Source organism: Fertoeibacter niger (assembly GCF_009380135.2).
Lineage (GTDB): Bacteria > Pseudomonadota > Alphaproteobacteria > Rhodobacterales > Rhodobacteraceae > Fertoeibacter > Fertoeibacter niger.
This window is the reverse complement of the sequence record NZ_WHUT02000003.1, coordinates 56,345-111,214: the sequence shown is the minus strand read 5'-3', so window position 1 is coordinate 111,214 and position 54,870 is coordinate 56,345. Positions and strand designations below refer to the sequence as shown.

At 65.8% G+C, this 54,870-nt stretch carries 54 protein-coding genes, 1 tRNA gene and 1 riboswitch (2 of these 56 only partly in view); of the genes, 32 read left to right on the top strand and 23 right to left on the bottom strand.

Translation table 11 applies throughout. From position 1 onward, the window contains the following. Positions 1 to 192, bottom strand: the 5' portion of a protein-coding gene (locus tag GEU84_RS06150) for a P-loop NTPase family protein (protein ID WP_152824887.1). It extends 480 nt beyond the left edge of the window; only the first 192 of its 672 coding nucleotides appear in the window; its start codon is at positions 190 to 192; the stop codon falls past the left edge of the window. Next, positions 189 to 1,271, bottom strand: a complete 1,083-nt coding sequence (locus tag GEU84_RS06145) for an AI-2E family transporter (RefSeq protein ID WP_152824889.1) — start codon at positions 1,269 to 1,271, stop codon at positions 189 to 191. Before GEU84_RS06145 ends, GEU84_RS06150 begins: the two co-directional genes overlap by 4 nt. Before the next feature lie 204 nt (positions 1,272 to 1,475). Here GEU84_RS06145 and proS point away from each other — a divergent pair, with 204 nt between their 5' ends. Further along, positions 1,476 to 2,816, top strand: coding sequence for a proline--tRNA ligase (gene proS, locus GEU84_RS06140; protein WP_152824891.1), 1,341 nt, complete (start codon positions 1,476 to 1,478; stop codon positions 2,814 to 2,816). A 50-nt stretch (positions 2,817 to 2,866) separates the two neighbouring features. Here proS and GEU84_RS06135 read toward each other — a convergent pair whose 3' ends face one another. Further along, entirely contained in the window at positions 2,867 to 3,877 is a 1,011-nt protein-coding gene (locus tag GEU84_RS06135; RefSeq protein WP_174539355.1) for an NAD(P)-dependent alcohol dehydrogenase, read from the bottom strand. A 191-nt stretch (positions 3,878 to 4,068) separates the two neighbouring features. Between GEU84_RS06135 and GEU84_RS06130 the strand changes: the two genes are divergently transcribed. From GEU84_RS06130 to GEU84_RS06120, 3 genes are all read left to right on the top strand, one after another. Then, complete coding sequence (locus tag GEU84_RS06130) at positions 4,069 to 5,355, top strand: lipoprotein-releasing ABC transporter permease subunit (protein ID WP_152824895.1); 1,287 nt, start codon at positions 4,069 to 4,071, stop codon at positions 5,353 to 5,355. Continuing rightward, the gene (locus GEU84_RS06125) at positions 5,348 to 6,034 is read left to right on the top strand and encodes an ABC transporter ATP-binding protein (RefSeq protein WP_152824897.1); all 687 of its coding nucleotides are present in this window, start codon (positions 5,348 to 5,350) and stop codon (positions 6,032 to 6,034) included. The genes GEU84_RS06130 and GEU84_RS06125 overlap by 8 nt, the downstream gene beginning before the upstream one ends. A 75-nt stretch (positions 6,035 to 6,109) precedes the next feature. Then, positions 6,110 to 6,523, top strand: a complete 414-nt coding sequence (locus tag GEU84_RS06120; RefSeq protein WP_152824899.1) for a c-type cytochrome — start codon at positions 6,110 to 6,112, stop codon at positions 6,521 to 6,523. 2 nt (positions 6,524 to 6,525) lie between these two features. Here the strand turns inward: GEU84_RS06120 and GEU84_RS06115 are convergent, their stop codons facing one another. The 3 genes from GEU84_RS06115 to parE all read right to left on the bottom strand — a co-directional run bounded on the left by GEU84_RS06115 (position 6,526) and on the right by parE (position 9,822). Beyond that, on the bottom strand, positions 6,526 to 6,975 hold the full coding sequence (locus GEU84_RS06115; protein WP_241427600.1) for a DMT family transporter: 450 nt from the start codon (positions 6,973 to 6,975) through the stop codon (positions 6,526 to 6,528). 62 nt (positions 6,976 to 7,037) lie between these two features. Then, positions 7,038 to 7,766 carry a DUF1194 domain-containing protein gene (locus GEU84_RS06110; protein WP_152824901.1) on the bottom strand — a complete coding sequence of 243 codons (729 nt, stop codon included), beginning with the start codon at positions 7,764 to 7,766 and terminating at the stop codon, positions 7,038 to 7,040. A 100-nt stretch (positions 7,767 to 7,866) separates the two neighbouring features. Next, on the bottom strand, positions 7,867 to 9,822 hold the full coding sequence (gene parE, locus GEU84_RS06105) for a DNA topoisomerase IV subunit B (RefSeq protein ID WP_152824904.1): 1,956 nt from the start codon (positions 9,820 to 9,822) through the stop codon (positions 7,867 to 7,869). Positions 9,823 to 10,112: 290 nt separating this feature from the next. Here parE and GEU84_RS06100 point away from each other — a divergent pair, with 290 nt between their 5' ends. Further along, complete coding sequence (locus tag GEU84_RS06100) at positions 10,113 to 11,012, top strand: NAD-dependent epimerase/dehydratase family protein (protein ID WP_152824906.1); 900 nt, start codon at positions 10,113 to 10,115, stop codon at positions 11,010 to 11,012. A 3-nt stretch (positions 11,013 to 11,015) separates the two neighbouring features. Here the strand turns inward: GEU84_RS06100 and GEU84_RS06095 are convergent, their stop codons facing one another. Then, positions 11,016 to 11,675, bottom strand: coding sequence for a glutathione S-transferase family protein (locus tag GEU84_RS06095; protein WP_152824908.1), 660 nt, complete (start codon positions 11,673 to 11,675; stop codon positions 11,016 to 11,018). 144 nt (positions 11,676 to 11,819) lie between these two features. Between GEU84_RS06095 and GEU84_RS06090 the strand changes: the two genes are divergently transcribed. From GEU84_RS06090 to GEU84_RS06075, 4 genes are all read left to right on the top strand, one after another. Continuing rightward, positions 11,820 to 13,580: a bifunctional helix-turn-helix transcriptional regulator/alpha/beta hydrolase gene (locus GEU84_RS06090; protein ID WP_174539354.1), complete on the top strand. Its 1,761-nt coding sequence runs from the start codon at positions 11,820 to 11,822 to the stop codon at positions 13,578 to 13,580. A 261-nt stretch (positions 13,581 to 13,841) separates the two neighbouring features. Continuing rightward, positions 13,842 to 14,510 carry a DUF1007 family protein gene (locus tag GEU84_RS06085; RefSeq protein WP_241427599.1) on the top strand — a complete coding sequence of 223 codons (669 nt, stop codon included), beginning with the start codon at positions 13,842 to 13,844 and terminating at the stop codon, positions 14,508 to 14,510. Then, positions 14,492 to 15,487 carry a nickel/cobalt transporter gene (locus GEU84_RS06080; RefSeq protein ID WP_241427598.1) on the top strand — a complete coding sequence of 332 codons (996 nt, stop codon included), beginning with the start codon at positions 14,492 to 14,494 and terminating at the stop codon, positions 15,485 to 15,487. Before GEU84_RS06085 ends, GEU84_RS06080 begins: the two co-directional genes overlap by 19 nt. 84 nt (positions 15,488 to 15,571) lie before the next feature. Then, the gene (locus GEU84_RS06075; RefSeq protein WP_152824912.1) at positions 15,572 to 16,924 is read left to right on the top strand and encodes an MATE family efflux transporter; all 1,353 of its coding nucleotides are present in this window, start codon (positions 15,572 to 15,574) and stop codon (positions 16,922 to 16,924) included. Between the two features lie 10 nt (positions 16,925 to 16,934). Here the strand turns inward: GEU84_RS06075 and GEU84_RS06070 are convergent, their stop codons facing one another. The 4 genes from GEU84_RS06070 to GEU84_RS06055 form a co-directional block, all read right to left on the bottom strand. Continuing rightward, on the bottom strand, positions 16,935 to 17,672 hold the full coding sequence (locus tag GEU84_RS06070; RefSeq protein ID WP_152824914.1) for a class I SAM-dependent methyltransferase: 738 nt from the start codon (positions 17,670 to 17,672) through the stop codon (positions 16,935 to 16,937). A 124-nt stretch (positions 17,673 to 17,796) separates the two neighbouring features. Next, positions 17,797 to 18,210 carry a hypothetical protein gene (locus GEU84_RS06065; RefSeq protein WP_152824916.1) on the bottom strand — a complete coding sequence of 138 codons (414 nt, stop codon included), beginning with the start codon at positions 18,208 to 18,210 and terminating at the stop codon, positions 17,797 to 17,799. After that, positions 18,203 to 18,577, bottom strand: a complete 375-nt coding sequence (locus tag GEU84_RS06060) for a bleomycin resistance protein (RefSeq protein WP_152824918.1) — start codon at positions 18,575 to 18,577, stop codon at positions 18,203 to 18,205. The genes GEU84_RS06065 and GEU84_RS06060 overlap by 8 nt, the downstream gene beginning before the upstream one ends. A 6-nt stretch (positions 18,578 to 18,583) precedes the next feature. Then, positions 18,584 to 19,786, bottom strand: a complete 1,203-nt coding sequence (locus GEU84_RS06055; RefSeq protein WP_152824920.1) for a pyridoxal phosphate-dependent aminotransferase — start codon at positions 19,784 to 19,786, stop codon at positions 18,584 to 18,586. A 98-nt stretch (positions 19,787 to 19,884) separates the two neighbouring features. On the opposite strand from GEU84_RS06055, the gene GEU84_RS06050 reads away from it, so the two are divergent. The 3 genes from GEU84_RS06050 (at position 19,885) to GEU84_RS06040 (ending at position 21,145) form a co-directional block, all read left to right on the top strand. Further along, a complete protein-coding gene (locus GEU84_RS06050) occupies positions 19,885 to 20,277 on the top strand; it encodes a helix-turn-helix domain-containing protein (RefSeq protein ID WP_152824922.1) in 393 nt (130 codons plus the stop codon). Next, positions 20,274 to 20,549, top strand: a complete 276-nt coding sequence (locus tag GEU84_RS06045) for an FAD assembly factor SdhE (protein WP_152824924.1) — start codon at positions 20,274 to 20,276, stop codon at positions 20,547 to 20,549. Before GEU84_RS06050 ends, GEU84_RS06045 begins: the two co-directional genes overlap by 4 nt. Positions 20,550 to 20,647: 98 nt before the next feature. Continuing rightward, positions 20,648 to 21,145, top strand: coding sequence for a MarR family winged helix-turn-helix transcriptional regulator (locus GEU84_RS06040; protein WP_152824926.1), 498 nt, complete (start codon positions 20,648 to 20,650; stop codon positions 21,143 to 21,145). Positions 21,146 to 21,198: 53 nt separating this feature from the next. Here GEU84_RS06040 and GEU84_RS06035 read toward each other — a convergent pair whose 3' ends face one another. From GEU84_RS06035 to GEU84_RS06025, 3 genes are all read right to left on the bottom strand, one after another. Further along, on the bottom strand, positions 21,199 to 23,253 hold the full coding sequence (locus GEU84_RS06035) for a capsular polysaccharide biosynthesis protein (protein ID WP_241427597.1): 2,055 nt from the start codon (positions 23,251 to 23,253) through the stop codon (positions 21,199 to 21,201). Between the two features lie 6 nt (positions 23,254 to 23,259). Beyond that, on the bottom strand, positions 23,260 to 24,399 hold the full coding sequence (locus GEU84_RS06030; protein ID WP_174539353.1) for a polysaccharide biosynthesis/export family protein: 1,140 nt from the start codon (positions 24,397 to 24,399) through the stop codon (positions 23,260 to 23,262). Positions 24,400 to 24,488: 89 nt separating this feature from the next. Beyond that, positions 24,489 to 25,778: a capsule biosynthesis protein gene (locus GEU84_RS06025; RefSeq protein WP_152825153.1), complete on the bottom strand. Its 1,290-nt coding sequence runs from the start codon at positions 25,776 to 25,778 to the stop codon at positions 24,489 to 24,491. A gap of 187 nt (positions 25,779 to 25,965) precedes the next feature. Here GEU84_RS06025 and GEU84_RS06020 point away from each other — a divergent pair, with 187 nt between their 5' ends. From GEU84_RS06020 to nusB, 5 genes are all read left to right on the top strand, one after another. Further along, on the top strand, positions 25,966 to 26,565 hold the full coding sequence (locus tag GEU84_RS06020; protein ID WP_152824928.1) for a riboflavin synthase: 600 nt from the start codon (positions 25,966 to 25,968) through the stop codon (positions 26,563 to 26,565). Beyond that, positions 26,562 to 27,122 carry a hypothetical protein gene (locus GEU84_RS06015; RefSeq protein WP_152824930.1) on the top strand — a complete coding sequence of 187 codons (561 nt, stop codon included), beginning with the start codon at positions 26,562 to 26,564 and terminating at the stop codon, positions 27,120 to 27,122. Before GEU84_RS06020 ends, GEU84_RS06015 begins: the two co-directional genes overlap by 4 nt. A gap of 117 nt (positions 27,123 to 27,239) precedes the next feature. Beyond that, positions 27,240 to 28,343, top strand: coding sequence for a 3,4-dihydroxy-2-butanone-4-phosphate synthase (gene ribB, locus GEU84_RS06010; RefSeq protein WP_152824932.1), 1,104 nt, complete (start codon positions 27,240 to 27,242; stop codon positions 28,341 to 28,343). Between the two features lie 2 nt (positions 28,344 to 28,345). Then, positions 28,346 to 28,861 carry a 6,7-dimethyl-8-ribityllumazine synthase gene (locus GEU84_RS06005; protein WP_152824934.1) on the top strand — a complete coding sequence of 172 codons (516 nt, stop codon included), beginning with the start codon at positions 28,346 to 28,348 and terminating at the stop codon, positions 28,859 to 28,861. Beyond that, the gene (nusB, locus tag GEU84_RS06000; protein ID WP_152824936.1) at positions 28,858 to 29,334 is read left to right on the top strand and encodes a transcription antitermination factor NusB; all 477 of its coding nucleotides are present in this window, start codon (positions 28,858 to 28,860) and stop codon (positions 29,332 to 29,334) included. Before GEU84_RS06005 ends, nusB begins: the two co-directional genes overlap by 4 nt. Positions 29,335 to 29,381: 47 nt before the next feature. Here nusB and GEU84_RS05995 read toward each other — a convergent pair whose 3' ends face one another. Beyond that, positions 29,382 to 29,780, bottom strand: a complete 399-nt coding sequence (locus GEU84_RS05995; protein ID WP_152824939.1) for a VOC family protein — start codon at positions 29,778 to 29,780, stop codon at positions 29,382 to 29,384. Positions 29,781 to 30,166: 386 nt separating this feature from the next. On the opposite strand from GEU84_RS05995, the gene GEU84_RS05990 reads away from it, so the two are divergent. Continuing rightward, positions 30,167 to 31,003 (top strand): DUF481 domain-containing protein, encoded by an 837-nt coding sequence (locus tag GEU84_RS05990; protein WP_152824941.1) that lies wholly within the window; start codon positions 30,167 to 30,169, stop codon positions 31,001 to 31,003. 353 nt (positions 31,004 to 31,356) lie between these two features. Further along, the gene (locus GEU84_RS05985; protein ID WP_174539352.1) at positions 31,357 to 31,863 is read left to right on the top strand and encodes an MmcB family DNA repair protein; all 507 of its coding nucleotides are present in this window, start codon (positions 31,357 to 31,359) and stop codon (positions 31,861 to 31,863) included. A 90-nt stretch (positions 31,864 to 31,953) separates the two neighbouring features. On the opposite strand, the gene GEU84_RS05980 is transcribed toward GEU84_RS05985, so the two are convergent. Then, a complete protein-coding gene (locus tag GEU84_RS05980; RefSeq protein ID WP_152824943.1) occupies positions 31,954 to 32,178 on the bottom strand; it encodes a DUF6324 family protein in 225 nt (74 codons plus the stop codon). Positions 32,179 to 32,305: 127 nt separating this feature from the next. Here GEU84_RS05980 and GEU84_RS05975 point away from each other — a divergent pair, with 127 nt between their 5' ends. From GEU84_RS05975 to GEU84_RS05960, 4 genes are all read left to right on the top strand, one after another. Further along, positions 32,306 to 32,797: a GNAT family N-acetyltransferase gene (locus GEU84_RS05975; RefSeq protein ID WP_152824945.1), complete on the top strand. Its 492-nt coding sequence runs from the start codon at positions 32,306 to 32,308 to the stop codon at positions 32,795 to 32,797. Between the two features lie 76 nt (positions 32,798 to 32,873). Then, positions 32,874 to 32,950 (top strand) — tRNA-His (locus GEU84_RS05970). 135 nt (positions 32,951 to 33,085) lie between these two features. Further along, positions 33,086 to 33,460, top strand: a complete 375-nt coding sequence (locus tag GEU84_RS05965; RefSeq protein ID WP_152824947.1) for a rhodanese-like domain-containing protein — start codon at positions 33,086 to 33,088, stop codon at positions 33,458 to 33,460. 111 nt (positions 33,461 to 33,571) lie between these two features. Beyond that, entirely contained in the window at positions 33,572 to 35,899 is a 2,328-nt protein-coding gene (locus GEU84_RS05960; RefSeq protein WP_152824949.1) for a Tex family protein, read from the top strand. Between the two features lie 122 nt (positions 35,900 to 36,021). Here the strand turns inward: GEU84_RS05960 and ptsP are convergent, their stop codons facing one another. Then, positions 36,022 to 38,265 carry a phosphoenolpyruvate--protein phosphotransferase gene (gene ptsP / locus GEU84_RS05955; protein WP_152824951.1) on the bottom strand — a complete coding sequence of 748 codons (2,244 nt, stop codon included), beginning with the start codon at positions 38,263 to 38,265 and terminating at the stop codon, positions 36,022 to 36,024. Positions 38,266 to 38,583: 318 nt separating this feature from the next. On the opposite strand from ptsP, the gene GEU84_RS05950 reads away from it, so the two are divergent. After that, positions 38,584 to 39,813 (top strand): DUF1963 domain-containing protein, encoded by a 1,230-nt coding sequence (locus GEU84_RS05950; protein WP_174539351.1) that lies wholly within the window; start codon positions 38,584 to 38,586, stop codon positions 39,811 to 39,813. Between the two features lie 13 nt (positions 39,814 to 39,826). Here GEU84_RS05950 and GEU84_RS05945 read toward each other — a convergent pair whose 3' ends face one another. Further along, on the bottom strand, positions 39,827 to 41,083 hold the full coding sequence (locus GEU84_RS05945) for an aspartate kinase (protein WP_152824955.1): 1,257 nt from the start codon (positions 41,081 to 41,083) through the stop codon (positions 39,827 to 39,829). Positions 41,084 to 41,226: 143 nt separating this feature from the next. Next, entirely contained in the window at positions 41,227 to 42,489 is a 1,263-nt protein-coding gene (gene purD, locus GEU84_RS05940) for a phosphoribosylamine--glycine ligase (RefSeq protein ID WP_152824957.1), read from the bottom strand. 70 nt (positions 42,490 to 42,559) lie between these two features. On the opposite strand from purD, the gene xseA reads away from it, so the two are divergent. After that, the gene (xseA, locus tag GEU84_RS05935; protein WP_152824960.1) at positions 42,560 to 44,122 is read left to right on the top strand and encodes an exodeoxyribonuclease VII large subunit; all 1,563 of its coding nucleotides are present in this window, start codon (positions 42,560 to 42,562) and stop codon (positions 44,120 to 44,122) included. Positions 44,123 to 44,240: 118 nt separating this feature from the next. Here xseA and GEU84_RS05930 read toward each other — a convergent pair whose 3' ends face one another. Together GEU84_RS05930 and GEU84_RS05925 are read right to left on the bottom strand one after the other, a co-directional pair. Continuing rightward, positions 44,241 to 44,636, bottom strand: a complete 396-nt coding sequence (locus tag GEU84_RS05930) for a hypothetical protein (RefSeq protein ID WP_152824962.1) — start codon at positions 44,634 to 44,636, stop codon at positions 44,241 to 44,243. A gap of 63 nt (positions 44,637 to 44,699) precedes the next feature. After that, positions 44,700 to 45,740: an alkane 1-monooxygenase gene (locus GEU84_RS05925; protein ID WP_152824964.1), complete on the bottom strand. Its 1,041-nt coding sequence runs from the start codon at positions 45,738 to 45,740 to the stop codon at positions 44,700 to 44,702. A gap of 234 nt (positions 45,741 to 45,974) precedes the next feature. Between GEU84_RS05925 and ftsY the strand changes: the two genes are divergently transcribed. The 3 genes from ftsY to GEU84_RS05910 all read left to right on the top strand — a co-directional run bounded on the left by ftsY (position 45,975) and on the right by GEU84_RS05910 (position 48,644). Further along, entirely contained in the window at positions 45,975 to 46,964 is a 990-nt protein-coding gene (gene ftsY, locus GEU84_RS05920) for a signal recognition particle-docking protein FtsY (RefSeq protein WP_152824966.1), read from the top strand. A 160-nt stretch (positions 46,965 to 47,124) separates the two neighbouring features. Continuing rightward, on the top strand, positions 47,125 to 48,030 hold the full coding sequence (locus GEU84_RS05915; protein WP_152824968.1) for a DMT family transporter: 906 nt from the start codon (positions 47,125 to 47,127) through the stop codon (positions 48,028 to 48,030). A gap of 11 nt (positions 48,031 to 48,041) precedes the next feature. Beyond that, on the top strand, positions 48,042 to 48,644 hold the full coding sequence (locus GEU84_RS05910) for an inner membrane-spanning protein YciB (protein WP_152824970.1): 603 nt from the start codon (positions 48,042 to 48,044) through the stop codon (positions 48,642 to 48,644). Between the two features lie 99 nt (positions 48,645 to 48,743). On the opposite strand, the gene GEU84_RS05905 is transcribed toward GEU84_RS05910, so the two are convergent. Together GEU84_RS05905 and GEU84_RS05900 are read right to left on the bottom strand one after the other, a co-directional pair. Beyond that, complete coding sequence (locus tag GEU84_RS05905; RefSeq protein ID WP_152824972.1) at positions 48,744 to 49,442, bottom strand: glutathione S-transferase family protein; 699 nt, start codon at positions 49,440 to 49,442, stop codon at positions 48,744 to 48,746. A 24-nt stretch (positions 49,443 to 49,466) separates the two neighbouring features. Further along, on the bottom strand, positions 49,467 to 50,366 hold the full coding sequence (locus GEU84_RS05900; RefSeq protein ID WP_152824974.1) for an alpha/beta fold hydrolase: 900 nt from the start codon (positions 50,364 to 50,366) through the stop codon (positions 49,467 to 49,469). Positions 50,367 to 50,511: 145 nt separating this feature from the next. Next, positions 50,512 to 50,589: riboswitch (SAM riboswitch) on the top strand. Positions 50,590 to 50,639: 50 nt separating this feature from the next. Between GEU84_RS05900 and metZ the strand changes: the two genes are divergently transcribed. From metZ to GEU84_RS05880, 4 genes are all read left to right on the top strand, one after another. Next, on the top strand, positions 50,640 to 51,821 hold the full coding sequence (gene metZ / locus GEU84_RS05895) for an O-succinylhomoserine sulfhydrylase (protein WP_152824976.1): 1,182 nt from the start codon (positions 50,640 to 50,642) through the stop codon (positions 51,819 to 51,821). Continuing rightward, complete coding sequence (locus GEU84_RS05890) at positions 51,821 to 52,282, top strand: GNAT family N-acetyltransferase (RefSeq protein ID WP_152824978.1); 462 nt, start codon at positions 51,821 to 51,823, stop codon at positions 52,280 to 52,282. Before metZ ends, GEU84_RS05890 begins: the two co-directional genes overlap by 1 nt. A gap of 136 nt (positions 52,283 to 52,418) precedes the next feature. Continuing rightward, entirely contained in the window at positions 52,419 to 53,516 is a 1,098-nt protein-coding gene (gene folE2 / locus GEU84_RS05885) for a GTP cyclohydrolase FolE2 (protein WP_152824980.1), read from the top strand. A 49-nt stretch (positions 53,517 to 53,565) separates the two neighbouring features. Continuing rightward, on the top strand, positions 53,566 to 54,870 hold the 5' portion of the coding sequence (locus tag GEU84_RS05880) for a TrkH family potassium uptake protein (RefSeq protein ID WP_152824982.1). 144 nt of this gene lie beyond the right edge of the window; only the first 1,305 of its 1,449 coding nucleotides appear in the window; the start codon lies at positions 53,566 to 53,568; its stop codon lies beyond the right edge, outside the window.

The window sequence follows — 54,870 nt, the reverse complement described above, 5'->3', positions numbered from 1 at the left end:
CGCCGCCGCCCAGATATGCGCCAGATGCGTCTTGCCCGCGCCGCGTGGCCCCAGCAGCAGCAACTTGCCCTGCGGCCAGTCGCGCCAGCCGTCCACCGTGGCCAGCGCCAGCGCATTGGCGGGCGACACAAAGAAATCATCGCGGTGCAGGGCGGTGCGGCCCGGCAGGTCGAAGGCCAACTGTCCGCTCAACGCGGATCCTCGTCATCGGGGGGCGGGGCCTCCAGCCCCTGATACAGGCGGCTGGTCTTGTATTGCTCGAACGCAAAGCGCAGCAGAACACCCAGCGCCGCCGCCACCGGCACCGCCACCAGCAAGCCCACAAAGCCGAACAGCGCACCAAAGGCCGACAGCGCGAACAGCAGCCAGACCGGGTGCAGCCCCACCGAGTTGCCCACAAGGCGCGGGGTGATGATGTTGCCTTCCAGAAACTGCCCGATGGCAAAGATCGCGGCAATCAGCCCGATGGAAAACCAGTCGCCCCAGAACTGGAACAGCGCAAGCCCGATGGCCAGGGCCCCGCCCACCAGCGCGCCGATATAGGGGATGAACGTGATCGCCCCGGCAATCGCCCCCACGATCAGCCCGAATTGCAACCCCGCCAGCATCAGCGCGATGGAGTAAAACGTGCCCAGCACCAGACAGACCGAAATCTGCCCGCGCACGAAACCGGCCAGCACGCGGTCGATGTCGCGCGCCAGACGGCGCACGGTGGGCGCATGGTCGCGCGGTATCCAGCTGTCTACCTTGGCCACCATGTTGTCCCAGTCCAGCAGCAGATAGAACGACACCACAGGCACCACGACCATGAACACCACGGCATTGATCACGCCCAGCGCCGAGCCGATCACCGTGTTGGCCAGTTCGCCGCCACGTTCCTTGATCGTCTCGCCGATCGACAGCAGGGTCTGGCGGATGGTGCTGGTCTCGTCGCTGAGCTGCGGAAAACGTTCCGTCAGGAAGGTCTGCAACTGGCGGAAAATGTCGGGTGCCGCGTTCACCAGCGCGCTCAACTGGCTGATCAGCGTGGGAATGACCGCCAGCACCAGAAGCACTGCCATCAGCAACATGCCCACCGATATCGTCGCGGTGGCTGCAACCCGGTTCATCCCGGCGCGCTGCAACCGGTCGGCCAGCGGATCAAGGAAATAGGCAATCGCCCCGCCCACCAGAAACGGCAGGATCACATCGCCCAGCAGCCACAGCATCAGCAGGAACACGGCCGCCGAAAGGCCCCAGTATTTCGCTTGTTGTTGCACGGGCAATGCCATGTTCCGCCTCCGTTGCTGTGCAGAACACATGGCGCAGCCCTGTCTGGCTTGCAAGTGAAAGGCGGATGACAGCCGGTGCGCCGGGCATTTTGCGCACTGCTTTGGCCATTTCGCCGCCGCCGGGCGTATCGGGGCTGCGGTGGCGCTTGCCTGCCCTGCAAGGCTCGCCTACACCCGGTTGAAACACTCAAGCCCGAGGCCGCCATGCGTCTGTCCCGCTATTTCCTGCCTGTCCTGAAAGAAAACCCTGCCGAGGCGCAGATCGTCTCGCACCGCTACATGCTGCGCGCGGGGATGATCAAGCAGCAGGCGGCGGGCATCTATTCCTGGCTGCCGCTGGGCTATCGGGTGCTGAAACGCATCGAACAGATCGTGCACGAGGAACAGGCCCGCGCGGGCCACATCCCGCTGCTGATGCCCACGCTGCAACCCGCCGACCTGTGGCGCGAAAGCGGGCGCTATGACGATTACGGCCAGGAAATGCTGCGCATCACCGACCGGCAGAAGCGTGAAATGCTGTATGGCCCCACGAATGAGGAGATGATCACCGACATCTTCCGCAGCCATGTGTCGTCTTACAAAGACCTGCCGCTGACGCTTTACCACATTCAATGGAAGTTCCGCGACGAGATGCGCCCGCGCTTCGGCGTGATGCGGGGCCGCGAATTCCTGATGAAAGACGGCTACAACTTTGACGTGGACAAGGCTGCGGCGCTGCATGCCTACAACCGCCACATGGTCAGCTACCTGCGCACTTACGAGCGTATGGGCCTGACGGCGATCCCGATGCGGGCGGACTCTGGCCCCATCGGCGGCGATGACACGCATGAATTTCTGGTGCTGGCCGCCACGGGCGAATCCGAGGTGTTCTACGATTCTGCCGTGACCGAGTTGAAGCTGGGAAGCCGCGAGGTCGATTACGACGACCGCGAGGCTGTGGCCGCCGTCTGCGCCGAATTCACCACGCTTTACGCCCGCACCGATGAAACCCATGACGCGGCGCTGTTCGAAACCATCCCCGAGGAACGCCGCAAATCGGCGCGGGGCATCGAGGTGGGGCAGATCTTCTATTTCGGCACCAAATATTCCGAGGCGATGGGGGCCACGGTGGTTACGCCCGACGGCAGCCGCGTGCCGGTGGAAATGGGCTCGCATGGCATCGGCGTGTCGCGCCTGCTGGGCGCCATCATCGAGGCGAACCACGACGACAAGGGCATCATCTGGCCCGAAGGCGTCACGCCCTTTGCCGTGGGCATCGTGAACCTGAAACAGGGTGATACCGCCACCGACAGCGCCTGTGCAGCACTTTATCAGGCGCTGACCGCCAAGGGTCTGGAGCCGCTTTATGATGACCGCGACGAACGGGCGGGCGCGAAATTCGCCACGATGGATCTGATCGGCCTGCCCTGGCGCATCACCGTCGGGCCGCGCGGGCTGGGCAACGGGGTGGTGGAACTGACCTCGCGCCGCACCGGCGTCAGCGAGGAAATGTCGCTGGAAATGGCGGTGGACCGGGTGGTGCAGATCTACGCCGAGATTGCCTGAGGCTGTGGCAGGGCGGGCCAACCGGCCCGCCTTGCGACCGGCGGGCGGGTTCAGGCCGTGGCCATACCGTCAGCAACCGGCAGGGTAATCAGCACCGATCCGCGCTTGTGGCCGGTATCAACCAGCGCATGCGCGGCGGCGATCTGGTCAAACGGCAGCCGGTGGCCGATCACCGGGCGGAACGCCCCGCGCGCGGCCATGGCGGCCAAAGCCTCCATCGCTTCGGTGGTTTCGGGGGCAGGGCCCATGACCACGCGCTTGCCCGCCCGCAGCGCCGCCAGCATCTGCGGCAGGCTGGCCACCACCAGCGCCAGCCGCCCCTCTGGCGTCAGCAGGTGGCGGTGGCTGGCCCAAGCCATCAGGCCGGTAGTGTCCAGTATCGCATCATAGCGGTCGGGCAGGCGCGCAATATCCTGGCTCTGGTAGTCGATCACCCGTTCGGCCCCCAGCGCCAACACCAGTTCCGCATTGCCCGCCGAACAGACCCCTGTAACCCGCGCACCCATGTCGCGCCCGATCTGCACCGCCGCTGTGCCAACCGCGCCCGATGCCCCCACCACCAGCAGGCTTTCGCCGGGCTTCAGCGCCAGCTTGTCGCGCAGATACCCCAGCGCCGTGGTGCCGCCAAAGCACAGCGCCGCCGCATCATCCAGTGCCACGCCCGCAGGCACGGGCCGCACCCGGCCCGTCTGTGGCATCACCACCGATGCCGCATGCGCGCCCATCCGCCCGCCCGGAAAGGCGAACACCGCCTCGCCGGGGCGAAACCGCGTCACCTTGCGGCCCACCTCGGTGACGATACCGGAAAGCTCGGTTCCCAGCACGGGCTGGCGGGGCCGGGTGATGCCAAAGATAAGGCGCATCATCAGGCCAAAGCCGCGCGGTGCCCGCATGCCCCGGATCCGCACATCGGCCGAAGATACCGTGGTGTGATGCACGGCGATGCGCAGATCGTCATCGCCCAGCGGCGCGGCGGCAATCTGGCGCAGCACCACGACCTCGGGCGGGCCGTAAGCCGTGGCACAGGCGGCGGTGACGTGGCGCATCCGGGCAGAGGTCATCAGCATATCCCTTGGAAGACAGGGTCAGACCTATACCGCAGGCGGCCCCTGCGGAAAGGTCAGGTATTCCGCAGTTGCGCCCGGCAAGCCCCGCGCCGCGCGCCATCGGCGGGGCCACGCAGTTGTGCGGGCGATCTGCTTGACCTCTGCCCGGCCCAGACGCAGTGTGCGCGCAAAATGGCAGGAACCGCATGACCCCCCGCACCCCCCCCTTTGCCGCCTTTGAGTGGATGATTGCCTGGCGCTATCTGCGGGCCCGGCGGGCCGAGGGTGGCGTGTCGGTGATGACCTGGATCAGCCTGATCGGCATCACGCTGGCGGTGTTCGCCCTGATTGCCACGCTGGCGGTGCGCGCGGGCTTCCGGGCGGAATTTGTCGATACCATCCTGGGGGCCAATGCCCATGTGGCGGTCTATTCCGCCGGGCGGGTGACGGACACGGGCCAACTGGCCACGGGCTTTGTGGATTACGACCCGATTGCCGAACAGATCCGCGCCATTCCGGGCGTGGTGCGGGCGGCACCCGTGGTCAAGGGGCAGGTCATGGTCACGGCCAATGACGTGACCACCGGGGCCGAGGTGTATGGCATGCGCCGCGCCGATCTGGAAACCATTCCCCGCGTGGGGCTGGGGGCCGATGCCTATGGCAACATTGCCGATTTCGACCGGGGCATTGCCATCGGATCGGGCATCGCGCGCAAGCTGGGGCTGACGGTGGGCGACCGGATGCGGTTGATCTCGCCCAACGGGGTGAAAACCGCCTTTGGCAGCAGCCCACGGGTGAATGCCTATGAGGTGGTCTATGTCTTTACCGCCGGGCGCTATGACATCGACCAGACCCGCATCTACATGCCGCTGGCCGAGGCGCAGAGCTATTTCAACCGCGAAGGCGTGGCGGATGAGGTGGAGGTGATGGTCGCCGACCCCGAAGGCGTTGATGCCTATATGCCCGCCCTGCTGGCGGCGGGGGGCGAAACGGCCCTGCTGTGGACCTGGCGGGATTCGGCTGGGGCCTTTCTGCGCGCGCTGGATATCGAGGACAATGTGATGTTCATCATCCTGTCGATCCTGGTGCTGATCGCGGCGATGAACATCATTTCCGGCCTGATCATGCTGGTGAAAAACAAGGGCCGCGACATCGGCATCCTGCGCACCATGGGGCTGACCGAAGGGTCTATCCTGCGGGTGTTCTTCATCTGCGGGGCATCGACCGGGCTGGTGGGCACGGCCATGGGGGTGGTGCTGGGGTGCCTGTTCGCCCTCTACATCGACCCGATCTTTTCGCTGGTGAACTATGTGGCCGGAGGGGGCGTGTGGGATCCGTCGATCAGGGGGATTTATGCCTTGCCGGCCAAACTGTTGCCGGGGGATGTTCTGTCGGCTGTCAGCCTGTCACTGGGCCTGTCGTTCATCGTCACGCTGTTTCCCGCGCGCCGCGCCGCCCGGATGAACCCGGTAGAGGCGCTGCGCTATGAGTGACACGATGCTGCGGCTGGACGGGCTGACCAAGGCCTACAACACCGGCAAACCGGGCGAAGTGACCGTGCTGCGCGGGGCCAGCCTGTCGGTGGCCAAGGGCGAGGTTGTGGCGCTGGTGGCCCCCTCGGGCGCGGGCAAATCAACGCTGCTGCATATCGCGGGGCTTTTGGACACGCCCGATGCCGGGGTGGTCGAAATCGGCGGGCAGGCCATGGCGGGGCTGGGCGACAAGGCCCGCACCGGCGCTCGGCGGCGCGACATCGGATTCATCTACCAGTTCCACCACCTGCTGCCCGAGTTTTCGGCGCTGGAAAACATCGTGCTGCCGCAACTGGCCAATGGCGTGGCGCGCAGCACGGCCGAGGCCCGGGCGATGGATCTGTTGGCCCGCGTGGGCATCGCCCCCCGCGCCAACCACCGCCCGGCCGCGCTGTCAGGCGGAGAACAGCAGCGCGTGGCCTTTTGCCGGGCACTGGCCAACGGCCCGCGCCTGTTGCTGGCAGACGAGCCCACCGGCAACCTTGATCCCGGCACATCCGACCAGGTCTTCGCGGCCCTGATGGATCTGGTGCGCGCCACCGGGCTTTCCGCGCTGATCGCCACGCATAACCTTGATCTGGCGGCACGGATGGACCGGGTGGTGCGGCTGGACAAGGGCCGGGTGGTCACGCCAGCCTGAACCCGCCTGATTTGATCTGGATCAGGGCGGCGGCGCTGCCTGTGTGCTTGGCTGGCCCCAGCCAAGGAGGCCGCCATGCCATCCATCCCGCCCGCCCCGATCCTCGCCACCGCCTTTGCGGTGCTGCTGGCCGCCTGTGTCATGCCCACAAAAACCCCACCCCAGACCGGCCCCGAGGATTTCGAGGCATATTGCGCCTCGTGCCACGGGCTTGACGGCAGGGGCGGCGGCGAAATGGCCGATGTGCTGGACCGTCGCCCCGCCGATCTGACCCGGCTGGCCGCAGGCAATGGCGGCACTTACCCCAAAGGCCGCGTCATGGCGAAAATCTGGGGCTATGCCAAACCAGACGGCACCACAGTCATGCCCTCCTTCGGCCCGCTGCTGGAAGGCGACATGCTGCGCTACGACGCGGGCGACGGCATCGCCACCCCGACACCCATCCGTCTTGTGCAACTGGCAGAATATGTCGAAAGGATTCAGGAATGACGTCAGCCGCGCTGTATCAACCCAAGGCCCGCCACCATCAGCCCGATGCCTCCGGCCCGCGTCAGGGTGATCGATTTCTGCACCGTGCCGAACAGGCCGAACTGGTCGATCAGGCTGGCCGAGATCATCTGGCCCAGGATCACGAAGAACACCGCATTTCCAATGCCGAATTTCGGGGCCACCCAGGTGATCGAAAGCACATAGAACGCCACCAGCAAACCGGCCAGGAACAGGTGTTTGGGCTGTGCGGTGGCAAGTGCCAGCGCGGCGGTGCCGGATGTGGCCAGCATCACCACCACGGCACCGCAAAGGGCCACCACGAACAGGATCGCGGCGGCTGCAGCGGGTGATCCGATGCGCCCGCCCAATTGCGCATTCAGCGCGGCCAATACCGGAATGCCGATCCCGGCGGCCAGCATCACAAGCGCGTAGCGCAGGGTTTCGGGGGACATGGCGCGCCTCTTTGCGAAGTTGACGCATCCTGAGGCCCCGGTTTCGGCGAAGAAAGGCCCATTCAGCGATCCGCCAGCAGTGTGCCGGGGGTGGCCATTGCAGGCAAGATGGCATCCGGCGGCAGATCGCCGGCAATCTCCAGTATCAGCTTGCGGCGCACGGCCTCGGCAAAGCTGGCGTTGCCATCGGCGGCCACCACAAAGGCCCCCGGCCCGCCGATGATCTGCCGCTCGTAATCCTGCGCCAGTTCCGACCGCTCGCCCCCCGAGCAGTCCAGGCAGACGATGGGCAACCCGTTGATGGTGATGCCCGCCGCCAGCACCTCGGCCCGCGCTTCGGCGATACTTGGTCCGCTGAAATTGCCGGTGCTGTCGCCCGAGAAGTCAATGACCCGCCGCAGCCCGGTGATGCTGTTGTCCTCGATCAGCCGCTTGCCCTCCAGCAACGCCGCGCCGATGGCATTGCGCCCGCTGGCCAGACGCGGAGGGGGCAGCAGGGCGGCGGCGAAACCGGCGGCAGATTCGGCGCTGTCGATCACCGTCCAGTCCACCACGATGGCCTGATTGGCCGCCCATTCCACATAGGTCACGGCGATGGAGCCGGTCAGGTTGCTGCGGATGGCGTTCAACACCGCCGGATCGGTGATCGCCGTGGCATAGCCCAGCCGCTGAAACTCGATTTCGGATTGGGTGATGGAACCCGAGGCATCGGCCAGTAGCACCAGTTCCAAGTCCACCTCCTGCGCATGCAGGGGTGCGGCGACGAGGAGGAGGGGGAGCAAATGGCGCATGAACAAAAATGTTAGTGCGGCAAGTCCCCTTGGCAAGCGCGCAGTGCAAAATCGCGGGGGGGATCAGTGCATTGCGCCAGATGGCTTCTGGCGATCGACCTCACACATCCAATTCCTCCACAAACCGCGCGTTCTCCTGGATATACTGAAACCGCAACTCCGGCTTCTTGCCCATCAGCCGTTCCACCAGATCACCCGTTTCGCCCGGCTCATCCTCATCAATGCTGACACGAATCAGCTTGCGCGTCTCGGGGTTCATCGTGGTGTCTTTCAGATCCTTGGCGTCCATTTCGCCCAGTCCCTTGAACCGCTGCACGTCGATCTTGCCCTTGCCACCCAACCCCTTGGCCAGCCACAGTTCCTTTTCGACATCATCGGCCACATACAGCCGCTTGGCCCCCTGCGTCAGGCGATAAAGCGGCGGGCAGGCCAGATAGAGGTGCCCCTTGTCGATCATCGGGCGCATCTGGGTGAAGAAGAATGTCATCAGCAGCGATGCGATATGCGCGCCGTCCACATCGGCATCGGTCATGATGATGATTTTTTCATAGCGCAGGTCATCGACGCGGAACTTGGTGCCCATCGCCACGCCCAAAGCCTCGCAAATATCCCGGATCTCGGAATTGTCGTTCAGCTTGGCCGAGGCGGCCCCCAGCACGTTCAGGATCTTGCCCTTCAGCGGCAGCAGGGCCTGCGTTTCGCGGTTGCGGGCACCCTTGGCGGATCCGCCGGCCGAGTCACCCTCCACAATGAACAATTCCGTGCCTTCACGGGTTTTCGACGAGCAATCGGTCAATTTCCCCGGCAGTCGCAGCTTTTTGGTGGCCGTCTTGCGCGCGGTTTCCTTTTCCGCCCGCCTGCGCAGCCGTTCCTCGGCGCGCAGCACCAGAAAATCCAATATCGCCCCGGCCGATTTGGTATCTGCCGCCAGCCAGTTGTCGAAATGGTCGCGCACCGCCTGTTCCACCAGTTTCGCCGCCTCTTCGGTGGCCAGCCGGTCCTTGGTCTGGCCCACGAATTGCGGCTCGCGGATGAACACCGAAATCAGCGCGCAGCCCCCGGTCAACATGTCGTCGCGGGTGATAAGTTCCGCCTTGCGGTTCTTCACCAATTCGCCATAGGCGCGGATGCCTTTCAGGATCGCCGCCCAGAACCCAGCCTCATGCGTGCCACCCTCGGGCGTGGGCACGGTGTTGCAATAGGATTGAATGAACCCGTCGCGCATCGCCGTCCAGTTGATCGCCCATTCGACCGACCCCGGCACGCCGAATTTCTCCTGAAACCCGACCTTGCCCGCAAACGGCCGGTCGGCATAGGTTGATGCCTTTTCCAACTGGTCGCTCAGATAGTCCGCCAGCCCGCCTGGAAAGTGGAACACCGCCTCGAGCGGGGTTTCGCCATCGTTGATCGCGGATTTCCAGCGGATTTCCACACCGGAAAAGATATAGGCCTTGGACCGCGCCATTTTCAGCAGGCGCGCGGGTTTGAACTGCATCTGCGCAAAAATCTGCGGATCGGGATGGAACATCACCGAGGTGCCACGGCGGTTAGGGGCGGGGCCGACTTTCACGATAGGCCCCTGCGGTTTGCCCCGCGAAAAGCTTTGGGCATAAAGCTCGCGGTTGCGCGCCACCTCGACCTTCATCACATCCGACAGCGCGTTGACGACGGATGAGCCGACGCCGTGCAGCCCGCCCGAGGTTTCATAGGCCTTGCCGTTGAATTTGCCGCCCGAATGCAGCGTGCACAGGATCACCTCCAACGCGGATTTGTCGGGAAATTTCGGATGCGGGTCCACCGGAATGCCGCGTCCGTTGTCGCGGATGGTCAGGGCGCCATCGGCGTGCAGTTCCACCTCGATGCGGTTGGCGTGGCCTGCCACCGCCTCGTCCATCGAATTGTCGAGAATCTCGGCGGCCAGATGGTGATAGGCCCGCTCATCCACGCCGCCGATATACATCCCCGGGCGCAGGCGCACGGCCTCCAGCGGTTCCAGCACCTCGATCGAGGAGGCGTCATAGATGTCAGGCTGGCCGGAAAGAAGGTCGTTCGGCATGGTGGCTCGATTCTTGTGGTGGGTGCAGGTGACGGGCGATTAGACCACCCCGCCCGAGGTGACGCAAGCGGTGGTGGTTCCGCCGCAACGCCTGCGCAACCAGTCGGCCAACTCGGTTTCGCTACGCCGCCTTAAAGGGGCGCGGTCAAGCTGGCCCAGACGAAAGCAGACTTCACGTCACCACCCTTCGGTGCCAAGGCCAGGCGCGGCTCGCGCTTGGTGCTGTCGGTAAAGGGTCTTGCGGTCGTGTGTCGAGGCATTAGTTAGAGCGCAGCACAGGGGGGCCAATCATGCGTATTCTTTTCACCGGCGGATCGGGCAAGGCGGGGCGGCATGTGGTGCCCTATCTGCTGGCGCAGGGGCACCGGGTGCTGAATGTCGATCTGGTGCCGCTGGATCATCCCGGGGTGGACAATCTGACCGCCGACATCACCGACAGCGGGCAGATGTTCAACGCACTGACCGCCTATGCCAATTTCGCCGAGCTGGAGGGGGGCACCGGCGTGCCGCGTTTTGATGCCGTGGTGCATTTCGCCGCCGTGCCGCGCATATTGATCCGGCCCGACAACGAGACGTTCCGCATCAACACGGTTGGCACATACAATGTGATCGAGGCGGCGGTAAAGCTTGGGATCACCAAGATCATCGTGGCCAGTTCCGAAACCACCTATGGCATCTGTTTCAACGATGGCCCGCTGTCCCCCAAGGTGCTGCCGCTGGAGGAGGATTACGATGTCGATCCGATGGACAGCTACGGCCTGTCCAAGGTTGCCAATGAAATCACCGCCCGCGCCTTTCAGCGCCGGTCTGGGGCCGACATCTATGCGCTGCGCATCGGCAATGTGATCGAGCCGCACGAATACGCCACGCTGTTCCCCGGTTTCTTTGCCGATCCGGCGGTGCGGCTGCGCAACGCCTTCTGCTATATTGATGCGCGCGATCTGGGCCAGATCGTGCAGCGTTGCCTGACGACGGACGGGCTGGGTTTCCAGATCTTCAACGCGGGCAATGACGCCAATTCCGTGCATCTGGACACGGCGGAAATCCTGCGGCGGTTCTACCCTGACGTGCCGCTGTCTCGCGCGCTGGGGCCGCAAGAGGCGCTGTTTTCAAACCGCAAGATCCGCGAGATGCTGGGCTTTGCCGAAGAACATCCCTGGACGCGCTATGTCAGCGCGCCCGGGGAATAAACCCTACGCCGGTTCCGCCATCCGCCCGGCCATCATCGCCTGAAACGCCGGGCGGGCCTGGCAGGCCTCAAGCCAGGCCTTCACCGCCGGGAATTCGGCCAGCAGCGAGGGGTGGCTTTGCGCATAGCGCACGCATTCGGCGGTGTTCACATCGGCCACGGTGAAACGGTCGCCGACCAGATGGGCCTGCGCCGCCAGATGGGCCTGCAACCGTGCCAGCGGGCGGCGCAGCTTTTCGCAGGCGATGGCAATGGCGGCCTGCCCCTCGGGCGTGGCGTCACCGCCATCGGCGAAGATATACAGCATTTCCACCGCAGGCCCCTCGACCGCCGTGGCGGCGAACAGCGCCCATTGCGTCATCTGCGCCTCTTCGGCCAGATCGGCGGGGGCCAGCGGGCCGCCCTGCTTGCGCGCCAGATAAAGGGTGATCGCCAGCGATTCCGTCAGCACCAGCCCGTCATCATCCAGACAGGGGATTTGCCCCAAGGGGTTGATCGCCACAAACTCTGCCGAAGCGGTGTTGAGCGGCGCATCCGCCGCCGCATGATCCGCCAGACGATAGGCCTGGATCACCGGCACATGCCGGAATTCAAGGCCAAGCTCGCCCAGCAGCCACAGCGGGCGCGAGGCGCGGGAACGGTAAACGCCGTAAAGGGTCAGCATCGGTATCTCCTTCGGATCGGCGACAGCGTAAACCGGATGGCTGCGGCTTGCAAAGCCCGGCCGATGGTCCCAACCGGGCGAATTCACTTGCGCGCAGGTATGGCTTGGGGCCACGCTGCGCCAACCCCGAACATCGTGAAAGCCATGAAACAGCATGAACCCGGCCAGATAGCGGCGCAACTGGTTGACCGCGAGCACCGGGCCGAGATCGTTGACCGGCTTTATGATGTGGCGCTGGACCCGATCCGTCTGGCCGACCTTCTGGAAGTCTGGGAAGGCCGGGTGGGCCCCTTGCGCGCAGGGTCGGTTGACAGCGTGATCCCGCTGGACGACCCCGAGATCGAGGCGCATCTGGGCCGCGCCGCCGTGTTTCTGGACAGGTTCGAGGCGACACGGGCCGATGGTGGCTACCGTTCCATCCTGGCTGACATTCCGCGCTCTGCCGCCTTCATCAGCGACGGCTTCAGCACGGTGGCGGCCTGCAACCGTGCGGCGGCACTGGCCTTTGGCATAGCCGAGGGTGCCGCGCTGGCCAGACTGCCGTTCGAGGCGGATGACGTCGAGATGCTGGCCGGGGTCATCCGCAAGGTGGCGGCGGGCAAGGCGGAAAAGGTGATCACCCTGCGCATAAGGTCGCTGACGACCGGCGGGCCGGTGATCGTGCGCGTCAGCCCGGTGGAAAGCGCCGAGGCGCGGCCTTTGGCGCTGATCCTTTCCACCGAACTGGTCTGGCCCGAGGGGTTCGAGCAGACGGTGCAGGAGGCGTTCGGTCTGACGGCGGCCGAGGTGGAGATCGTGCGCGGCATCACCCTTGGCCTTCCGGTCAAGGAGATCGCCGGGGCGCGGGGCCGGTCGGTCGATACGGTGCGCACGCAATTGCGGTCGATCCTGGCCAAGACGGAAACGCATTCGCAGTCGGAACTGGTGCGCGTGGTGCTGGGGCTGATGGATGTGGCGCTGACACCCTTGGGCCATACACCCACACCGGGTGCGCGCGGCGGGCTGGCCGACCTGCCTTTCCAGACGCTGCGGCTGGCCGACGGGCGGCGGCTGGACTGGATCGAATTCGGCGCGCCTGATGGAGTGCCCTGCCTTTACATGCATATCGACTATGGCCTGATCCGCTGGCCTACCACAGCCGAACAGGCGGCACGGGCGCGGGGCATCCGCGTTATCGTGCCGGTCAGGGCAGGTTACGGGCGCAGCGACCCGCATGCCAAGGGGGCCGACCATCTGCACGGCGTGACGCTGGATTATGCGGCGGTGCTGGACCATTTGGGCATAACCCGGGTGGCGGTGCTGTGTCTGGGGGCCGATCTGCGCTTTGCCGCTAATCTGTCGCTGCTGCGCCCCGGGCTGGTCAGCGGCATTCTGGGCTGCGCCGCGCAATTGCCTTTGCGCACGGCGGCGCAGTATGACCGCATGGACAAATGGCAGCGGTTCATCCTGGCCAATGCCCGCTATGCGCCCAAGGTGCTGCCATTTCTGGTGCAGGCCGGGTTTTCCTTGGCGCGGCGGCTGGGGAAAGAGGCGTTTCTGGCGCAGGTCAACGGTGGCTCGCCCGCCGACATGGCCACCTTTGCCCGCCCCGAGGTGCGCGAGGCGCTGCTGCTGGGTTCCGAGGTCTGTCTGGGCACGAAACGTTCGGCGCATGAGGCGTTTACCCGCGAATGCATCGGGTCGGAAAAGGATTGGTCATCGGTGCTGAAGGCGGTGCATGTGCCGGTGGTGCTGTTGCAGGGCGATCAGGATCCGCAGACACCCATGCAGACGGTCCGTGAACTGATGCCCGACTTTCCGGCGCTGGACGTGACATTCCTGCCTGACAGCGGCCAGTTGCTGTTCTTTCAGGAATGGCCACTGGCGCTGGACAGGCTGCAGCCGCTGTTGCCATGCGCGGATTAGCGCCGGGCCGCTGCGGTTTCTGCCGCCTTACCGCATATGGGGTATGCGGGGAATCGGGCGGGGCCCTATCAAGCAGAAGTTACCTAAGTCTTAATGCCTTGGCTTTTCACAGCAGCTTTTCCCCCGGCAGGGCGGCGGTGCAACAGCGCCGTCGCCCTCGTTCTTTTGATGCTGGGCAGCACCCTGCCGAGCCATGCGCAGCGGACTGGCCTTGTCCGGGCACCGGCGCTAGACTTGGCGCATCGGGGCGAAGCGGGGCAAATGACGATGCGCGAATGGCTGGGGGCCGGAATGCTGGTGGCGGCGCTGATGCCCGCATCGATGGCGGTGGCGCATCCGCATATATTCATCGACACCGGGCTTGAGGTGATCTTTGACGCCACGGGCCAGGCGACGGCCCTGCGCATCACCTGGACCTATGATGACTTCTATTCGCTGCTGGTGATGGAGGATCGCGGGCTGGATGCCGATTTCGACGGCGTGCTGACGGCGGACGAGCAGGCGGCGCTGGACGGCTTTGACATGCAGTGGGTGGCGGGTTTTCCCGGCGACACCTATGCGCTGCTGGGCACGGCACCGCTGGATCTGGGCCCGCCGCAGGAATGGACGGCCAGCTATGCCGATGGCAAGATCACTTCGACCCATCTGCGCCGGTTTGCCGCCCCCGTAGCCCCTGTGGCCGATCCGCTGGTGGTGCAGGTCTATGACCCCGGGTTCTACAGCGCCTATGCCATTGCCGGCACGCCGGTTCTGACCGCAGCGCCCGATTGCAGCGTGCAGGTGTTCGAGCCTGACCGCGAGGCTGCCGATCAGATTTTGCAGGCGGCCATTGCTGAACTGGCGGGGTCGGTTGACATCGAGGGTGACTTTCCCGCCGTGGGTGCCGCCTATTCCGAAGAGGCGCGGATCACATGCAGCGCCGGTTCCTGATCTTCGGTCTTGCCGTTGCGGCGGTGCTGGCGCTGGTCTGGGCCAGCGGCGCGCTGGCGGGGCTGGAACGCTGGGCGGCCGACAGCCAGCACGCCGTTCAGAACGCCATGGCGGGTGCCCTTCGGCGGCTGAAAGGCGGCGAGGTGGGGGCGCTGGCGGCCCTGCTGGCGGTGTGTTTCGGCTATGGGTTCTTTCATGCGGTGGGGCCGGGGCATGGCAAGGTGCTGATCGGCGGCTATGGCATGGCGCGGCGGGTGCCGCTGGCGCGGCTGGCGGCGATTGCACTGGCCTCGTCGCTGGCGCAGGCCACCACTGCGGTGGCGCTGGTCTATGCCGGGATCGCCCTGCTGGGCTGGACGCGCGAACGGCTGGTGGGCTTTTCCGAACAATGGCTTGACCCGCTGGGCTATGCGGCCATCGCGGCCATTGGCCTGTGGCTGATCGCCCGTGGCCTGCGCGGCGCAGGGCGGATGGAACCGGCCCCTGCCGCAGCACCATCGCCCAGCCCTGCGCCCGGGCCGGTCTTTGGCTTTCCCATGCCAGCCACGGCCACATCCGGTTTTGCCTTTGCAGCCACGCAGGCCGCGCCGATGCCCGCCGGCCATGTGCATGACGCGCACTGTGGCTGCGGCCATGCCCACGGCCCCACGCTGGATCAGGTGGAAAACGTATCCAGTTGGCGCGACGCCGCGCTGCTGATCGGCGGCATTGCCATAAGGCCCTGCACCGGGGCGCTGTTCCTGCTGATCCTGACCTGGCGGATGCAGATTGGAGCGGCCGGCATCGCCGGGGCCTATGTGATGGCGCTGGGCACGGCCACGGTGACGCTGGCGGTGGCGGCGCTGTCGGTCTGGGCGCGCGAGGGCGCGCTGGCGCTGCCCGGCGCACGGTTGGCCCGCGCCCTGCCGCTGCTGGAAATCACCGGTGGCGCGGTCATCGTGCTGGTGGCGGGGCAGTTGCTGCTGCGCAGCCTGTAACCCGCGCGACGCTGCGCGCGTTCTTTTGCTGCCGATTTTCGTGGCATCTTGCCGCGCCCTGTGCGCCGGGATAGGTCAACCCGCATGACCCGTATCCTGACCTATCCCCAGCACGCCCGTGCCACGCTGACCCTTGGCCTGCCGCTGGTCGGCAGCCATCTGGCGCAAATGGCGCTGCATGTCACCGATACGGTGATGCTGGGCTGGTATGGCGTAGCCGAACTTGCCGCCGTGGTGCTGGGCGCTTCGGTGTTTTTCATCACCTTCATCCTGGGCGCAGGCTTTGCGCAGGCGGTGATGCCGATGGTCGCGCAGGCGCTGGGCCGCGGGGACGAGGCGCAGGTGCGCCGCGACACGCGCATGGGGCTGTGGCTGTCGATCGGGTTCGGCGTGCTGACCTATCCGTTGTTCTGGTGGTCAGAGGCGATCCTGCTGGCGGCGGCGCAACAGCCCGAGGTGGCGGAACTGGCGCAGGATTACCTGCGCATCGCCGGTTTCGGCATGATCCCCGCGCTGCTGGTGATGGTGCTGAAAAGCTATCTTGCCGCGCTGGAGCGCACGCAGGTGGTGCTTTGGGCCACAATCGCGGCGGTGGTGGCCAATATCGGGCTGAACTGGGCGCTGATCTTTGGCAACTGGGGCGCGCCGGAACTGGGTGTGCAGGGGGCGGCCATCGCATCCGTCGCGGTGCAGGTGCTGACGCTGCTGGTGCTGTGCGGCTATGCGGCCTGGCTGCCCGCGCTGCGCCGGTTTCATCTGTTCCAGCGGTTCTGGCGACCCGACTGGCCCGCGCTGCGGCAGGTGTTCCGGCTGGGCACGCCCATCGGGCTGACGTCACTGGCCGAAGGCGGGCTGTTTCAGGCCTCGGCCTTGATGATGGGCTGGATCGGCACGGTGGAACTGGCCGCGCATGGCATAGCACTGGAGGTGGCGGCGCTTGCCTTCATGGTGCATGTGGGCCTGTCGAATGCGGCCACGGTGCGCACCGGCCGGGCCATGGGCATGGGCGATGCGCGGGGCCTGCGCGACGGCGCGCTTGTGGCCATCGCGCTGTCGCTGGGCTTTGGTCTGGTGATGGTGGCGCTGTTCCTGACGTTTCCTGCGCCGATCATCGCGCTGTTTCTGGATGTCTCCAAACCCGAAAGCGCGCAGATCATTGCCTTTGGCACGGTGCTGCTGGCCTTTGCCGCGCTGTTCCAGATTGCCGATGCGGTGCAGGTCATGGCGCTGGGCCTCCTGCGCGGGGTGCAGGATACGCGGGTGCCGATGTGGCTGGCCGCTGTCAGCTATTGGGTGATCGGCATCCCGGTCAGCTATGCCTTGGCCTTTCCGTTGGGCATGGGCGGGCCGGGGCTGTGGCTGGGGCTGGTGATCGGCCTGACGGTGGCTGCGGCCCTGCTGATGGTGCGGTTCTGGAGCAGGGCGCCCAGGGCCTGAGCCCGGCCTGTCAGGCCACCTGTTCCAGTGCGACCGGGGTTGCCACCGGTTCCAGCACGAACATCCAGACCTGCCGGCCGTTGTTGGTCTTTGGCCCCGGTTCCAGAATCTCTGTCAGAGTGTAGAGGCCTTTGCCCCAGCGGAAGAACAGATAGGGCATGCACATGGGATGCGCGCCGAACGGGTCCATTTCCGAGGCGCCCTGCGCCGAATGGCCCATCGTGTGTTCGATGAAGACGCAGCCCCCGGGGCGCAGTTGCCCGGCCCATGCCGCCAGCGCCACATCGGGCTGCATCGCCTGATCCAGCGAATTGGTGTAGACGAAATCGAAGGCCCCCAGCCATTCCGGGTTGGTCTGGTGAAAATCCCACACCACCATGTCGGGAAACTGCGTGGCGGTTTCGGAAATGTCGGTGCCGATCACATCGGCCCCGGTCAATTCGCGCAGTTTCGCCACCTCATAGCCGTTGCGCGCCCCGTGGCATATGCCCCGCTGCACCGCGCCCCCCCGTTCCGCCAGATGTGCCGCCACCGCGGCCAGCGTGCCGTCATCGGCCCAGACCTTGTTCAGCTTGCGCTTGTTGGTGAAGACCTGCATGGCGCGGTATTCGTCGTAACCGCCCGCATATTGATGAAGATAGACCAGTTCGCTGCCACGCCGCCTGGTGATCCTGAACCCCTTTGGCGTGAGGATCGTCTTGTAGCCGAAAGGGCGCACCAGAAGATCGGTGAGGGCGCGGATGGACATGGGGAATTCCTTTGCGGGGCGCGTTCACGGATTTTCACGAAATTGTTATCACCCTTCTCCTATTCCGCAGCGCAGAGCAAGCCCCCGCGAAGGGGGGCAAGAGTATGTCGGTGGAAAAGTCTGGTCAGTCCTCGCCGCCGTCAGCCTTCAGCATCCGGTCGGCCTTCTTGCGCACAAGAACGGTGCGCAGGTCGTGCATCGCCAGCAGCAGGCTGTCGGTCACGGCCTCCAGCTGGTCATCGGCGGCCTTGGTCTGCACCCAATGCGTCGTCAGGTTCATGTAATCCACCGCGCGCAGGATGTCGTCGATGTCGCGCTGCGCCAGCAGGGCGGTGCGGGCGGCCATCCAGTCACGGATTGCGGCCAGATCCTCGGGCGTCAGCGCGCGGTCGCCCTGCGGCTTCACCTCGCCGTTGCGGATGTTGATCGTGGCGATCTGCTCCATGTCGATGCGGCGCTGGCGGTTTTCGGTATCGACCCGGAACACCGTGGCGCCGTTTTCGCGGATGCGGAAGTAGTAGGGGGGCAGGTCACTCATCCGCCACCCCGTTTTCAAGGCAACGCAGCAGCGATCCGTCCTCATCCACCAGCGCGAACATGCGCGGCGCATCGGGCAGCTTGAAGGTGCCGGTCAGCCGGGGGGTGGATGTGGCATCCGAAGGCAGCCCCACCTTGCGCCATTCTGCCAGCAGCCCGTCAATGTCATCCACCCTTATGCAGGCGCTGAACCAGCTTGACAGCGGGTCCACCGTAGGATGCGGAAAGAACTCCAGCTCCAGCGGGCCGCGTGACAGGATCATCCAGCCGTCATTGAGGAAATCCACCGCAAAGCCCAGCTTGCCATAAAAGGCAGCAGTCGCGCCGAAATCACGGCTGGGCAGGTTTGCGGTGATCCGGTCGGCCATGGAACCTCAGGTCAGCGCGGCGCAGAACCGCTGGATGCGGGTGCAGGCCTCGGCCAGCACCTCGTCCGAAGTAGCGTAGCTGACACGGAAGTTCGGCGAAAGCCCGAAGGCCGCGCCAAACACCACGGCCACGCCGGTTTCCTCCAGCAGGGCGGTGGCGAACACCTCGTCATCGGTAATTTTCACCCCGGCGGGGCTGGTCTTGCCGATGCAGCCGGAAATGTCGGGATAGACGTAAAACGCGCCTTCGGGTTTGGGGCAGGTGATGCCGGGTGCCGCGTTCAGCATGCCCACTACCAGATCGCGGCGGCGCTGAAACAGCGCGCGGTTTTCGGCCAGAAACTCCTGCGGGCCGGTCAGCCCCTCAAGTGCCGCATATTGCGACACCGAACAGGGGTTCGAGGTGGACTGGCTTTGAATCGTGCCCATCGCCTTTATCAGCGCCACCGGGCCCGCCGCATAACCGATGCGCCAGCCGGTCATGGCATAGGCCTTTGATACGCCGTTGCAGGTCAACGTGCGGTCATACAGCCCCGGTTCGATCTGCGCGGGGCTGGTGAAGACGAAATCATCGAAGACCAGATGTTCATACATGTCATCCGACATCACCCAGACATGCGGGTGGCGCATCAGCACATCGGTCAGGCCACGCAGTTCGGCCTCGGTATAGCCCGCGCCTGTGGGGTTCGACGGGCTGTTGAAGATGAACCACTTGGTTTTCGGCGTGATCGCGGCCTCCAACTGCGCGGGGGTCAGCTTGAAATCCGTCTCGATCCCCGCCGCCACGGCCACCGGCGTGCCGCCCGCCAGCAACACCATGTCGGGGTAGGACACCCAATAGGGCGCGGGAATGATCACCTCATCCCCCGGATTGCAGGTGGCCATCAGCGCGTTGTAAAGAATCTGCTTGCCGCCGGTGCCCACCGTGATCTGGTTGGGCGCATAGGTCAGCCCGTTTTCCCGCAGGAACTTGGCGCAAATGGCCTTTTTCAGCTCGGGTATGCCATCGACGGCGGTGTACTTCGTCTTTCCCTGATCAATCGCCCGCTTGGCCGCATCCTTGATGTTCTGCGGTGTGTCGAAATCCGGCTCGCCCGCGCCAAGGCCGATCACGTCCTTGCCCGCTGCCTTCAGCTCGGCCGCCTTGGTGGTGACGGCGATGGTGGGCGAGGGTTTCACGCGGGCCAGCGTATCGGACAGGAAAGCCATGAGGGATGCTCCGTTAGGGCCGGTTTGAACTTTGCGGCCACCTGTCTTAGGGTGCGCCCTGACGGCGATCAAGCGATATCGGAAAGAGGAGAGGCAAGATGGCAGAGACAGGATGGTTCAGCGCGGATGCGGCCACCTTCGGCGACCGGCTGGCCGGCGCGCGCGAGGCGGCGGGACTGACGCAGGATGACCTTGCGCGGCGGCTGGGCGTGCGGCTGAAAACCGTGCTGGCCTGGGAGGATGATCTGGCCGACCCCCGCGCCAACCGGTTGCAGATGGTGGCGGGCATGCTGAACGTGTCGCTGCGCTGGCTTTTGACGGGCGAGGGCGACGGGCTGGAAGGCCCGGTTGCCCCCACCACACTGGCCACCGGCGCACGCGATGCGCTGGCCGAACTGGCCCGGATGCGCGCGCAGGCGATGACGCTGGCGCAGGACATCGGCCATCTGGAAAAGCGCCTGCGGGTGCTGTTGCGCGAGGATGCGGCATGACCGAGACAAATGAGGCCCGGCTGAAACGCATGGCGATGCGTAGCTGGCGGCGCGGCACCAAGGAAATGGACCTGATCCTTGGCCCCTATGCCGATGCGCATCTGGCTGCCATGGCCGACGACCGGCTGCGGCTTTACGATACCCTGCTGGACGAGAACGATCAGGATCTGCTTCCCTGGGTGCTGGGGCAGGTTGCCCCGCCCGCACCGCTGGCAGAATTGATCGGCGACATCGGCGTTTACGCCCGGCAACGGCTGGCGCGCGGGGCGTAAGGGCGCTTTTCACACCCTTCTGCACGGAAATCGTCGCCCATTTACCGAATGTTTTTGTTTTGTGCCGAATCTCGGCTGATCAAAGCAGGGGACGAGGCATGAGCATCCACGCGCAGGTTCTGGACGGGTCGCAAAAGACCTTCATGCTGGGCTATCTGGAAAGTCTGGCACTGGTGGAGCGTCTGCACCGCCTGCTGCTGGATGTGGTGAAAGATGAATTCGAACGGCTGGGCCTGCTGGAGATCAATTCGGTGCAGGCCCTGCTCCTGTTCAACATCGGCGAGAATGAGGTGACGGCGGGCGAATTGAAATCGCGCGGCTATTATCAGGGCTCCAACGTCAGCTACAACCTCAAGAAACTGGTGGAACTGGGCTATATGCACCACCAGCGGTCAGAGATTGACCGACGCTCGGTGCGGGTGCGACTGACCGAAAAGGGCCGTCGGGTCCGCACCATCCTGACAGACCTGTTCGCGCGGCACGCCGAGGGGTTGGAACGGCGCGGCGTGATCGGGCCCTCGGGGATGGAGGATATCAATCAGGCGCTGAAACGGATGGAGCGGTATTGGACGGAACAGATCCGCTACATCTACTGATGCGCGGCCGGTTGCGTATAGCGCCGTTGTCGCTCCGATTTCTGCAGGTTTGTTCAGCGCCGCCACAGCCCGGCATGGCTGGCCAGCCGCCCCTGCGCCTTGGCCAGCAGCCGGTTCAGCGGGCCGGGGCGCGGCAGGCTGCCGGTGATCAGCCGCTCCACCACCACTTCGGGCGGGCAGGGGCGGCGGCTGACCGGATCGAAATAGCGCGGATAGGCGATCAAGGCGGCATGGGCCAGCGCCAGCAGATCAGGGCGCGGGTGATGCTGGCCGTCCGTGCCCTTGCGGCGGCGTTCCGGCACCGGGCCCAGATCCTGCGTCAGGCCATAACCGGCGTAAAACGGCGCCCCCAGACAGGTGACAGGCCGCTGCCGCAGCAGCGCCTCGAACCCCAGAAGCGATGTCATCGTCCAGACTGCATCACAGGCCAGGATCAAGGCCACCGGGTCGGCCCGGTTGGCCACCACATCGGCCAGTCCGGCCAGATCGGCGGGGTCAATGCGGCCGGGGCGCAGCCCGGCCTCCACATCCGGATGCGGTTTATAGACCAGCACGGCATCGGGGTTGGCGGCCCGCGCAGCGCGCAGCAGGCCCAGATTGGTGCAGACATCGCGCGCACCCAGCCGGATCGAGGCGTCATCCTCCACCTGCCCCGGCACCAGAATGCGCCGCCCCTCGGGCAGAACGGGCACCACACCGCCCAGATTGTATTTGCTCAGCCCCGCCGCGGAAAGACGCTCCACCAGCCGCTCGGCCCGAAGCCGCCCGCCAGGGGGCAGGGGGGCCAGGATCAACCGTTCCAGCCGGCTTTCGCGGGTCGGGTCATAGTAGATGCCCAGATCATCCGTCACCAGCGAAAGGGGCGGGATCAGATCGGCCCCCAACCCGCGCGAGCGCAAAAAACCATCCTCCACCCGCCGGATCAGCGGCGCTGCCAGCCCCGCCGGCTCCTTGCCCGCCCAGACCAGCAGGCCCCGTCCTTCGCCCGCAAGGCGAGTGGCTGCGGCAGCATCGCGGGCAAACACCAGCGGCTTTTCCCGCCCGAACACCGCCTGCAAGCGCCCGCGCTTCCACAGCCGCATGCCCAGTGCCACATGGCCGTGACGGTCCTCGCGGAAGGCGCGCACCTCCGCCTCCAGCTGGTCCACCGCCTCTTCGAAACTGCACAGCCGGTCGCGGCAGGGATCATGCCACAGCGGGGAAAGAATCATGGCGGCAGCGAACAATTGCACGCGGGTCAGCACCCGGCGGCGGCGCGGAACCGGGTTTTCATCCGCCGTCAGCCCCCATCCGGAATAGAAGGGCTGGCCGAACACCCGGGGCCGGTGCCCGGCCAGCACCGCCTCGAACCCCAGTTGCGACGAAACTGTGTAGACCGCAACCGCCCCCTCCAGCAGCCGCCAGGGCGAGACCGGATCGGCCAGCAGCCGGACGCGCCCCTGCGCGTCGGCAGGCCCGTAGTGCCCAGGGCGCAGCCCCGCCAGCGTTTCGGGATGGGTCTTGATGACAACGGCCCGGCCCGGATGTTCCTCCTGCGCGAAGACCAGCATCTCGCGGAAAGTGCTGGCCGATGCCCCGGAATGATGGATCGACGCATCGCCCCGTGTCTGATCCACCACCAGAACATAGCCCGGTTGGGGCAGCGCATGCTGCTGGCCGAAGGCGTTGTATTTCGACAGGTCCAACGCCTGAAGGCGGCCGATGCCATCCCTTGCGCGCTGCAGCAGGTGCGAATCGTCCAAGGGATGACTGGCCAGCAGAGCCTCCAGCGCCGAGGGTTCAGACGCATCGAAATGTACGCCTTGCCCCAGCATCAGACCCAGGGGCGGCTCGCCCTGCCGCCCGGGCCGCACCGAACGCAAGAAAGCGTCTTCCAGCCGCAACAGTGGCACGCTGCGCCGTGCCGCCACAGCCTCGCCCCGCGCGGCATAGGGGCTTCGGCCCCAGACCACCACGCCATCCTGTGGCCCCGGCAGGCCCAGCCGCAACTCGTGCCCGGCCAGCGTCAGGATGCGCCGCAGCCGGGGCTGGCGCAAAAAGCCCGCGTTGTAAAAAAACAGCCGCCGGGGAATGGCCCCGGCGGCTGGAAAGGATGCGTTTCCGGTCAAGCCGCCTCAGCCGCCCGAGCCAACCGAGGTCAGCGATTCCGCCGCCGCACTGGTGCCCGTGACCGCGCTGAGGGTTTTTTGCCACTGCACGAAGGGTGCTTCGGTGACATAGACCGTGTCGCCGTCGCGGATCACGAAATCCCGCGCCTCGAACACGCCAGTCGGCTGCGTCAGATCCAGCACATAGACGAACCGCTGGTCGCCGCGCAGGTCGTTGCGGCCCAAGACGGCATTGGCAATCTCGGCCGGTTCGTTGCGGAACACGAACACGCCTGTCGGGTCTGCCAGCGTGGTGTTCAGCCCGCCTACCGTGGCAATCGCCTCGATGGCCGACAGGGTCTGCGACTCGAACGGGATCAGGCTTTGCGCGCCGGTGGCACCTAGGGCCACGAAATTGCGGGTATCGCGTTCGACAACGATCTGGTCACCCGCGCGCAGGGCAATATCAAGCGCCGGATTGTCATAGAGATCCTGCAACCAGACCTTGCCGGTGCGCCCGGCCCGCGTCACGCGCACGATGGCCGACGACGGTTCAATCGCGATGCCGCCTGCACGCGCCAGCATGGTCGACAATGTGCGCGTGGGCCGTTCGATCGGATAGACCCCGGTTGCGGCAACTGCGCCCGTGACACTGACGGTCGATCCGTCGCCCGCCACGCGCTGCACCGTGACCTGCGGGTCGGGTGTCTGGGTGTCAAGCTTGCGGGTGATGGCCTGGCGCAACCCGTCGGGCGTCTGGCCCGATGCCTTGATCTTGCCGGCGTAGGGCACAAAGATGAAGCCCTGACCGTCGACCTGCACCTGTTCCAGCACCGACACGCGCTGCCCGGTGTTGCCCAGAAGCGGGTCGTCGCGCACGTTTTCAAACACGGTCAACGCCAGCACATCGCCCGCTGCAATCGTATCCGACCCCACGACGCCCGCATTGCGGAAGTCGGAGCCGAAGCCGAACGATGGCACCACAGCCGTGGCGCGCGTGACGCGGGGGTTCACCGTGACAACAAAGGCGTCGCCCTGTTTCAGGACCGAGCCCGCAAAAATCTCGCGCTTGTTGGGGCCGGACCGGGGAAGCCCGCAGGCCGCGACCGATGCGACAAGCGCTGCAAGGACCAGAATCCTGGCCCCCTTGGTTGCCGATAGTTTCACTGCTCGGGCTCCTTTGTGGATTACTGCCTCAAGTTTTTTTTACAAACCTACAGAAAGGCACCACAAAATGCCAGTGTTGGTTGCTTGGTTCAGTTGACGATTCGCAACTGTTGCCGTGGTGCCGCGTTGCCGGATGTCAGCGCGTCATAGGGGTCTTCGGGCGATAGCATCATGTCGACCACCTGGCGCAGCAATTCGCGCCGGCCCTGGATCGAATAAAACCCGCCGGGCACCTGGCTGGTTTCCAGCAGATAATGCCGGTAATCGCGATAGGCGCGGCTGTCGGGCCGGGTCGGGCGGGCAAAAAATTCATGCAGCGGCTGGGTCGAGACGAATTCAGGCTTGGCATAGACCGCCGCGCCAAAGGTTTTCAGCGGCAGGCCGCGCCACAGCACCTGCTGTCCTGCGGTGGAATTCACCGTCACGGCAGAGCGTGCGTGGTTCAAGAGCCCTGCCAGCTTGCCCCCCCGCACGAAATGCACCCGGGCCGACACGCCATGCTGCGCGGCCAGACGGCGGATTTCCCGGGCCACGGCGACGCGCCCATCTTCCAGCGGATGCGCCTTGAACACCAGATGATGATGCGGCGCGGCGCCCCGGGCAAAGCCCTCGATCACCAGCGCCAGAAATTCGGTCATGGTGGAAAACGGCGAATGCATCTGGAAGCTGCTGTCATGTTCCAGCTGCAACAGCACCAGATGGTAGGGAAATCCGCCGTGCTTTATGCGGAAGGTGGCGGCAAAGCGTTCCAGCCGGTGAAAGGGCATCAGCGCCAGCCGCTTGCAGTAAAGCGCGAATTCCTGCCCCACGGTCAGCGCGCGGTGCGGCCGGTAGCTGCGGTAATCCCAGAACCCGGCCAGCACGAACCAGTGATACAGCGCGCCCCAGAACATGTGCTGCTTCATGTCACCCCAGCGGGCGGGGGCATCGGGCAGATCCATGTCGGAATGGGCCAGCGCCGCCTGCATGTCGCGCAGCGAAAGTGTCATCAGCCGGGAATGGCCGTTCGATCCGCCGCGTTCATATGTCACCCAATGCGGGCGCAGATAGCCCTCTTCGAACACATGCACCATGATGCCCGCCGCGCGCGCAATGGCGACGGCATGGGCATGCAGCGGGCGGGTGTCACCATAAAGCACGATATCGGTGATGGATTTTTCGGCAATCAGCGTGCGGAACGTGTCGGGCCACAGCGCCGCCGTGCCCTGATAGGCGATGTAGCTGGCGCTGTCGGGCCAGAAGGCGCGGTCGCCCCGGTTGAACCCCACCCGCCAGACCTGCGCCCCCGAAGCCGCCAGCATGCGGCCAAGCCGGTGGAAATAGGGGCCATGCGGCCCTTGCAGGAACAGGAAGTTGCGGTTCTCGCCGGTCACACGCATGTCAGCCTCGTCTGTCACGGGTCGGGGTAGCAGCCCGCGCCCCCACAGTGCAGGGGAAATGTTTCGTATAGGTCACTTTAGGGCGAAAATCACGGCGGCTTTGTGGCCCGGGCGCGACGCGCCGGGGGCGAAGGCTTGCACGGCGCGGGCCGCAGGGCTAACTCAGGGGCACACACAGGAGGCGCGCATGTTCACCGGCATCATCACCGACATCGGGCAGGTTCTGGAACTGGAGCAGCGCGGCGACCTGCGCGCGCGCATCGGCACCGCCTATGACGTGGCTGGCATCGACATTGGCGCCTCGATTGCCTGCGACGGGGTATGCCTGACGGTGGTGGCGCTGGGCGATGCGCCGCAGGGCTGGTTCGATGTGCAGATTTCGGCGGAAACGCTGTCGAAAACCACCATCGGCCGCTGGGGGCCGGGCAGCCGCATCAACCTGGAACGCGCGCTGAAGGTGGGGGATGAGCTGGGCGGGCATATCGTGTCGGGCCATGTGGACGGGCTGGCCGAGGTGGTGGCCGCGCGGGCCGAGGGTGACAGCACCCGCGTGACCTTCCGCGCGCCGCATGCGCTGGCGGGGTTCATCGCGCCGAAGGGGTCGGTGGCGCTGAATGGCACCTCGCTGACGGTGAACGAGGTGGATGGCACCGATTTCGGCATCAACTTCATCCCGCATACGCAGAAGGTCACGACCTGGGGCGCGGTGGCGCTGGGCGATGCGGTGAACCTGGAGGTGGACACGATGGCGCGCTATGTCGCCCGGCTGCGGGAATGGGGGCAATGAGCGGCATCGGCCACAACCGTGGCCCCGGTCTGACCGAAGGCACAGGCTGGCGGCTGCATTGCTGGCAAAAGGCGCGGGCCGACCTGCTGCCGCATCTGCCGCTGGAGGTTTTGCGCCTGCGGGTCCGGCGCGCGCAGGAACTGGGGCTGGACTACCGCACCTATGCCTCGGTCCGTGCCGCGACAGGGCATGATGTGGTGGCCTTTCTGTTTTCGTCCAACGCGCTGCGGGTGCTGGCACAGCGCCCCGCGCTGCCGCAAGACCGCGCGGCAAAGCTGGCGGCGCTGCTGAACTGCGGGCGGCTGGCGCTGGCGCAGGCCCCGCTGACGCCGCAGGGCCTGCTGGCCGCCGCGCCCGCGCTGATCGACGCGGCGCATGCCGCACCTGCAGCCCTGGGCAGTTTCGCGCAGACCCGCGACGGGCTGCGCGCCGCGTTGGGCCGCCTGCCGGGCGATACGGTGCTGCTGGTGGGCGATACCGCGCTGGAACAGGATTGGTGCGTGGCGGGGCGGCTGGCAGGCTATCTGCCCGCCGACCGCTATTTCGGGCAGGGCTGACCGGCATTCTGCCCTGATGCACAGCGGCCCTGCGCGCCCTGCGGGGCAAAGCCCTTGCTCGCTCTGGCCTTCGGCTGCGGGGCGCGTTATGGGGCTGGCAAACCGGGGGAGATGCCGATGACCGAGATCAGAACCGATTACTCCGACGCGATTTCCTCGGTCGAGGAAATCATCGACGACGCGCGCAACGGGCGCATGTTCATTCTGGTGGATCACGAAGACCGCGAGAATGAGGGCGATCTGGTGATCCCCGCGCAGATGTGCACGCCGCAGGCGATCAATTTCATGGCGATGCACGGGCGCGGGCTGATCTGCCTGGCGCTGCCCGCCGCACGGATCGAGGCTTTGGGCCTGCCCTTGATGAGCCCCAAGAACTCCAGCCGCCATGAGACAGCCTTTACCCTGTCGATCGAGGCGCGCGAGGGGGTCAGCACCGGCATTTCGGCAGCAGACCGTGCGCTGACCGTGGCCGTGGCGATTGACCCGACCCGGGGTCCGGCCGACATTGCCACGCCGGGCCATGTCTTTCCGCTGCGTGCCCGCGATGGCGGCGTGCTGGTGCGCGCCGGGCATACCGAGGCTGCGGTCGATGTCAGCCGGCTGGCAGGCCTCAACCCCTCGGGCGTGATCTGCGAGATCATGAACGAGGATGGCACAATGGCGCGGCTGCCCGATCTGGTCAGCTTTGCGCAAAAGCACAACCTGAAGATCGGCACCATTTCCGACCTGATCGCCTATCGCCGCCGCCACGACAATCTGGTGAACGAAAAGGCTGTAAAGCGTGTGCATTCGGTGCATGGCGGCGACTGGCTGATGCGGGTGTTTTCCGATGACACGCAGGGCGCCGAGCAGGTGGTGCTGACCAAGGGCGATATCCTGTCGGATGAGCCGGTGCTGGTGCGGATGCATGCGTTGAACCCGCTGGAGGATGTGCTGGGCGTGGGGGCTGGCCAGACCGGCGAATTGCCCGCCGCCATGCGCCTGATCGCCGCCGAGGGGCGCGGTGTGGTGGTGCTGCTGCGCGACACGACGATGAAACTGGTGATGGATGGCGAAGTATCACCGCATACCCTGCGGCAATACGGGGTGGGTGCGCAAATCCTGTCGTCGCTGGGCCTCAGCAAGATCATGCTGGTGACAAATTCCAAAGCGCCGAAAGTGGTGGGGCTGGAGGCTTATGGCCTGTCCATCACCGGCACACGCCCGATTACAGAGGTTTGACCATGGCCGCCAATGAACAGCATTACACCCTGCCGCTGCCGGTGTTCGACAAGCCGGTGAAGCTTCTGATCGTGGTGGCGCCCTATTACAAGGACATTGCCGACAATCTGGTGGCCGGTGCCCGTGCGATTGCCGCCGCCTGTGGCGCGGAATGCGATCTGGTCGAGGTGCCCGGCGCGCTGGAAGTGCCGACCGCCATCGCCATGGCCGAACGGCAGGCGAAATACGATGGCTATGTGGCGCTGGGCTGCATCATCCGGGGCGAGACGACGCATTACGATACCGTCTGCAACGACAGCTCGCGCGGGTTGATGTTGCTGGGGCTGCAGGGCGCTTGCATCGGCAACGGCATCCTGACGGTGGAAAACCGGGGCCAGGCCGAAGTGCGGGCCGATGCTGCGGGCCAGAACAAGGGGGGCGGGGCGGCAGCGGCGGCGCTGCACCTGATCGCGCTCAGCCGGGGCTGGGCGGGCGCGTCCAAGGGCATCGGCTTTCGCCCGGTGGGGTCTTCGGCATGAGCACGAGTGACGAACGCCGCGCCGAAAAGCGCCAGATGAAATCGGCCGCCCGGCTTTATGCCGTGCAGGCGTTGTTCCAGATGGAGGCATCCGGCCAGACCGTCGAGGCGGTGGTGCGCGAGTTCGAGACTCACCGTTTCGGTGCCGTCTATGATGATGAGGAAATGGCCGAAGGCGACAGCGCGCATTTCCGCAAGCTGATCGACGCGGCCGTGAACTTTCAGGCGAAGATCGACCAGATGACCGACCGGGCGCTGGTAGAGAAATGGCCGATCGACCGCATCGACCCTGTTCTGCGCGCGCTGTTTCGCGCGGCTGGGGCCGAGGTGCTGGAAACTGAAACGCCGCCCAAGGTGGTGATCACCGAATTCGTCGATGTGGCCAAGGCGTTTTTTCCCGAAGGGAAAGAGGCGAAATTCGTGAATGCCGTGCTTGACCATATGGCACGCGAGGCGAAACCCGCCGCCTTCTGATCTGCCGCTGGCCGCAGCGGTCTGCGCCCGCTTCAGACAGCGGCGCGTCAATTGCCGGCAGGGTCGTGGCAGGCCAGCCCGATCTTGTTGCCCTCGGGGTCGCGCAGGTAGGCCCCGTAATAATCCGCATGATATTCGGGCCTTGGCCCCGGTGCGCCCGCATCGCTGCCGCCTGCGGCCAGCCCTGCCGCATGGGCGGCCCGCACCGCTGCGCGGTCGGGGGCAAGCAAAGCCACCATCTGCCCGTTGCCGGTGCTGGCCGCTGCGCCATCATGGGGCGCCCCGATCAGGAACAGCGGGCGGGCCTGGCCCTCGGCTTGCCAGCCGGCCCAGGGGCGGGCCCGTTCGACAAACCGCTGCCGGTGGCCAAGCGCCTGCATCACCGCTGCATAAAAGTGCAGCGCCCGTTCAAAATCATTCACGCCGATGAAACTGTGTGACAGCATGCGGGTGGCTCCGTGTGCCAGCCCCCCTATCTGGGGCCGGATTGCCCGCCATGCAAGCGGGCTTTGGCCCGGATGGTCGCGCAACGGTGAACAGCAGCTTTTCGACATTCTGAAACAGATGCGGAAATGTCACGCAGACTGCGACATATCAGGCGCGAAATGGCCGGGTTCCGTCCTGACGTGACGTAAGGTTTTCGGCTAAATAGTTGAAAAGGCACGAATTAGCCGATGCTTTTGGCAGTTTTGGGCCATTTGCCGCCCAGCTTTTCCGTGGTGTCTCTGGCCGCTTGGATCGCCCGTTCGACCTGCCTAGTTACCGATCACGGCTGCAATGCAAGCTTGGGTTTGAGCTTTGCACAGCGAACTACGAGTTGAAAGGACAGGATATGAAACATACCACCCGAATCGCAGGTGTCTCGGCTCTCGCCCTGCTGCTGGCCGGCACTTCGGCCTTTGCGCAGACCACGCTGACCGGCACTCAGGCGCTGGAAGACCGCATCGAGGATATCGAGGATGATATCGCCGAAGACATGGAACGCGCCGAAGATGCGAACCGGTTTGGCGCGGCTGAGACCCGCGAAGGTCTGTCGGGCAGCGCCTCGCTGGGTTACTCCGGCAGCACCGGCAACGAAGAATCGCAGGATCTGACCGCCGGCGCCCGTCTGCGCTTTGCCCAAGGCCAGTTCGTGCAGACCATCGGCCTCGCGCTGGAGTTCACCGAGACCGACAACCAGGCGACCAAAGAAGACGTGTTCGCGGTCTATGACGCGAACTACTACTTCAACGACTCGTTCTATGGTTTTGCCCTGGGCCGCATCGCGTCTGACGGCCTGGCCGATGGCTTTGCCGACCGCACCAAGACCGACGCTTTCCTTGGCTTTGGTCCGGGTTACCGCATCGTGAACACGCCCGATCTGGCCTGGCGCGTGCAGGCCGGTATCGGTGTCAGCTATCTGGAAGACGGCTTCGACAACAGCGAAACCGAAACCGGCTATATCGCCTCGTCGCGTCTGTTCTGGCGCATCAACGAGAACGTGTTCGCCACCAATGACACCGACATCCTGAAGTCGGACTCGGCGCTGCGCATCAACAACGACCTGGGCGTCAACTTCAAGGTGACGGACGCCTTTGCCACCCGCGTCAGCTATCTGACCGACTACAACGACAGCAACGCGATCCGCACCGACAACAAGCTGGGCGTGTCGCTGGTCTACGGCTTCTGAACCACCACTGACGGACGATCTTTTTCATAGACTGGGGCAGGGCAACCTGCCCCTTTTTTCATGGGCATTTGCCGGCCGCATGCGGCGGGGCAGGTATGACTGGCAGGGAAAGGAAAGTGGCGGGAACCGCGGCAGCCGTGGAGACGTGAGTTTCCCGAGAGCCTGAGTGTTCAGGTTGGTCGCCAGATACCAGGGCCAGAGCCCTGGCAGAGCCAGCTCCCTCGGAGATGCTTATCGGCCACTGGAAAAGGGCCTCGCACGAGAGGGGCAGTACCCGCCAATACTCAACATAGGGCGCGGATGGCCCGCACGCAAGGCTTGCGCGATGTTCACCTTTGGTTCATCATTTGCCCATGCCTGATGACATGCCAAAGCCATTTTCCCCCGCCACCGGCAGCCCGCCGGGTGATGCGGCGTCGGGTGGGCTGCTGGCGCCCGGGCAGCGCATCGCGCGCGGGGTCTGCCGGCACCTGCTGAGCCATGATTTCGTGACCCTGACCGAACTTGTGCCTTCCCCCGGCCTGCGCGTCGATGTGATGGCGCTGGGGCCGCGGGGCGAGATCTGGGTGGTGGAATGCAAATCCAGCCGCGCCGACTATATGACTGACCGCAAATGGCAGGGCTATCTGGAATGGTGTGACCGCTTCTTCTGGGCGGTGGATGCCGACTTTCCCGCCAATCTGCTGCCCGAGGGCACCGGGCTGATGCTTGCCGATGGGTGGGATGCCGAGATCCTGCGCATGGGGCCGGAAACCCGGCTGGCCCCCGCAAGGCGCAAGGCCGTGACCCAGGGGTTTGCCCGCAACGCCGCGCTGCGTCTGCTGGCGCTGCGCGACCCGGGCGCGGCGCTGCGGCTGTAAAGGGGAACTGCCGGGGGTGCCCGGCCTTCGCTGCCGGTCGCATTTCGCAACGGGTGATGGCGGTTGGGGGGCCAGCCGACAGTCGCGCGGTTACTTGCGCGCCTTTGGTGCTTTTGGCGCAGCCCCGCCGCCATTCATGGCTCGGGCACGGTCGGCTGCCGCGCGCAATTCATCGGCGATTTCCTCGGCCTCTTCGGGTTCGAAATCGAGCGGCAGCTCCACGCCCTCGGCCTCGATATAGATGCGCACCATGCCCAGGCTGGTCGGCCCGATCTGCAGGTTCGCGGCAATCTCGCTTTGCTTGTCGATGCTCATGTCGGTCTCCGCTGCGGTCTGGCCCGGGGGGTAGCGCCGATTGCGCCATCTGGCAAGGGAAAGCGGGGTTGATTGCCGCCATGCGCTGCGGTCTGATGGTGCCGAACGGGGGCAAAGGGGGCCAGCCATGGACAGCGCGGCAGGTATCACATTGCACGATCTCGCCATCGGCGATGCGGGCTGGATCATCGCGCGCCATGCCGAGCTTTATGCGGCCGACGAAGGCTTTGACGCCACATTCGAGGCGCTGGTGGCCGAGGTGATGGCCGCCTATATCCGCAACCACGATCCCACGCGCGAACGCGCCTTCATCGCGTGGAAGGGCGGGCGGCGGCTTGGCTCGATCATTTGTGTGCGCCAGTCGGATGATGTGGCCAAGCTGCGGCTGTTCCTGCTGGAACCAGCGGCGCGCGGGTTGGGGCTGGGCCGGGCGCTGCTGCGGGCCAACATGGATTTTGCGCGCGCTGCCCGCTACAGCCGCATGGTGCTGTGGACGCATGAAAGCCACCGGGCCGCCTGCGCGCTTTACGCCCGCGCCGGGTTCAGCCTGGCAGAAAGCCACCCGGTGCGGTCCTTTGGCGTTGATCTGGTGGAACAGACCTGGGCGATCGACCTGTGATCCGGCGGCTCTGAAATTCCGCTGCAATCCGCCTCTTGCAATCCGGGGGGCAGGGGGGTAAATGCGCCCCCAGAGTGCCGATGTAGCTCAGTTGGTTAGAGCACTAGATTGTGGATCTAGGGGTCCCCCGTTCGAGCCGGGGCATCGGTACCATCATTCTCCCTCAACGGATCCATTGCCGGCATCGGCGCGCCTCCGCGTGCCATGCAATCTGCCGGTTGCGGCAACCGGGCTTTCACCGGACAGTGGCCGGGCAGATTCGCCCCATGCGCCGAAAGGGACCAGCCAATGAAAACCGCAAAAGACTTTCTTGATGATGCCAATGGCGTCGTGACCCGTATCCCCGCCGAACAGGCGCTGCCCGCCCATGCCGCTGGCGAGGCGCTGTTCGTCGATGTGCGCGACTCGGCCGCGATTGCCAAGACCGGCACGATTGCCGGGGCCACCCGCATTCCGCGCGGTTTCATCGAATTTGCCGCCGATCCCGAGACGCAATATTACAACCCCGTGCTGCAAAAGGATGCCGCGATCTATCTGGTCTGCGGCGCGGGCGGGCAGGCCGCTCTGGCGGGCAAGACGCTGAAGGACATGGGTTACAGCAATGTCACCAACATCGGCGGCATCGGCGACTGGCAAGCCGCCGGCGGCGCGATGGAAGACTGACGCCACGCGTCGCAGGGCAGGGGGCGGGCCGCAAGGCCCGCCCCTTTTGCATTCCCTCTGCCGCGTGGCCCGGCTATGGTCAGCCTCCCACAGACGGAAAAGGCTGCCATGATGACCCCCGATCCCGCCCGCCGCATCGCCCTGCTGATCGCCTCCGAAATCGCCGCCACGCCGCAACAGGTGACGGCGGCGGTCGAACTCTTGGATGGCGGGGCCACGGTGCCGTTCGTGGCGCGCTATCGCAAAGAGGTGACGGGCGGGCTGGACGACACGCAACTGCGCAATCTGGCCGAACGGCTGGCCTATCTGCGCGAGCTTGAGGCCCGGCGCGCGGCGATTCTGGCCAGCATCCGCGATCAGGGCAAGCTGACGGATGCGCTGGAATCCGCAATTGCCAAGGTGGCGACCAAGGCCGAACTGGAAGACATCTATCTGCCCTACAAGCCCAAACGCCGCACCAAGGCGATGATCGCCCGCGAAAACGGGCTGGGGCCTTTGGCCGAGGCGATTCTGGCCGACCGCAGCAAGGCCCCCGCCGATCTGGCCACGGGCTTCATCACCGAAGCGGTGCCCGATGTGAAAACAGCACTCGAAGGCGCGCGCGACATCATCGCCGAGGGGCTGGCGGAAAACGCCGATCTCTTGGGCCGCCTGCGCAACCATATGAAATCGGTGGCAAGGCTGACTGCCACCGTGGTGCCCGGCAAAGAGGCCGAGGGCGCGAAATTCGCCGATTACTTCGCCCATTCCGAAGATTGGTCCAAGGCCCCCAGCCACCGCGTTCTGGCCATGCTGCGTGGCCGCAACGAAGGCTTCCTTGCCGTCGATCTGGAGGTGGACGCAGACGCCCCGCGCGGCGACAGCCCGGCAGAGCGGATGACGGGTGCCGCGCTGATGACCGCGGGCAAGGGCCCGGGCGATCAGTGGCTGCGCGAGGCTGCCGCCTGGGTCTGGCGGGTGAAACTGAAAACCTCGCTGACGCTTGATCTGATGGCCGATCTGCGCGACCGGGCCGAGGCCGAGGCGATCAATGTCTTTGCCCGCAACCTCAAGGATCTGCTGCTGGCGGCCCCCGCAGGCGGCAAGGCCACGCTGGGGCTTGATCCCGGCATCCGCACCGGCTGCAAGCTGGCGGTGGTGGATGCGACGGGCAAGGTGCTGGCGACCAGCACGGTCTATCCGTTCCAGCCGAAGAACGATCTGCGCGGCGCGCAGGTGGAAATCGCCCAGCTGATCCGCAAACATGGCGTGCAGCTGATCGCCATCGGCAACGGCACCGCCAGCCGCGAATCGGAAAAGATGGTGGCCGACCTGCTGGCGGTGCTGCCCGGCGATGCGCCCAAGCCGGTGAAGGTGATCGTGTCAGAGGCGGGGGCCTCGGTCTATTCCGCATCGGAACTGGCGGCGAAAGAGTTTCCGGGGCTGGATGTGTCGTTGCGCGGGGCGGTGTCCATCGCCCGCCGCTTGCAGGATCCGCTGGCCGAACTGGTCAAGATCGAGCCCAAGGCCATCGGCGTGGGCCAGTATCAGCATGACGTCGATCAGCACCGGCTGGGTCGCAGCCTTGAGGCGGTGGTGGAAGATGCCGTGAACGCGGTGGGGGTGGATGTGAACACGGCTTCGGCACCGCTCCTCGCGCGGGTGTCGGGCGTGGGCCCGGGGCTGGCCGAGGCGATTGTCAGCCACCGCGATGCCAACGGGCCGTTTGCCACCCGGCGCGAGCTGCTGAAAGTGGCGCGGCTGGGGCCCAAAGCCTTCGAACAGGCGGCTGGTTTCCTGCGCATCGCGGGCGGCAAGGAACCGCTCGATGCCTCCTCCGTCCACCCCGAAGCCTATGACGTGGCGCGGAAAATCGTCGCCGCCTGCGGGCGCGACCTGCGCAGCGTGATGGGCGATGCGGCGGCGCTGCAAAGGCTGGATCCGCGCAGCTTCATCGACGCGCGGTTCGGCCTGCCCACGGTGAAAGACATTCTGGCCGAGCTGGAAAAACCGGGCCGCGACCCGCGCCCGGGTTTCAAGACCGCCACGTTCGCTGACGGGGTGGAAGACATCAAGGATCTGAAACCCGGCATGCTGCTGGAAGGCACCGTAACCAACGTGGCGGCCTTTGGCGCCTTCGTCGATATCGGCGTGCATCAGGACGGGCTGGTGCATGTCAGCCAATTGTCCGACACATTCGTGAAAGATCCGCATCAGGTGGTCAAGGCTGGCGATGTGGTGAAGGTGCGGGTGGTCGAGGTGGACGTGCCGCGCAAACGCATCGCCCTGACGATGAAGCGCGATTCAGCCGAGGCGCGGGCACAGGTCGCCGAACGCGGTGCCCGGCCTGCCGGGGCGCAGCCCCAACGTGGTGGCAAACCCCTGCCGAAAACCGCGGCCCCTGCCGCCACGACCAGCAGCAGCCCCTTTGATGCCCTGCGCGGCCTGAAACGCGATTGAACCACCTGAAACGCATCGCAAATCATCGGAAGGGGGCACCCATTCCCCCTTCATTTTCTGTCTCTAAATATCCCGGGGTCCGGGGCAGCGCCCCGGGTGACGCCAGCAGGCCACGCGCTTGCCTATTCCACCTGGCCCGCCAGCCAGTCCATCACCGCAGGCCGCACGCTTTCGGCCCCGGCGGCACGGGCGGCGTCGATCACGCCGCGCACCTCGTCCAGATTGACCCGGCGCAGCAGCGCCTTCACCGGCCCGATCGAGGCGGGCCGCATTGACAGCGTGCCAATCCCCAGCGCGGCAAAGCACAAGGCCTCCACCGGCCGCCCGGCATCCTCGCCGCAAAAACTCAGTGGCGTGCCTGAGGCTGTGCAGCGCGCAACGATCTGCCGCAGGAAATCCAGGAAGCTGACGTTCAGCACGTCATAGCGCCGCCGCACCCGTTCATTCTCGCGGTCGGCGGCAAAGAAGAACTGCTTCAGGTCATTGCCGCCGATCGACACGAAATCCACCAGTTCAAAGAACGATTGCGGCGCAAAGGCCAGGCTGGGGGTTTCCAGCATCGCCCCCACCTTGACCGAGGCGGGCACGGCATGGCCGAGGCTGCGTTCGCGGTGCAATTCGCGCATCAGGTGGCTGCGGGCCTGCTCAAACTCGCCCAGTTCGGAAATGAACGGAAACATCACCGTCAGGTCGCGCCCGTTGGCGGCGCGGATCAGCGCCTGCAACTGCATACGCAGCACGCCCGGCTTGTCCAGCCCCACACGGATGGCGCGCCAGCCCATCGCGGGGTTCGGCTCGTCATTCGGCTTCATATAGGGCAGCACCTTGTCCGACCCGATATCCAGCGTGCGGAAGGCCACGGGGCGGCCCTTTGCGGCATCCATCACCCGGGCATAAAGCTTGGCCAGCTCGTCGCGTTTGGGCATCTGGTTGCGCACCAGAAACTGCAATTCGGTGCGGAACAGGCCCACGCCCTCGGCCCCCGAACCCTCCAGCGACGGAAGGTCGGCCATAAGCCCTGCGTTCATGAACAGGCGCGTGACGCTGCCGCAGGTCGACTGGGCAGGCAGGCCGCGCAGCGATGCATAGCGTTCCTGCGCCTTGGCCTGCATGGCGATCTTGTCGCGGAAGGCGCGGGCCACGGTTTCATCGGGGCGCAGATGCACGATGCCCTGATCGCCGTCCACCATGATGTGATCGCCGTTCAGCGCCTCGGTGGTGATGCGGTCGGCGTGGATCACCAGCGGAATGGCCAGCGCGCGCGCCACGATGGCGGCGTGTGAGCCGACAGAGCCTTCCTCCAGCACCACGCCGCGCAGCTTGCGGCCATAGTCCAGCAATTCGGCGGGCCCGATGTTGCGCGCCACCAGCACCGGGTTTTCCGGCATTTCCGCGCCGGTGTTCACGCCCTGCCCGGTCAGGATGCGCAGCAGGCGGTTCGACAGGTCATCCAGATCATGCAGCCGGTCGCGCAGATAAGCGTCGGGCACCTGTTCCAGCCGTGCACGCGCCGCGGATTGTTCCTTTTGCACCGCCGCCTCGGCCGACAGGCCAAGGGCAATGTCTTCCTCCATCCGGCGCAGCCAGCCGCGCGAATGGGCGAACATGCGATACGCCTCCAGCACCTGTTTCTGGTCCTTGTCCAGACTGGCCGCCGACAGCAGGTCATCCACCGACACGCGCAGCTTGCCCACGGCATCGCGGATACGTTCGATCTCGGTCAGCGGGTCGTCGGCCACCGGGTTCGTCACCACAACGCGGGCCTCGTGCAGCCAGACATGGCCTTCGGCGGCACCCTCCTGGCCCGTGCCGCCGCGCACCATCACCGGCTGCTGGTGCTTGGCCGACAGGGCCTCGCCCTCGCCGATAAAGGCACCCAGTTCGGTCATCTCGGCCAGCACCATGGCCACGACTTCCAGCGCGTAGACCTCATCCTCGGAATATTCACGTGCGGCTTTCGATTGCACCACCAGCACGCCCAGCTTTTCGCCAACCCGCTGGATCGGCACGCCCAGAAAGGCCGAGAATATCTCCTCCCCCGTTTCGGGCATGAAACGAAAGCCCTTTTCGGCGGGGGCATTGCCGGTGTTCACCGGGGTGGCGGTGCGCGCGACGCGGCCCACCAGCCCCTCGCCCAGCTTCAGCCGCGTCTGGTGCACCGAGGCTGCGTTCAACCCCTCGGTCGCGCAGAGTTCCAGCGTTTCGGGGTCGCGGAACAGATAGATCGAGCACACTTCGGTGCCCATGCTGTCGGCAATCAGATGGGTGATGCGGTCAAGCCGGTCCTGCCCCTTGCCGGGCACGCCAAGGCTGTCGCGCAGGCGGCGCAGCAGCTTGCGGCTTTCGGTTTCGCTGCGGTCGGGCATCGGATTTCCGTGATGTTGTTTCCGCCCTTAGAGCACATGGCGCAGCACAACGGAACCTGCATCTGTGACGGCGGCAGGGGCGGGGCGGGCCTGCCCGAAAGATCGGCAATCCTGCGCCGCGCTGCGACGCACGGGGCAAATGGGTGGCGCTGGCGATGATCGCCGGCGGTATGCGGGCCAAAGGGCGGCCACTGCTGCGCGCCATGTTTCAGCCCGGTTTCGGCCTTGGTGATGATCCAGAAAGCCATGACGCTTTGGGCAGGACACGGTGAGGAACGCATGTTCAGGATCTTTCGCAAAAAGCCACAGACCGCGGCCATGGCACAGCCACAGCCAGCAGCGCCTGACCATTCACGCGCCCAGAGCGGCGAGGAAATTGCAGATGCCTGGATGCGTGAGATGGCGCTGCGCACCGGCGACGACGAGCGCCCGCTACAAACCCCGGCATGGGCGCTGCTGCTGCGCTCGCCCTATGTTTCGTGGCAGGGGGCAACGTCGTGGCTGGGTGGTGTGCCCTGCGCGCCGCAGGGCTTTGCCTGGCCGCGCGGTGCCGACGGGTTGCCGCTGCACTTTCTGGCGCAGATCGACCTTGCCGCGCTGCGCCCGAACCCTGACACCGGCGCCCGCGCGCCCGGTCTGCCCGCAACTGGCGCGCTGCTTGTCTTTGTAAACCATGCCGAGCAGCAGACATTGATCGTGCCACAAGCCGCAATGGCTGCGGCGGAACCGATTCCGCCGCCGGGCGATCTTGCCGGGCTGGACAGCATCTGGCACTGGTCAAAGTCGCCGACCTTTACCCGTTGGCCGGTCGATCCGCTGCCATTCACGGATGATGGCAGCGGATGGCCTGCGGCCTTTCCCCGGCCCTTTGACTCTCCTTCACAGTGGATCACCACCTGGGCCATGGCCCGCACCGAGGCCGCCTATGTGCTGGACAAGTTTCAGTCGACCCAGCGGCAGGCTGCGTCCTTCCGCCCGGCGCGCGACCCGGGCAAACCGCTGGGCAAGGTGGCGGCAAAGAGCGCGGCCTTTTACGCCCGCATTGCCGAACCGCAGTTCCAAGAACTGCACAGCGTGATACAACGCTGGCACGATGCCGCCGCCGCGCAGGAACCCGGGGGCAAGGTGGATCAGCAGGCGCTGGCCGGTCTGTTCGCCATGCGCCGCCGCATCACCGAGGGGATGGACAGGCATGCGCTTGTCCTGGCCCTGCGCGGCTGGCCGTCAGACATCTGGAACGGATTGCGCCATACCCACCGCAAGGCGCTGGCAGAGCAGGATGTCGCGGCGCTGCCACCAGGCTTGCGCGACTTTTTCGAGGCCATCATCACCTCGTGGCGCGGCCACCGCCTGTTCGGGCTGCTCAAGACGCTGCATGAAAACGATGAGGACCGGCGGGGGCATGACCTGTTCCTGTCCATCAGCGGCGATGACATGGTCGGCACGCAGCGCGAGCATACCAGCGGCACCTCTATCTGGCTGCCGCGTGCTGCGCTTGTGGCAGGCCAGCACAAGGGCGGCCTGCTGATCCATCACTCAAACGGCTGACGCCTGTGCGGCGTCAGGCCCGCTCCAGCCCAAAGGCGTCGTGCAGCGCCTGCACGGCCAGTTCCATGTATTTGCGGTCGATCAGCACCGAGATCTTGATCTCGGATGTGGCGATGACCTTGATGTTCACATTCTCGGCGGCCAGCGATTTGAACATGGTGGCCGCCACCCCGGCATGTGACCGCATGCCGATACCCACGACCGACACCTTGGCCACATCGGTATCGACCACCAGATCGTCATAGCTGATGCTGCCTGTGGCGCGGGCATCCTCCATCGCCTTTTTCGCCCGGGCCACCTGATTGATGGGGCAAGAGAACGTCATGTCGGTGACGGCACCGGTATGGGTGCCGTAGTTCTTCTCGCTGATGTTCTGCACGATCATGTCCACGTTCACCCCGGCCTCGGACAAGGGGCCAAAGATGGCGGCGGCGATGCCCGGGCGGTCTTCCACCGTCACCAGCGTCATTTTGGCTTCGTCGCGCGAATAGGCGACGCCGGAGACGACTTTCGATTCCATGATTTCATCCTCGTCGCAGACCAGTGTTCCAGAAGTCTCGTCGGTATCCTCGAACGAGGACAGCACCCGCAGCCGCACCTTGTAGCGCATGGCAAGCTCGACCGACCGGGTTTGCAGCACCTTGGCACCAAGGGATGCCAGTTCCAGCATCTCCTCGAACGCGATCTTGTCCAGCTTGCGGGCCTTGCCGGTGATGCGCGGGTCGGTGGTGTAGACGCCATCCACATCGGTGTAGATATCGCAGCGTTCGGCCTTGAAGGCGGCGGCAAAAGCCACGGCGGTGGTATCCGACCCGCCACGGCCCAGCGTGGTGATGCGGCCTTCGGGGCTGACACCCTGAAAGCCCGCAACCACCGCCACCTTGAAGCCTTCGGCGAATTTCGCGGCGATATTGGTGCTGGGAATGTCGATGAACCGGGCCGAGGAATGGGCGGATGTGGTGAGGATCGGCACTTGCCAGCCCTGCCATGACCGGGCGGGCACATCCATTTCCTGCAAGGTCAGCGCCATCAGCCCCGCCGTCACATTCTCGCCCGATGACACAACGGCGTCATATTCGCGGGCATCGAACAGCGGCGAGGTCTGTTCGACCCAACCCACCAGCTCGTTGGTCTTGCCCGACATGGCGCTGACGATGACGATCACGTCATAGCCGCGCTCCACCTCGCGCTTGACCTTGGCGGCGGCGTTCTTGATGCGGGCCAGATCGGCGACCGATGTTCCGCCGAATTTCATGACAAGAAGCGGCATGGTTCCCCCTCTGCCTCAATTTCGTGCGCTGTCTATGCGCAGGCGGCGCAGGGTGCAAGGGCAGGGGGCAAACCGCGCGACATCCCTGCGAAAGTTTTCGAAAACTTTTGCAAAATCCGCTAAAGGTTTCTGTGGCCAGCCGGTCACAGCGCCCGCCAGCCGATGTCACGGCGGCAGAACCCGCCCGGCCAGTCGATCCGGTCCACCATCGCATAGGCCCGCGCCCGCGCCTCGGCCAGTGTCGCCCCGCGCGCGGTGACGTTCAGCACCCGGCCCCCTGCCGCGATGACCTGCCCGTCGCGTTCCGCCGTGCCTGCATGAAACACCATATGGAAACTGTCCTCGGGCAGTTCTTCCAGCCCGCGGATCTGGCTGCCCTTGTGGTAGGTGCCCGGATAGCCATCCGCCGCCATGACCACGGTCAGCGCGTGGTCATCGGCCCAGGCAATCGCATAATCCTGCAAGCGGCCTTCCGCACAGGCCAGCAGCAGGTCCAGCGCCTGCGCGCCCAGCCGCAGCATCAGCACCTGGCATTCCGGGTCGCCGAAGCGGGCATTGTATTCCACCAGCCGCGCCTGACCGTTTTCGATCATCAGCCCCGCATAAAGCACCCCCTGATAGGGCGTGCCGCGCCGCGCCAGCTCGTCCACGCAGGGCTGCACGATCCGGGCCATGGCCTGTGCCGCGATGGCATCGGTCAACACCGGGGCGGGCGAATAGGCCCCCATGCCGCCCGTGTTCGGCCCGGTGTCGCCGTCAAAGGCGCGCTTGTGGTCCTGCGCGGTGCCGATGGGCAGGCAGGTTGTGCCATCGGTGAGGATGAAGAAACTGGCCTCTTCGCCACCCATGAACTCCTCGATCACCACCTCGGCGCCCGCCGCGCCGAATGTGCCGCCGAACATGTCGTCGATGGCCGCCAGCGCCTCGTCCACGCTCATGGCCACCACCACGCCCTTGCCCGCGGCCAGCCCGTCAGCCTTGACCACGATCGGCGCACCCTGCGCGCGAATGTAGTCCTTGGCCGGGCCAGCCTCGGTGAACCGGGCATAAGCGGCGGTCGGTGCATCGCAGGCCGCGCAGAGTTCCTTGGTAAAGGCTTTCGACGCCTCTACCTGCGCCGCCGCCGCCGAGGGGCCAAAGGTCAGTATCCCCGCGCCCCGCGTCGCATCGGCCACACCGGCGGCCAGCGGTGCCTCGGGCCCCACCACCACGAAATCCACCGCGTTTTCGGCACAGAATGCCACCACCGCCGCGCCATCCAGAATGTCCAGATCGGCGCATTCGGCCAGCATGGCGATGCCCGCGTTGCCCGGGGCCACGATCAGCCGGTCGCATTTCGGGTTCTGCTTGATCGCCCAGGCCAGCGCATGTTCCCGCCCGCCACCGCCCAGAATAAGGATGTTCATCGCCGCCCCCGCTTGGCCTTTGCTGCGCTGCGTTCTAGGCTGGCGGTCCACGGATCACAAGAAGGCCGTCATGTCAGACCTGTTCGAAGACGCCACGCCCCCCGGCAACGCCCCCGAATACACCGTGTCGGAACTGTCCGGCGCGGTGAAACGGGTGATCGAGGGTGAATTCGGCCTTGTGCGGGTGCGGGGCGAGGTGGGGCGGGTCTCAAAGCCATCCTCGGGGCATCTTTATTTTGACCTGAAAGATGACCGTTCGGTGATTGCCGCGATCAGCTGGAAGGGTCAGGTGGCCAAGATGCAGGTTCGCCCCGAGGAAGGGATGGAGGTGATTGCAACCGGCCGGATGACCACCTTCCCCGGCCAGTCGAAATACCAGATCATTGTCGAGGATGTGCAGCTTGCCGGGGCCGGGGCGCTGATGGCGCTGCTGGAGAAACGCCGCGTGGCGCTGGCCGCCGAGGGGCTGTTCGATGCCGCGCGCAAGAAAGCCATCCCGTTCCTGCCGGGGGTCATCGGGGTTGTCACCTCGCCCTCGGGTGCGGTGATCCGCGATATCCTGCACCGGCTGGCCGACCGCTTTCCGCGCCATGTGCTGATCTGGCCGGTGGCGGTGCAGGGGGCCAATTGCGCGGCCGAGGTGGCGGCGGCGATACGCGGGTTCAACGCGCTGGCCCCCGGCGGGCCGGTGCCGCGCCCCGATCTGATCATCGTGGCGCGGGGCGGCGGGTCGCTGGAGGACCTGTGGGGCTTCAACGAGGAAATCGTCGTCAGGGCGGCGGCGGACAGCGCCATTCCGCTGATTTCCGCCGTGGGGCATGAAACCGACACCACGCTGATCGACTTTGCATCCGACCGCCGCGCGCCCACCCCTACGGCGGCGGCGGAAATGGCCGTGCCGGTGCGGATGGACCTGCTGGCGGCGCTGGATGGGCAGGGCGCGCGGCTGTCGCGCGGCGTGGCGCAGGCGGTGGGGCTGCGCGGCCAGCGGCTGCGCGATCTGGCCCGCGCGCTGCCCCGGCTGGATGCGCTGACCCAAGGCCCGGCGCAGCGGTTCGACCTGTGGTCGGGGCGGCTGGGTGGCGCGTTGGGCGTGGCGGTGGCGCGCAAGCGCGGGCGGCTGGACCCGCTGGCGGCGCTGCTGCGCCCGCGCATGCTGGCCGATCTGGCGGCGCGGGGGCGCGAGCGGCTGGCCGACCGCGCCCGGCTGCTGGAGGCCGCTGAGACGCGCCGCAGCGCGCGCGCGGCAGAGCGGCTCCATGGGTTGGCCGCCCGGCTGGCCCCGGCCCTGTCACGCCTGCTGGCCGATGCCACCCGCCAGACCGCGCGCGACCGTGCCGCGCTGCTGGCGCTGGAGGCAAGGCTTGACGCCGCCCCCGCGCAGCGGCTGGCGGTGCTTGCCGGGCGGCTGGATGCGCTGGAGCGCATGCGCCAGACCCTCGGCTATGCCGAAACCCTGCGGCGCGGCTATGCGGTGGTGCGGGGCGACGGTGCTGTTGTCACGACGAAAGCGGCGGCAGAACGCGCGCAGGCGCTGGAGGTGGAATTTGCCGATGGCCGTCTGGCGCTGGGGGCCAGACCGGCAAGGCGGCGCAAAGCGGATGATGCGCCGGGGCAGGGCAGCCTGCTTTGACCACAATAGTTTGAATTTGTAAATTCAACGCAGGTCACTGGTCGGGATCGGATCACTAATGTTCGATTTGTGCAAGTCGCGCTTCGGTTTGCGTGCACCTGTCTGTGCGGCCTGCTGGCTAGACCCCCACATCCGGCCCGGCGCAGATCAGCGGGTTTGGCGTCTGTGCCACTTCGGAAAGCTCGGTGCCTTCGGGGTCGTTCTGGAACCGCGCGCGCAGGCCTGTGTCGTCGCGGAAGAAGGTCCAGCATTGCGGCTGGCCTTCATCCTCGTAGACAAAACAGATCTGCCCCGCCTCTTCATACCACAGGCCCGCCCGGCATTCCTCGCCCTTGAAGGCCCACAGAACGCGCCGTCCGGGCATGTATTGCTCGGCCCCGTAAATCTCGCCGCCCACGGCATAGGACAGGGTCTTGCCTGTGGCATAGGCCTCGAAATCGGCGGCGGTCATCGGTTCGGCGGCGGCCAGCGGCAGGGGCAGGGCGGCCAGCAGCAGGGCAAAAATCTTGTGCATCGCAGGCTCCGGCAGGGGGGACAATTCGGCGGCAGACTGCCAGACCGCAGCCGGAATGGCCAGTCACGGCTGCGCCAGTGCCGCCTCTTCTGCCCGCCATTGCGCAAGCCTTGGGCGCATGGCCCGGCGCCACAGCGGCGGCAGCAGTGCCACCACGCAACTGACCGGCAGGGACCACGGCAGGCGCGGCGCCAGATCAGGCACCGGCAGGCGCAGCGCGGGGTAGGGCCGGGCCGGATGCGCATGATGGTCGGAATGGCGCGGCGCGTTCAGCATCAGTGCGGCGGTAAAGCCATGCGGCGCGTTCCACGAATGCCGGTCGCCCACAGGCTCCAGCCGCCCGTCAGGCCCCGTGCGGCGCATCAGCCCGTAATGCTGCACATAATCCGACAGCAACAGCTGGCTTTGCGCATGGGCCGCCAGACCCGCCCAGACCAGTGCCCCGGCAGGCCCCGCAATCACCCAGCCCAGCAGCAGGCTCAGCACCGCGCCGCCGGTATAGATCGCATAGGGGTGCAGCCCCTTCGCCCCCCGGCGGCGCAGATCGTTTTCCGCCGCCAGACCCTTGCGGAAACTGCCCACCCAGGCACGCAGGGCAAAGCGATAAAACCCCTCACCCGAACGCGCGGTATTGGGGTCGTCGCGGCTGGCGGCATGGCGGTGATGCACCAGCCGGTGCGCCGAGGTATGGTGCCCGAACAGAAGCGTCACATAAACCAGCCGCCCCAGCCGGAACAGCCGCCGGTCGCCGCGGTGGATCAGCTCATGCGCCACCGGGTTCGACACCTGCCCGAAAAACAGCCCGAATCCGGCAAACAGGGCCACCCTGTCCACCGCCGAAAGCCCCGAGGGCCCGCCGATCGCCCAGACCGCCAGCGGCAGCGCCAGCAGATGCGCAAGCGCCAGCACCACCAGCAGCGCATCCGCTGCCGGAAACTCCACGCCATCAGGTGCAGCGGCCCGCGCAACCACCTGATCCAGCAGCAGCGCGAACAGCGTCATGTAAACCAGCCCGGCAAAGGCCAGCGCGCCGCCAAACCCCACCCCCAGCGCCAGCAGCGGCAGGGGGGCCAGCGTGGCCAGAGGAAAGAGTGCGGGCGTCATCGGTCGTCTCCTGTCCAGCAATAGTTAACACGCGCCCGGAAAAAGGTTAACACGGCCCGCGCGGCCCCAAAGGGTCCGACCCGGATGCACCGCAGGCCCGTTCCGCATGCCATTGCGCCATGCCGGCCTTGCTAAACCGTTGACGCCCGGCCCCCGCCCCTTTCCTCGCGCCGCCGAAGCGACTAAGTGAACGGGGTCTGCTGCCGGGGCGGGCGGCACCAGCGAGGGCGCGGAATGTCATTCTTCAAGAAACTGCGCGACCGGATGTTCCGGTCCTCCGACAAGATCGGCGAGGGGCTGGATGCGCTGGTTGAAACCGCGCCCGCCGCTGCCGAACCCCCGCGCCCCGGCATCCTTGGCCGCCTGATCGGGGCGGAACCCGAGGCCAGCCGCCGCGTGCTGGATGACGCGATGCTGGAACAGCTGGAAGAGGTGCTGATCGGCGCCGACATGGGCGTTGACACCGCGCTGCGCGTCACCGCGAACATCGCCGAGGGGCGGTTCGGCAGGCGTGTGTCGACGGACGAGATCAAGACCGCGCTGGCCGCCGAGATCACCCGCATCATGACCCCGGTGGCGCGGCCCATGCCGCTATACCCGTCGCGCCCGCAGGTGGTGCTGGTGGTGGGGGTGAACGGTTCGGGCAAGACCACGACCATCGGCAAGCTGGCCAGCCAGTTCAAGGCGGCGGGCAAGACGGTGGTGATCGCGGCGGGCGACACGTTCCGCGCGGCTGCGGTGGAACAGTTGCAGGTCTGGGGCGCGCGCGCCGGCGTGCCGGTGCTGACCGCGCCCGAAGGGTCTGACCCCGCAAGCCTTGCATTCGAGGCGATGACAAAGGCGCAGGAATCGGGTGCCGACCTTCTGATGATCGACACGGCAGGCCGGTTGCAGAACCGCGCCGATCTTATGGAGGAATTGTCAAAGATCGTGCGCGTCATCCGCAAGAAAGACCCCGATGCGCCGCACAACACGCTTCTGGTGCTGGATGCCACCACCGGCCAGAACGCGCTGAACCAGGTGGAGATTTTCCGCAAGCTGGCCGATGTGACCGGCCTTGTGATGACCAAACTCGACGGCACCGCCAAGGGCGGCGTGCTTGTGGCGCTGGCCGACAAGTTTGGCCTGCCGATCCATGCCATCGGCGTGGGCGAACAGATCGACGATCTGGCACCCTTTGACCCCGAGGATTTCGCCCGCGCGCTGGTGGGGCTTGACCGTTGACGCCGTGGTCCTGCCTTTCTGCATTTTCTCGCTCTGAATATCCTCGGCGTGATGAGCGCCCGGAAAACCTTCCGGGGGAAGGTTTTCAGCGAAGAACGCCCGGCCTTTTGCCGTGCTGGGGGGCGGCCAGCACCCCGGCGCTTGGCCAGATACGGCACATATGACCGCCTGGCTCGTCTCCATCGAAGGCACCGCACTGGGCGCGCAGATCGCCATGGGCCTCGCGCTTGTGTCCGCCTTTGCCCATGCCTGTTTCGGCGCGATCCAGAAGGGGCGGCACGACCCCTGGGCCACGCGGGGGGCGATTGACCTGTGGATGGTGGTGCTGTCGCTGCCCATGGCGCTGTTTCTGGTGCCATGGCCGCAGGGGTTTGAATGGCTGGTGGTGTTCGGCGCGCTGGGCATCCATTTCGCCTACAAGCTGACCATGGCGCTGGCGTATGAGCGGGCCGCCTATACCGTGGTCTATCCGGTGGTGCGCGGCACCGGGCCGCTGGCCACGCTGGCCTTTGCCGCGCTGTTTCTGGGCGAGGCCTATGCGCCCTTGCAATGGCTGGGGGTGGCGCTGCTGTCAGGGGCGATCCTGATGCTGGCGGGGCTGAACCTGCGCGGCGCGGTAGTGGGGCGCGACGCGCTGCGCACGGGTCTGGTCTGGGCCTTTGCGGGTGGCTTGCTGGTGGCGGTCTACACCACCTATGACGCCTGGGGCATCCGGCTTACACCTGACCCCTTCACCTTCCTCGCCTGGTTCTTCCTGATCGGCTCGCTCGATTTTCCGGCGCTGATGGCGGTGCGGCTGGCGCGGCGCGGTGTGTGGCCGGGCTGGAACGGCGCCCTCATGACCCGCGGCCTGATCGGTGCGCTGGTGGCCTTTGTCAGCTTTGGCGGCGTGATGCTGGGCACACGGCTGGGCAAGGTGGGCGAGGTGGCGGCGCTGCGCGAAACATCCACCCTCTTTGCCGCGCTGATCGGCTGGGCGGTGCTGCATGAGAAAACAACCGCCCTGCGCGTGGCGCTGATGGGCTTGATCGCCTTTGGTGCCATATTGGTGCAGGCGGCAGGATAAGGAAACGAAAGATGGCTGAACGCAAGATCAACCCGATACTGAAACTGGTGCTGGAACTGGGGCCGATTGCCGCCTTCTTCATCGGCTATGCACGGCTGAAGGACCAGACCTTCACCTTTGGCGGCACCAGTTATGAGGGGTTCATCGTGGTCACGGCGGCGTTCATTCCGCTGATGATCCTGACCACCGGCATCCTTTGGGCGCTGACCGGGAAACTGGCGCGCATGCAGGTCGCCACGCTGGTGCTGGTGGTGCTGTTCGGCGGCCTGTCGGTCTGGCTGAACGACGAGCGGTTCTTCAAGATGAAGCCCACGATGATCTACCTGCTGTTCGGCGGCATCCTTGGCTTTGGCCTGTTGCGCGGGCAAAGCTACCTGCGGCTGGTGATGGACGAGCTGCTGCCGATGCGCGCCGAGGGCTGGATGATCCTGACACGCCGCATCACCGCGTTCTTCTTTGCGCTGGCGCTGGCAAACGAGGTGATCTGGCGCAGCTTTTCCACCGATGTCTGGGTCAATTTCAAGACATTCGGCCTGACGGCGGCCCTGCTTTTGTTCTTCATGACGCAGGGGCGGCTGTTCCAGACCTATGGCATCGAAAAAGACGAAACCTAGGCTTGAAACGGGGGCAGCGTCCCCCGCCGAAGGTGTTCAAACACTTTTGCAGGATTTTTCGAAAGATTCTGGCGTGCGCGGCTGGGCCGCGCAGCGAACTCAGCCCTGGCGCTTGAACAGGATATCCTGCGCCTTCTTGTCGTCCTGCAGGTTGCTGCGCTTTTCCGACGCCACTGACTTGCCTGCCACAAAGGCGGGGCGGGCGGCCAGAGCATCCAGCCAGCGGGCCAGATGTGGCTTGCCCTCCAGCGTCTGTTCCTGCCGTTCCCACAGCACCGCCCAGGGCCAGATGGCAATATCGGCAATCGACAGGAAGTCACCGGCGACAAATTCCTTGTCTGCCAACTGCTTGTCCAAGACGCCATACAGCCGCGCCACCTCGTTGCGGTAACGGGTCTTGGCATAGGGCAGGTCGTTCGGCGGGTCCATCGCCGGGGCATAGGTCAGGAAATGGTGCGCCTGCCCGGCCATCGGCCCAACGCCACCCATCTGCCACATCAGCCACTGCTCCACCGCGATGCGGTCACGCTCCGTCGCGCCGTAAAGCTTGCCGGTCTTGCGCGCCAGATATTGCAGGATCGCACCGGATTCAAACACCGACACCGGCGCGCCATCCGGCCCGTCGGGATCAACAATGGCGGGCATCCGGTTGTTGGGTGCGATCTTCAGGAAATCGGGGGCAAACTGTTCGCCTGCGCCGATGTTCACCAGCCTCACCGCATAGGGAAGGCCCAACTCCTCCAGCGCGATGGAGATTTTCCAGCCGTTCGGCGTGGGCCAATAGTAAAGGTCGATCATTGCAGCCTCCTGAATGTCAGGCGGTCATTGAAGCAGAATGCGCGCCCGTGGCAAGGGCCGGGCCAGCAGGCGCGACCAGCGCGGGGCCTGCGTGCCGGGCAATGTGGCGCGCAGTAGCGGCAGGGGCAGGCGGCCCGGTGCCAGCAGGAATGCGCGATACAGCGGAAACAGCCCGGGGCGCAGATAGGCCGACCAGTGGCACATCCGCTGGCTGGCGGGTGCGATGCGGAACCCCAGACCATGCAGCGCCGCGCGGTGGTCGGCGGCGTCGATCTGCACCGTCACGCAACGCGGCAGGTCAAGCCCCGCCCCCAGAGCCCGGGCGCGGGGGGCCAGCGGGGCCAGAAGCCGCTCGAACAGGAAGTCGTAGATGTCATTCTCGCGACTGGTCACGTTCAGCACATCGGCGGCGCGGCCTGCGGGGGTTTCCAGCGCGGCACGGGCAAGGTGGCGGAATTCGGCCCCCGCCATCAGCACCATGCGCGCCACATCGCCCGGGGCCAGCCCCGGCAGCGCAGCCAGCGCCACGCGGGCCCCCAGCGAATGCCCCAGAATGTTCACCGGCCCGTCATGCAGCGCGCGGATGCGCCGGATCAGCGCGGCCAGCGCCAGCCCGGCGCGGCCCGCCTCGGCATAGGCCTGCCACAATGTGCCGCCAGCCTCCCAGCCAAAGGCGATGCACAGCCCGTCCTGCCCGCGCCCGAACCCCATGCGGCGCGGCCAGCTGGGCGCGCGGCGGGCGGAACGGTCTGACAGGATCAGCCGGTGCGGGTCAGAATGGTCGCGGCTGGGGGAATAGCGGTAGCCATGCAGCAGGATCAGCACCGGCGCGCCCGGGGGCAGCGCGGCCAGTTGGCCGGCCAGCGCCACGGTGCCCGCCTCGACCGGCTGGCACCCTTCGGCGTTGATCATGGCAAGCGTCATGCGTTCGACCCCCTGCGCGGCATCCATGTTCGATCTAGACAGATCCTGCGAAAGCGGTGTGAACGCGCCGTGACGCCTGCGTGACGGTGCATTTCTGCAACCTGTCACCAAGGGGGGCCGTTGACGGGGCCGGATTTCGGGCGTAATCGGGCGATGTGGCGCTTTGTTACCGGATTGCGGGCCACGTTAAACAAACCGCTAAAGAGGTCAGGGTGCGCAGCGCCCCCGGCACCTCTGGGTATCGGGGGCTTTTTGTTGTCGGAAGGACAGGCCATGTCGAAAGATTGGAAAACCCGCACCCAGCTGGTGCATACCGGCAGCCGCCGCAGCCAGTATGGCGAGATGGCCGAGGCGATCTTTCTGACGCAAGGCTTCGTCTATGAAACCGCCGAAGCCGCCGAGGCGCGTTTCATCAAGACCGGCGAGGACGAGTTCATCTACGCCCGCTACGGCAACCCGACGACGCGGATGTTCGAGGAACGCATCGCCGCGATCGAAGGCACCGAAGATGCCTTTGCCACCGCATCGGGCATGGCGGCGGTGAATGCCGCGCTGACGGCGATGCTGCGCGCGGGCGACCATGTGGTGTCGTCGCGGGCCTTGTTCGGATCCTGCCTGTATATTCTGGAAGAGGTGCTGCGCCGCTACGGGGTGGAGGTGACTTTCGTGGATGGCACCGATCTGGACCGGTGGCGCGCGGCGGTGCGGCCCGGCACCAAGGCGGTATTCTTCGAGTCGATTTCGAACCCCACGCTGGAAATCATTGATATAACAGCGGTATCCCAGATTGCCCATGCGGCGGGCGCGCTGGTGATCGTGGACAATGTGTTCGCCACCCCGGTGTTTTCCAAGGCGGTGTCGCAGGGGGCCGATGTGGTGGTTTACTCCAGCACCAAACACATCGACGGGCAGGGCCGCGCCTTGGGCGGCGTGATCTGCGGCACGCGCGAGTTCATCCGCAAGGTGGCCGAACCCTATCTGAAACACACTGGCGCGGCGATGAGCCCGTTTACCGCCTGGATCATGCTGAACGGCATGGCCACGCTTGATCTGCGCTGCAACGCCATGGCGGATTCGGCGCTGACCATCGCGCGGGCCTTGCAGGGTGATGCGCGGCTGGGCCGGGTGATCCATCCGTCGCTGCCCGACCATCCGCAGCACGCGCTGGCGGCAGAGCAGATGACGCGCGGCGGCACCATGCTGGCCTTTGACATCGCGGGCGGCAAAGAGGCGGCGTTCCGGTTTCTGAATGCCTTGGACATCATCAAGATTTCCAACAATCTGGGCGATGCGAAATCCATCGCCACGCATCCGGCCACCACCACGCACCAGCGCCTGCCCGACGACCAGAAGGAGCTGCTGGGTATCACCTCCGGCCTTGTGCGGCTGTCGGTGGGGCTGGAGGATGCGGGCGATCTGATCGGCGATCTGATGCAGGCGCTGGACCATATCTGATGCGGCTGCGGCCCTATGTGGCTGAGGATGCCGGCGCACTTGCCGGCATCTTCTTTGACGCCGTGCGCATCGGGGCCGCGCCGAAATACTCGGCCGCCGAACTTGCCGCCTGGGCACCGGAACGCCCGACTGCGACGGCATGGGCCAAACGCCTTGCCGGGCTGTGGACTGTGGTGGCCGAGGCCGAAGGGCGGCCGCTGGGCTTCATGTCGCTGGCCGCAAACGGTTATCTTGACCTCGCCTTTGTGGCACCCGACCAGCGGGGGCGGGGCGTGGCCGATGCCTTGTGGCTTGCGGTGCAGGCCGAGGCACGGGCGCGCGGCCTGCACCGCCTGACCACAGAGGCCAGCCGCATGGCGCGGCCCTTTTTCCTGCGCCATGGCTGGCAGGTGGAGGCCGCGCAACAGGTGCAGCGGCATGGCGTGATGCTTGAGAATTTCCGCATGTTCTGCACCCTCTAGTCCCGCAGCTTTCTTTGCCGCATCGGTTGCCGGCGGGGCAGGCCGGGCCTAGATATGATCCACGGGCATCGCTGCGCCGTAAACCTGATGACATTGACGGCGGGCCAGAGCCCGCCTGAACCGCAAGGACAGACCGATGAACATCCACACCCCCGCAATCGACCGCAAACCCAGCCGTGACGAGGCCGAGGCCGCGCTGGCATTGCTGCGCCAATGGGCGGGCAAGGCATCCGACGCCGAGATTGCGGGGCTGGATCAGGCCGCGCTGGCGCTGGTGGGCAAACCCGCTTTGGCCTACCCCGATCTGAGCCGCGACTATCCACGCGAATTCCGCGTGGATGATGCCTACAAGAACGGCCTGCCGGATCTGCAAAATGGCCCCGCCAGCCTGATCGTGGGGGCGCATGCGCCGATCCAGCATGTCGGCATTTCCAACTTCCGCCTTCCGGTGCGGTTCCGCACCCGTGACGCGGGCGACATGGTGCTGGAAACCAGCGTGACCGGCACGGTCAGCCTTGAGGCGGAAAAGAAGGGCATCAACATGAGCCGCATCATGCGGTCCTTCTATGCCCATGCCGAAAGCGCCTTCAGTTTCGAAGTGATCGAGGCCGCGCTGGAAGATTACAAGCGCGATCTGGTCAGCTTTGACGCCCGCATCCAGATGCGTTTTTCCTTCCCGGTGAAGGTGCCTTCGCTGCGGTCGGGGCTGGTGGGCTGGCAGTATTACGACATTGCGCTGGAGCTGGTGGACAAGGGCGGAGTGCGCAAGAAAATCCTCCATCTGGATTTTGTGTATTCCAGCACCTGCCCCTGCTCGCTGGAACTGTCCGAACATGCGCGGCGGACCCGGGGCCAACTGGCCACGCCGCATTCGCAGCGGTCTGTCGCGCGCATCTCGGTCGAGGTCAAACCCGGCATGGTGCTGTGGTTCGAGGATCTGATCGAACTGGCCCGCGCCGCCGTGCCCACGGAAACGCAGGTCATGGTGAAACGCGAGGATGAACAGGCCTTTGCCGAATTGAACGCCGCCAACCCGATCTTTGTCGAGGATGCCGCGCGCAGTTTCTGCGGCCAGTTGCAGCGCGACCCGCGCATCGGCGATTTCCGCGTGGTGGCCAGCCATCAGGAAAGCCTGCACAGCCATGACGCGGTATCGGTGCTGACCGAAGGCCCCACCTTTGCCGCCGACAGTCTGGACCCGCGCCTGTTCGGCACGTTGTTCCACGTCGGCTGACCACCCATGACGCCTTGACAGCGCGCAGGCGGCAGGCCACCCAAGCGCCATGCTGGACCTGCGCCCTGTCGGATATGTGATCGGCCTGTTGGTGGCGCTGCTGGGGGCCAGCATGCTGGTGCCCTTGGTGGTGGATTTCGCGCTGGGCGACGGCAACTGGCAGGCCTTTGCCGAGGCGTCTGTCATCACGCTGGCCTGTGGCGGCTTCGTGACCGTGGCCTGTGCCAATTCGCTGGGGCGGGGCCTGAACGTGCGGCAGGCCTTTGTGCTGACTGTGGGGGTGTGGCTGGCGCTGTCGTTCTTTGGCGCGCTGCCCTTCGTGCTGGGGGCCCCGGGGCTGACTGCGACCGATGCGATATTCGAGGCCGTGTCGGGCATCACCACCACCGGATCGACGGTGATCGTGGGGCTGGATGATTTGCCGGCCGGCATGAACCTGTGGCGCGGCATGCTGAACTGGCTGGGCGGGCTTGGCATCGCCTTTGTCGCCATGATCTTTCTGCCCGTGATGCGGGTGGGCGGCATGCAGTTCTTCCGCACCGAGGGCTTTGACACGCTGGGCAAGGTGTTGCCCCGCGCCACCGACATCGCCCGGGCGCTGATGAGTGTTTATGCCGGGATGACGCTGCTGTGCGTGCTGACCTATCTGGCGCTGGGCATGGTGCCGCTGGATGCGGTGGTGCACGGTTTCGCCACCATCGCCACCGGCGGGTTTTCACCCTCGGATTCGTCGTTCGGCAAATATCCGGGGGCGGCGGAATATGCCGGGGCGTTCTTCATGCTGCTGGGCAGCCTGCCCTATATCCGCTTCGTGCAGATGGTGAACGGCACGCCCGGGGCGGTGTGGAACGACGCGCAGGTGCGCGCGCTGCTGCGCTGGCTGGTCTATGCGGTGGCAACGGTGGTGCTGTGGCGGATGGCGACATCGGATCAGGCATTTGAGCCGGTGCTGCGCGAGGCGCTGTTCAATCTGGTGTCGATCTTTACCGGGACCGGGTTCTTCTCTGGCAGCTTTGCGGGCTGGGGCAGTTTCGCGCTGGTGGCGGCCTTTGTCGTGGGCATGATCGGCGGCTGTTCGGGGTCAAGTTCGGGCGCGTTGAGCGTGTTCCGCGTGCAGGTGCTGTTCGCCGCCATCGGCGCGCAGATCCGCCAGATCCACACGCCGCACCGGGTGTTTTCAGTGCGCTATGATGGCCGCACCGTCGAGGTTGACGTGATGAACGCGCTGATGATGTATGTCACCGGCTATGTGCTGACCATCGGCGTGCTGAGCGTGGGGCTGACGCTGACCGGGGTGGATACGGTGTCGGCCGTGTTCGGCATATGGACCTCGATCGGCAATATCGGATATGCC

Excerpts from the sequence above, each read along its gene's own strand:
- GEU84_RS06145 (WP_152824889.1), bottom strand. The coding sequence starts at position 1,271 with ATGGCATTGCCCGTGCAACAACAAGCGAAATACTGGGGCCTTTCGGCG.
- proS (WP_152824891.1), top strand. The coding sequence starts at position 1,476 with ATGCGTCTGTCCCGCTATTTCCTGCCTGTCCTGAAAGAAAACCCTGCC.
- GEU84_RS06135 (WP_174539355.1), bottom strand. The coding sequence starts at position 3,877 with ATGACCTCTGCCCGGATGCGCCACGTCACCGCCGCCTGTGCCACGGCT.
- GEU84_RS06130 (WP_152824895.1), top strand. The coding sequence starts at position 4,069 with ATGACCCCCCGCACCCCCCCCTTTGCCGCCTTTGAGTGGATGATTGCC.
- GEU84_RS06125 (WP_152824897.1), top strand. The coding sequence starts at position 5,348 with ATGAGTGACACGATGCTGCGGCTGGACGGGCTGACCAAGGCCTACAAC.
- GEU84_RS06120 (WP_152824899.1), top strand. The coding sequence starts at position 6,110 with ATGCCATCCATCCCGCCCGCCCCGATCCTCGCCACCGCCTTTGCGGTG.
- GEU84_RS06115 (WP_241427600.1), bottom strand. The coding sequence starts at position 6,975 with ATGTCCCCCGAAACCCTGCGCTACGCGCTTGTGATGCTGGCCGCCGGG.
- GEU84_RS06110 (WP_152824901.1), bottom strand. The coding sequence starts at position 7,766 with ATGCGCCATTTGCTCCCCCTCCTCCTCGTCGCCGCACCCCTGCATGCG.
- parE (WP_152824904.1), bottom strand. The coding sequence starts at position 9,822 with ATGCCGAACGACCTTCTTTCCGGCCAGCCTGACATCTATGACGCCTCC.
- GEU84_RS06100 (WP_152824906.1), top strand. The coding sequence starts at position 10,113 with ATGCGTATTCTTTTCACCGGCGGATCGGGCAAGGCGGGGCGGCATGTG.
- GEU84_RS06095 (WP_152824908.1), bottom strand. The coding sequence starts at position 11,675 with ATGCTGACCCTTTACGGCGTTTACCGTTCCCGCGCCTCGCGCCCGCTG.
- GEU84_RS06090 (WP_174539354.1), top strand. The coding sequence starts at position 11,820 with ATGAAACAGCATGAACCCGGCCAGATAGCGGCGCAACTGGTTGACCGC.
- GEU84_RS06085 (WP_241427599.1), top strand. The coding sequence starts at position 13,842 with ATGACGATGCGCGAATGGCTGGGGGCCGGAATGCTGGTGGCGGCGCTG.
- GEU84_RS06080 (WP_241427598.1), top strand. The coding sequence starts at position 14,492 with ATGCAGCGCCGGTTCCTGATCTTCGGTCTTGCCGTTGCGGCGGTGCTG.
- GEU84_RS06075 (WP_152824912.1), top strand. The coding sequence starts at position 15,572 with ATGACCCGTATCCTGACCTATCCCCAGCACGCCCGTGCCACGCTGACC.
- GEU84_RS06070 (WP_152824914.1), bottom strand. The coding sequence starts at position 17,672 with ATGTCCATCCGCGCCCTCACCGATCTTCTGGTGCGCCCTTTCGGCTAC.
- GEU84_RS06065 (WP_152824916.1), bottom strand. The coding sequence starts at position 18,210 with ATGAGTGACCTGCCCCCCTACTACTTCCGCATCCGCGAAAACGGCGCC.
- GEU84_RS06060 (WP_152824918.1), bottom strand. The coding sequence starts at position 18,577 with ATGGCCGACCGGATCACCGCAAACCTGCCCAGCCGTGATTTCGGCGCG.
- GEU84_RS06055 (WP_152824920.1), bottom strand. The coding sequence starts at position 19,786 with ATGGCTTTCCTGTCCGATACGCTGGCCCGCGTGAAACCCTCGCCCACC.
- GEU84_RS06050 (WP_152824922.1), top strand. The coding sequence starts at position 19,885 with ATGGCAGAGACAGGATGGTTCAGCGCGGATGCGGCCACCTTCGGCGAC.
- GEU84_RS06045 (WP_152824924.1), top strand. The coding sequence starts at position 20,274 with ATGACCGAGACAAATGAGGCCCGGCTGAAACGCATGGCGATGCGTAGC.
- GEU84_RS06040 (WP_152824926.1), top strand. The coding sequence starts at position 20,648 with ATGAGCATCCACGCGCAGGTTCTGGACGGGTCGCAAAAGACCTTCATG.
- GEU84_RS06025 (WP_152825153.1), bottom strand. The coding sequence starts at position 25,778 with ATGCGTGTGACCGGCGAGAACCGCAACTTCCTGTTCCTGCAAGGGCCG.
- GEU84_RS06020 (WP_152824928.1), top strand. The coding sequence starts at position 25,966 with ATGTTCACCGGCATCATCACCGACATCGGGCAGGTTCTGGAACTGGAG.
- GEU84_RS06015 (WP_152824930.1), top strand. The coding sequence starts at position 26,562 with ATGAGCGGCATCGGCCACAACCGTGGCCCCGGTCTGACCGAAGGCACA.
- ribB (WP_152824932.1), top strand. The coding sequence starts at position 27,240 with ATGACCGAGATCAGAACCGATTACTCCGACGCGATTTCCTCGGTCGAG.
- GEU84_RS06005 (WP_152824934.1), top strand. The coding sequence starts at position 28,346 with ATGGCCGCCAATGAACAGCATTACACCCTGCCGCTGCCGGTGTTCGAC.
- nusB (WP_152824936.1), top strand. The coding sequence starts at position 28,858 with ATGAGCACGAGTGACGAACGCCGCGCCGAAAAGCGCCAGATGAAATCG.
- GEU84_RS05995 (WP_152824939.1), bottom strand. The coding sequence starts at position 29,780 with ATGCTGTCACACAGTTTCATCGGCGTGAATGATTTTGAACGGGCGCTG.
- GEU84_RS05990 (WP_152824941.1), top strand. The coding sequence starts at position 30,167 with ATGAAACATACCACCCGAATCGCAGGTGTCTCGGCTCTCGCCCTGCTG.
- GEU84_RS05985 (WP_174539352.1), top strand. The coding sequence starts at position 31,357 with ATGCCTGATGACATGCCAAAGCCATTTTCCCCCGCCACCGGCAGCCCG.
- GEU84_RS05980 (WP_152824943.1), bottom strand. The coding sequence starts at position 32,178 with ATGAGCATCGACAAGCAAAGCGAGATTGCCGCGAACCTGCAGATCGGG.
- GEU84_RS05975 (WP_152824945.1), top strand. The coding sequence starts at position 32,306 with ATGGACAGCGCGGCAGGTATCACATTGCACGATCTCGCCATCGGCGAT.
- GEU84_RS05965 (WP_152824947.1), top strand. The coding sequence starts at position 33,086 with ATGAAAACCGCAAAAGACTTTCTTGATGATGCCAATGGCGTCGTGACC.
- GEU84_RS05960 (WP_152824949.1), top strand. The coding sequence starts at position 33,572 with ATGACCCCCGATCCCGCCCGCCGCATCGCCCTGCTGATCGCCTCCGAA.
- ptsP (WP_152824951.1), bottom strand. The coding sequence starts at position 38,265 with ATGCCCGACCGCAGCGAAACCGAAAGCCGCAAGCTGCTGCGCCGCCTG.
- GEU84_RS05950 (WP_174539351.1), top strand. The coding sequence starts at position 38,584 with ATGGCACAGCCACAGCCAGCAGCGCCTGACCATTCACGCGCCCAGAGC.
- GEU84_RS05945 (WP_152824955.1), bottom strand. The coding sequence starts at position 41,083 with ATGCCGCTTCTTGTCATGAAATTCGGCGGAACATCGGTCGCCGATCTG.
- purD (WP_152824957.1), bottom strand. The coding sequence starts at position 42,489 with ATGAACATCCTTATTCTGGGCGGTGGCGGGCGGGAACATGCGCTGGCC.
- xseA (WP_152824960.1), top strand. The coding sequence starts at position 42,560 with ATGTCAGACCTGTTCGAAGACGCCACGCCCCCCGGCAACGCCCCCGAA.
- GEU84_RS05930 (WP_152824962.1), bottom strand. The coding sequence starts at position 44,636 with ATGCACAAGATTTTTGCCCTGCTGCTGGCCGCCCTGCCCCTGCCGCTG.
- GEU84_RS05925 (WP_152824964.1), bottom strand. The coding sequence starts at position 45,740 with ATGACGCCCGCACTCTTTCCTCTGGCCACGCTGGCCCCCCTGCCGCTG.
- ftsY (WP_152824966.1), top strand. The coding sequence starts at position 45,975 with ATGTCATTCTTCAAGAAACTGCGCGACCGGATGTTCCGGTCCTCCGAC.
- GEU84_RS05915 (WP_152824968.1), top strand. The coding sequence starts at position 47,125 with ATGACCGCCTGGCTCGTCTCCATCGAAGGCACCGCACTGGGCGCGCAG.
- GEU84_RS05910 (WP_152824970.1), top strand. The coding sequence starts at position 48,042 with ATGGCTGAACGCAAGATCAACCCGATACTGAAACTGGTGCTGGAACTG.
- GEU84_RS05905 (WP_152824972.1), bottom strand. The coding sequence starts at position 49,442 with ATGATCGACCTTTACTATTGGCCCACGCCGAACGGCTGGAAAATCTCC.
- GEU84_RS05900 (WP_152824974.1), bottom strand. The coding sequence starts at position 50,366 with ATGACGCTTGCCATGATCAACGCCGAAGGGTGCCAGCCGGTCGAGGCG.
- metZ (WP_152824976.1), top strand. The coding sequence starts at position 50,640 with ATGTCGAAAGATTGGAAAACCCGCACCCAGCTGGTGCATACCGGCAGC.
- GEU84_RS05890 (WP_152824978.1), top strand. The coding sequence starts at position 51,821 with ATGCGGCTGCGGCCCTATGTGGCTGAGGATGCCGGCGCACTTGCCGGC.
- folE2 (WP_152824980.1), top strand. The coding sequence starts at position 52,419 with ATGAACATCCACACCCCCGCAATCGACCGCAAACCCAGCCGTGACGAG.